Below are 57671 nucleotides of genomic sequence, written 5' to 3' on the forward strand. Positions count from 1 at the left end.
GGCTTCTATTGGCTATGACGATCATAATTCACATCAAGTTCATGAATTAATGAACATGATGCTGACAAATAATATTCATCATTTGGAAACACATGAAGCTCGCCCAATTTTAGAATGTTATGGCTTTAATACACTACCTACATGGATAGCGCTTGATGCTGTTGAGGCCGTTCATATTGCTGAGCAAATAGGATATCCCGTTGCGGTTAAGTTACGTTCTCCTGATATACGACATAAATCAGATATACATGGTGTTGTTCTTCATCTACGCACCGCCGCAGAAGTTGAAACTGCAGCGCAAGCTATCTTTGATAGAGCTGCTATGCTTTACCCCACTGCGCGTATTAATGGATTGTTAGTACAACGTATGGCAGATCGTTCAGGCGCACAGGAATTGCGGATTGATGTACACAATGATCCGATCTTTGGCCCAGTGATCTTAATGGGAGAAGATAATGCGCATTGGGATATCCACCGTGACGCTGCAGTAGGTATACCACCATTAAATATGGCGCTGGCTCGTTATATGGTGATCGATGCGCTAAAAACAGGAAAAATCAAACAGCGCAGTGCATTAGAGAAAATAGACGTTCCTGCTTTATGTAATTTATTGGTTAAAATCTCGCAATTGATCATTAATTGTCCTGAGATCAAAGCCCTTAATATTCATCCCTTATTAATCAGCGGTAGTGATCTCACAGTGTTAGATGCCTCAATGGATATCCAATCTTTTAGTGGTGATAAACAAAAACGTCTTGCGATACGTCCTTACCCTAAAGAATACGAAGAAAACTGTGTGCTGAAAGATGGTCAAACCTTGTTATTGCGCCCGATCTTGCCTGAAGATGAACCGTTACATAAAACCTTTATGTCTAAAGTTTCAGTTGAAGATCTTTATAAACGTTTTTTCTCTGATGTCGGCGAGCTAAACCATGAAGCACTCGCTAAGTTTACGCAAATAGACTACGACCGTGAGATGGCTTTCGTAGCAGTAGCCCCAAATGCCAATATCAACCCAGATACCAATGAAAAAGAAGATGTTGTTTTAGGTGTTGCTCGGGCATTATCCGACCCTAAAAACCATGATGCAGAGTTTGCGATTCTAGTACGCTCAGATATGAAAGGATTAGGCCTCGGCAGTATCTTAATGGACAAGTTAGTGAGATACAGTAAGCAACGTGGATTGCAATATTTAACAGGAATGACGATGCCCTCTAATCGCGGAATGATCCATCTCGCAGAGAAGGTCGGTTTTAGTATTGACGTACAACTAGAAGATGGCATTGTTGAAATGCTGCTTCCACTTTTAGATAAAAAAGATAGCTAATCTCCGAGGAAGCGATTCGACGTATTCATTAAATTGCTGCCTTTTTAGTTTTTCTGCTTATATTCAAAATCTAATGTTAAACTTTAAATTGACGAATTATATAATGCATCTGAGATGATAAATCAGATAATTCTTGTGTTGATTTAACGGTTTCATTAACACTTTGGGCACTTTGCTGAGAAATCATATTCACCGTTTCCATGTTTTTATTTATTTCTTCAGTCGTTGTACTTTGCTCCTCTGAAGCATTAGCACTTTGTGTATTCATATCGTTGATCTTGGCAATAGAAGCGCTAATCACGCCAAACGCATCTTGGGATTTTGTCGCATTCACAACACTTTCTTTCACAAAGTTATTGCTCTTATCCATGCTAACTACTAGCTCGTCAGTACCTAACTGCACTTTTTCGATTAATACTTGGATTTCAGTTGTTGAATCTTGTGTTCGTTTTGCTAATTCTCTGACTTCGTCAGCAACGACCGCAAAACCTCTACCTTGATCGCCAGCTCGTGCCGCCTCGATTGCAGCATTTAATGCCAGCAAATTTGTTTGCTCTGCGATCCCGCGAATAACATCTAAAATACCACCTATATTTTCTGTCTCTTGCACCAATTCATTTAAACGAACTGACGTAAGATTTACCTCTTCATCAAGTTGATGGATACCTTCAATTGTATCTTTAACAATTATGATACCTGATTGCGCTTCCCTATTTGCTTCATTGGCAAATTGAGCAGCTGAAAAGGCATTCTGTGCAACTTCTTGTACTGACATAGACATTTGATTCATCGCCACTGCCACTTCATCTGTCATATGTTGCTGCTCTTTCACACCTTGGCTTGATTGCGTCGTTATAATGGTTAAATTATCTGATGCATCACCCAGTTGATCACTCGCATTGCCCATTTTTATAATAATTTGTTTTAAGCTATCCGCTGTTGTTTGCAATGCCGTAAGTAATACACCTACTTCATTATTACCATTTTGCTTGATTTGAATCGTTAAATTACCATTAGCGAGCTCTTTTGCGGCATCAACAGCTCGCCCTATTGGTCCAGTGATCGTTTTCGAAATAATAATGCCAATAGTCAAGGCAAGTATCGCAGCAATGATCCCTCCCAAAATAATCACTTTGGTTGCCAAATCCGCAGCATTTTCTGCCGAGATTTTACGTTGCTGCATTAGGTGTTTTTCAACCACGATAATATCATTCACTTTATTACGCAGTTCATCCATATAGATCTTGCCTTGCTTACTTGAAAGCTCTTGGTATAAATCTTCCATTACTTTGTAATTAAGTCCATTTTTTATCAGCTTAATTACAACTTCAGCATAATTATTAATCCAAGTATTGACATTTTTATCTTCAAAGGAATTTGATTTAAACAAGCTTTCTAAATCTTTTTTACCGCTATAATACGGCTCAAGATAAGTTTCATCTTTGGTGATAATATAACCGCGTAACCCTGTTTCCATATTAATTAACGCTTGTAGTACATCAGAGCTTTTAAAGCCAAAGTTCTCACCTTTTACTTCAATTCTAATCTGATCCATCAGCTTCTTTCCCATACCAGAAGCTAGCAGTTCATCGATTTTTATGGCTGTATTCTCACCGCTTTTAATATCTTTTCGTAACTTAATGATCTTTTCTGCATACTTTTGCCAACTAATCGCATCACTCTCGACTTTATCAAACCGTGGTTGTTGTGTCGGATTATCACTCGTTAATTGCCTAACAATATTAAGATCTTTTTTGAAGTTATCTTTACCATATACATAGGGTTCTAAATATTCAGTTTGTCCACCGATAGCAAAACCGCGCAGTCCTGTTTCTTGATCGATCATCGCACTAACAAGTCCATTCGCATGGTCGATAACTTTATATGTGTGTTCTACTTTTTTGGATGTTTGCTCCATTGTATTAATCGCATTCCATACAATGGTAAATAAGATGACAAGTAAAAGAATAACAAAGCCATTACTTATCAGTAGTTTATTTCTAATTGAAACATTGGAGATATCCATATGTATTAGCCTTTTATTATTGAGTAATAATGGCAGATATGACAGTGACTACTTCGATAATCACCTAATGTCCATAGCTTATAGCCTTATACATCATAAGCAATTAATTGCATTTGATTTTATAAAGTACAGTAATTTGTTTTAAAACTGAGAATATTAACCGTATTGATAAAATTAATTTTAAACATGTAGCATATTTAGCTAAAAAGGTTGCCTTATACACTATAATTTTCACTTTAGAGACAGTTAACCGAATTATGTGAGGTGTTACTGTGTATAACTATCCAAACACTGAGGGATATAAAACACGTCATTTTTTATATTTACTCACCACTATCATAAGTTTTTTGTTTCTAACGCATTTTACTTTTGCAGGAACGACAAAAAATATTGGTACCAACATTCCTGTTGATGATCAGTACGGATTAGCGCTTGAACCTTCTCCAACTATTACTTATCGCTTTTTACCACCAGCAGTTGGACAGCAACAGATTGAACAATTTATTGAACAATCTCCTGTTCTCGATACAATAAAACAACTTAGCCAACGTCGTTTTATTTTCTCACCCAGTTTACAAATTGTGTTTGGTTCGGAAGATGGCCCACTGTTTGATCCTGTGACAAATTCGATCCACATTCCCTATCAATTTGTCATTGAAGCCCGCAATCGTTTTAAAAATAAAGGCTTGATTAGCAATCAACGAGAGTTAAACCAAGCAACAGAAGATACATTATTACATACCCTTTTACATGAAATTGGGCATGCTTATATTATTGATAGAGCAATACCCATTTTGGGCAAAGAAGAAGATTCCGTTGATAACTTTGCGACGATTCTATTACTTAACGATATCGCAAGAGGAGATGAAATAGCGATGAACTCTGCCGACTTATTTGCATTGGAAGATCTGGATATCAACAGTTTTGATGATGTGGATTTTGTCAGCGAGCACAGTTTAGACTTGCAGCGTTACTATAATATTTTATGTTTAGTGTATGGTAGTAACCCTAGTCGTTATCAACGTATTTTTGATGAGCTACCCGTTTCTGATCGCCAACAGCAAAAAGAGCGTTGTCCTGAATATTTTTCGGTCATTAATCAAGGCTGGTTGCATTATCTTGCCGAATAACGATGAGTAAGCTGATATAAAATGATATGTTCATGGCAGATCTCTATTTAAGGTTATAAATAACCCAAATATGACAAAGCAAAAAACAATCACTTTACTATAGAGCTATAATCTTTAATATCAATAACATGATAACGATTTATATTGTGTTGTTACACTTTTACGGATGAGTTTGTATTCTATGTCGAATGACAGTCAAAAAGATAATAAAGTAGATACAAACTCAGATTTAGCGAAGAATGTTCATAGTAATACGATTTCGCAGCCTAAGCGATTCCGCCGCTTTCTATTTTGGACTATTTTACTTTTTACCACGCTGCCACCTGTCGTACTTTCTGTATGGCTGAACAGTAAAGGGATCCACCTAAACAGCGTTTCAGGCTTGCATTTCAATCATGGGATTTCCGCCAAGCAGATCTCTGTCAGTATTAATGATACCCAGTTAGAATTTAATAATTTATCTCTTCAACGACGTCACGATAAAACCACTGGAGATGTGTCTTATCATATAGTTGCAACAAAAACGAAACTGGAGCTTTCTCCTGCAGCAAAATCAATGCTAAAAGAGAAAAAAATAGAACTTAACTACATTCACTTTTGGGATGCTGATTTTAAATTTACTCATTTTAAAACACCTTTTCGTTTTTCTGCCCATGCGAGAAAAGTAACAGCATCAACGCTGCACACTAACAGTGCGAGTGGATGGCCTAACGCTATCCAGATACTAGAAGATGTTAACGTTGATTTTAATAGTGATCCTGATATTGCCTTATCTGGCACAGTAAAGCATGGTGTGATAACCCTGTTTTTCCCTAACTATAATCCCTCTCCTCACTATCGTTTACCTTTTAACGATGGTAATTTTTCTATTGCTTGGAAGAAAGGTTCAACCCCACTAAAAATTAATATCGGCTCTTTGGTTCCAAAGTGGGAAACCTTATATTCAATTTTAGAAAAGCAAATCATCACGAAACTGGCTTTCGCGATAGATTTCCATGACCCAATAGATTCAATGGTGTTAACCACTGATAAATTTCATATTGAAGAACCTAAATATTTGCCTCAATTTGTTGAACGTGCAGACATAAATAATAAGGGCTACCACTTAGGCCAAACAATTGCCAACCTAGCACAATTGCCGATGCACAAATTTAAAGTCAAATCATTTACTTACGGTGATTTGATTGTAGATGCTAAAGTGGTGTTAGAAACACCGCTCACAAACACAGATGGTAAGACGGAACAAAAAAAACATAAAAAGAAAACAGCTAAAAAGCTGGTTACACAGCAACAAATTGATAGGAAAAAGGCAATAGAACAAGCTAAACAACAAGCAAAAGATCTCAACATTACAGAAGAAACGCGAACAAAAGCGAAATTTATTGTTCGTGGTAAAGCTCTTGCGCCTAACCCCTACGATCTTGATGTGACGGTCCGCCACTTAACTAAAAACGATGCATGGGTTAATACCCACCTAACACGCAGTGACGGAAACACCCTTTACTGTGAATCTAAAATTCTCTTTAAGCAGCCATTGCCTACGTACTTTAATTGTAATGCTAACTTCAAAGACACTAAAGAATTTACAGATCGTCTTGGCCTAACTGAACTTCCTAATGCAAAGATCAATGGCCCACTGCGCATTTGGGCTAAACAAACATCTGCCCCTCTTGACGCACCTAAAAACAAAAGCATGCTGCTTAACAATAAGCTTGCTACCGCTTATTATGATGTAGGGTTTGAATTGCCCGAATCTTTTGAGATCGCCTTAAACAAGTACGCTCTCCCTGCTGGCTTATTCAAAAAATTTAATAGTGAACACGCAGACCAACGTAAAAACAAACAACTTGCTGATGTTAAAATGATCAGTGATGGAAAAATCGAATTTAACGTTAATTTCTACGACAAGCTACTACGTGTCAATTTGAAAGATGACAGCAAAAAAATTAGTTTTGTTAATAAAAAAACGCAATCTGCTATTAACCTAAACTTTAAAGATCTCAGCTGTCTTTACCCTAATTTGCAATGTCATATTAATGCAGAGATTGAAGCTAAAGCAGATAAAATTTATCCCATGCCCAATAGTTTGATTAAAAACTTCAATTTTCACACCAACATGGTTGCAACATGGGCTAACAGCCTCTTAGTCGCAAAAATGGCTAAGAATAATATTTCAATGGATAATGTTGATGTTCAAAGTATTCCAGGCTTTCAAAAGAGTCAAAGTAAGAACCTTAACTTCCACTTAGATTCATTAGTTGGACTATATACTCAAAATAAGCAAGGTACGATTGGTACATTTACCATTTATCAGCCAGCAGAAACAAAGGCATCACTGAATTCTGAATTTGTAGTCAATCGCCAAGAAGAAACGCATTCAGATAAAAACAGGCATCAATCATTAAGTCGTTATCGTGCAGATTTAGGGATAAAAGTTAATAATTTTTACCTTAGCCAAGATTTAAAATTAAGCGATGACACGTTATTAGAAAACGTGAAGCCTAACGCTGATAGTACTAATAAATATCCGTCATCAAATGTGTGCAATCCTGTCATACTAGGTCTTAATACCCCACCGTATAAACGTTCTCGCTCATACAGTATAGAAGAACTAATTAAAGATAACGTTTACTTAACGGTAGCTGTAATAGAATTGAATGTTTGTAAAAGAATGTCACATTTTACTGCGCCATTAATTGACGGAATTGATAACCTAAAGGCTTTTTTAGCAAATCCTAGCACCGTTACGTCAGGTAATATAAATCAAAAAGCAGATAGCGACGTCACTCTTAAACCACTGATCATTAAGTCTGATTATGGTGTTGTTTTTAATGTTCAACGTAACCAATTAAAGCTAGGTAAAGTTTATAGTGATGGCCATATACAATTATTAGGTAATGAGTTAACCCTCAGCAGCCAATTTAAAAATAGCAAAAAGGCTTTATTTGCTGATATTGATTTACACTCTAATTTTGATAGTGGTAACTCTCACATTAAGTTACAACGTCACACATTTAACTTTACACCAGAGCAAGATCTCAAAAGCTATTACATTCCAATTTTACCGATTGATTTAAATATTACCCATGGTCAATTAACCACTAGTGCCGATATTCATATAAATAAAGACACACAAGTTACAGGCTCAATTGCACTATCAAGCAAAGGCATTACAGGCGCGTATGAAGGTTATCGCTTCGGTAACGTTTATAGCAATGTACAATTAGCGCTCACTGCTTCTAATGTGAATACACAAGCACCTCTGGAAATCTCAGCCGATTATCTTGATGTTGGGATTCCGATGTCAAACCCTCGTTTTGTTGCTGATTTTGATACAGCAAAACAGTACTACCATATTGAACAAGGCTCTACTGAACTTTATGGCGGTAATGTTACTATTACACCACTTACCATAACTAGCCTTAGTAATATTAAGGAAGTGCCTTTGAAAGTAACAGGGGTTGATTTAAAACGTATCATGGCGATTGCGGATCAAGACAATATAGAGCTAACAGGTAAAGTGGATGGCGTTATTCCTATTGCACTTGATAATGGAAGTATCGTGATACGTAACGCTTCGCTCAACACCCGTAAACCCGGTGGCGTATTGCGCTACATTGAAGGCTCAAGCATTGATAAGAAAATTAAAGAGGCGGACACTTCAAGCCCTCTCAATATTGCAAAGGTATTAGAAAATTACCATTATAATAGTATTGCTCTTGCCTTTGATTACGCTAAAAATGGTGACCTTTCATTAATTACAAAAATCAAAGGTCAAAACCCAGACTTCCAGAACGGACGTCCGATCCACTTAAACATTAATTTAAATGATAATATCCCTAAATTATTGCGCTCAAAAGATATGATATATTCATCTCATTTAGTCGCTCAAATTAAACAACAACTTGGCATTCAATAATAAGAAGACAACTACCACTTATGACTACATATAAAAAACATTGCCAAAATCACGACAATAAAACCAGATCTTATGGTCATTTTTCAGCAGTAAAAGCTGCTTTTTTGCTGTTAGGTCTTACTAGTAGTATTGCAATCAGTGGGTGTACACCAAAGGTTGAGATTGCGCTTTCAGAGAAGCCGATTGTTATTAACCTTAACATCAATATTAAACATGAAATCAATGTGAAAGCCGATCGTGAAATTAATGAGTTATTCAATGACAAAGATGTATTCTAAATTCGTACTGAGTGTACTGACTGGGCTAATGCTATTGACGTCAGTGGCTCATGCATTAACGTTACAACAAGCTAAACAACAAGGACTTATTGGCGAGGCAAATAATGGTTATGTTGCAAGTGTACAACCTACGCCTTCACCATCCTTACGAGCATTGATTGATTCCGTAAATAAAAAACGCCAACAAGGCTACTTGCATATTAGCAAAAAGAATAATCTATCATTAGATGATGTGAGTCGTATGGCACAAGAAAAAGCGGTAAAGAAAACCTTACCAGGACAATACTTTCAAACTAAAACTGGTGATTGGGTTAAAAAATAAACCTTCATTTATGTTCAGTTTCTCTTAACCCTACGCTCTGTGTATTTAACTCTTAACTGTTCAGTATTCAGCGTATAATTTCCTTAATTATAATTATATATCTATCGCTATTACTATGCCCATCATTGATAACTTCAAACGTCTACGACCAATGGACGCGATTTTTATTTGTACTGCATTATTATGTTTACTGCCTATTATCAGTTCGCCAATCGCTTTAATCCTCGGTTTTTTACTTGCCAGTTTTGGTTTAGTCCCTTCACAATTTAATATTGCCGCCCTTACAAAAAAACTTTTATCTTATTCCATTATAGGCTTGGGCTTTGGTATCCATTTAAATGAGGCAATTGAAGCCAGTAAAGCTGGATTAGGTTTAATCATTTGCTCTATTTTCTTTACGCTTCTTCTAGGCTGGATTACTACTCACTTTCTATCACTAGATAAGAAAACTGGTCATTTGATTGCCTCTGGTACTGCAATTTGTGGTGGTAGCGCTATTGCAGCTGTTTCCCCTGCTATTAATGCAAAAGATGAACAAACATCACTGGCCCTAGCAACGGTATTTGTCTTAAACGCTGTCGCACTATTTATATTCCCTGCTATTGGTCATTTACTGGACATGAGCCAGCACGCTTTCGGGACATGGGCTGCGATTGCCATTCACGATACCTCATCTGTTGTCGGTGCTGCTGGTTCTTATGGTGATGAAGCGTTAAAAACAGCAACAACGTTAAAGTTAGCGCGAGCATTATGGATCATTCCCGTCGCTTTTATCAGTGCTTTGATTTTTAAAGGGAACAGCAAGAAAATCGCGGTACCTTACTTTATCGTTTTATATTGTGTTGCTATCTTAATTGCGCACTTTCTACCGCAGTTTCAATCTGTTTACGATATGATTTTTGCAGCTTCTAAGCGTTTACTGGTGGTGTGTTTATTCTTAATCGGCTCTGGGATCACTGTTAATAAGCTAAGAAATGCAGGTCCTAAACCGATGTTATTAGGTGTTCTACTTTGGCTTGCTATTGGTATCTCCTCATTAATATATATTGAAATGTTTATCCCTTAACTGACAGTACCCCCTAATTAAAAAAGCCGGAGTATATTTACTCAGGCTTTTTTAAGCCTACATTTCCATGATAGGACACCACATTTCTTCGAGTTCTTGTTCTGATGGCATCTTACCGTGCTCTATTTTTTTGATTACACGACATGGATTACCTGCCGCAACACAGTCTGCGGGAATATCTTTCGTTACAATACTTCCAGCGCCGATAACACTTCTCTCACCAATCGTGACCCCGTCTAATATTATGGCGCCCGCTCCTATCCATACACTATCACCAATAGTAATAGGGTTAGCGGCTGCAATAGGTAAGACTCTTTCAGCAATATCTAATGGATGACCAGCAGTACTAATAACCACATTCGGTCCAATTTGAACGAACTCTCCAAGCATCACTGGAGCAATATCTAAAATTTTAACGCCTGCATTAAGAAAACCACCCCGTTTGAAATGTATATTCTTCCCCATATCACAATAAAATGGCGGAAGAATAGTAACGCCATTAACCGAACCCAATAGCTCAGACAAAATACAATGATATTTTTCTGCTTCTGATGGTCTAGCATGGTTAAAGTCATACAGCTTTTCTTTAACTCTTTGCTGAAATTGGACAAGCTCTGGGTTAATGGGTAAATGTACGGAGAAATCTGATAGTTTGCTGCTCATCCTTGCCTCTAATACCAATAGAGATTTCAATATAGGAAGTAAAGTATCTGATAGCGCAGAGATTTTATATAACAAGAAACACGTATAAATAAAAAAGCGGCAATCATTTTGCCGCTTCGTGATAGAGATCTTAATTAAAAAGAGTGAATATAATCTTGTTTAATCAGGAGAATGTAATAACAAGTCAAATCGGCTGTTACCATGAAGAATATCGAGATCAGGCTCATCTGCAATTAAATCACGAATGGATGGGCTGGCAATAATCGAACGCTCTAAATCTTCAATCGCTTGCTCTTCAATCCCTAATCGAGAATATGCACAAGCACGTTGATAAAGTGCCGGGCCATTAGTGTCATCCACTTCCAACACTCGATTACATAAACTCAGTGCCCAATGGTATTCCTTAATTTCCATTGCCGCATCTGCTTTATAGGTTAAGGCTTCAAGATCACCTGGGCGAATAAGCAATATCTCATCATAAACATCAATACGTTGTTCCGGTGTTTGGGAACTTTGTGCACGTAACCATAGGTTATGAATTTCGTTAATTTTTTCAATTTCTTTGTTATTTTCACTAATAATGCGTGTTTTACGTTTTAAATCTCGTTCAAGCGCCAAGAACTTCTTCTCATATTCTTGGGCAATCTTCTCTAATCGTTTATCCGCCATTTCAGTGGTGTTACTTTTGAACTCACGAAGAGACTGCCAGCCAACAAAAGCGATAAGAGATGCGACACCAGCAATAATGTAGAAAAAATAAGTGACGGTCACATTCGCATAATTTAATGATTTATCAGCAACCGTTAATTCACGGTCGGTAATTTCTATCACCATTCGACGTTCAAGATCTTGTTGTGATTCTCTTAAACTTTTCAATTCATCAAGAATATAACGTTCCATAAACGGTTTTTCTAACATATCCGTTTCTGAATATTTTTTTTCACTTGCCTGTACGGAAAAACAGAGAAGTAGAGAAGCTAATAGCCCTATAAGCAAGCGCATAAGTATTCCTTTTACAGAGGTAAACAATACAACTTCTGAAACCATAGCAAATGGAGGGACTAAATAGCAAAAAGAGAGAGTAAATTACTGAAAAATGGATATATAAGCGGGTTAATATAAAAATATCGAATAATTAATCACCACTTGATTTAGATATAATACAGCCATAAAAATAATCGAAATATCAATCTTAGGAAGCCTTTCAACTCAATAAAAAGGACAGATAGCCTAAGGTATACCGTGGCAGTTTAAGGTTCTATTTCTAATTTATCAGTACTCGATAATGATTCTAGGTTGTTATTTTTAGTACTATCTATTTTCATCCACAAGACGATAATTAAGATTGAAAAAGCAATCAAGTCACAGACTGCACTCGTTAACCCAGATGTAAACAGTGACAACACAATCAACACTATAGCGAGCAATGCTGCACTTATCCTATATTTTTTTTCGTTATTTCTAGTTAACCAATTATTCATACTTCACTCCTTTCTATTGGTTAATAGTAATAGAGTGCTGAGTGTTAAAAAATATCGATTGAGTATTTGATAGAGTAAAACAATCTATCAAATACTCGTTATTTAGTATGAGTATTCAAAAGCGAACATACTATTTGGAAATTTCGATACCAATATACTAGGAGTTCGATTAGTTATTATTGATTATAACAACGCTTTAATTCATTAAAGCGATAGAAATAACTCCCAGCCTTAATAGGATGACATGACGATTTAAACCCGATTTCTTTTTCGTTATAAAGCATTTTTACAATCAGATCATTAGTTTGATCTCGATAAACATCCCACTGAATATTACTGCTGTAAGGTGCAACCCAATTACCCTGCCAATCGTTATTGGTATAGCTAAAGGTTGTTTGCGGATCAACCCCTTCTTCGCTACCTTTTAATTTCATATTAGCAGCAAAAGGAATAATGGTTTCAGCATGAGCAAAGCGTACTTTTAATGCCGCTTGTTCATCGCCATTCTTTATTTTTTCAATTTCATTGAAAAAATCACCTACCAATACGGAGGCCATTTTGTAAGTAATATCAGTGTTATTAAAGCTTGGGCCTTTTTCATAGAAATCTTCAGCATCCAACACATAACTTAACCATTGTGACTCTTCTGGGGTAAAGAATTGTTTAAAGTTCCAAGGTTGATCAACAGCCTCTTGAGTCATACCAGGAGCTATCAAATAAAGATTAAACAAGTGAATAACAGAATCTACTTCATTTTCGGCTAATAACTTATCTGGCTTCTCTGTTGAATAAAACTTAAGTTTTCCACTTATTAACTGCTGAACGAACTCTGGCTTATATAAGCGATTCAACACAGTTTCTGCTACTTGATGAGATTTTTCACTATCAAAAACACCTTCAATTGCAGATCTTAACTCTGGATCATTATCAACATAATCATTGTATTCATCATTAGATTTATGAAAATAAAGCTGCTCAGGATTAGCTTTAGGTGCTAATAATAAATCTGCTAGATCTTGATTATTTTTAGTAAAACCTTCAGTAAAAGCATTAGCGCTTGCTTCTGCTCGTGGTTGCCCCGAAAACTCAACAACAATATGACGTTGATTCTCTGTTGCATTATTAATTAACGTCTGAGTACGTTGTGCCGTACGCTGTCCAATATTCATTAATTCATCATGACCAAGACCTGATAAATTACCATAACCTAACGCTATATTAGCAGCCGTCATACGTTCAATTTCAGCCCCTAGCTTTTCACCTAGTGGTGTTAGTGCACCTTGCTTTTGTGCCTCACGCCAAATCTGCATTGAAATATCGTCATATTTAAAACTTGAAAGTGCACGGGAGCCATGACGAGAAACCAACTCAGAATAAACTAACTCATAACCTTGCGGTGCTTGTTGGTAAGTACCGAGTTTCTACTGCGGTGCATAAGTTGTTTTGGTACCAAACTGATACTGAGCTACTGGGTCAACTGTATTAGAAGAATGACAAGCAGTGAGCCCCATAACACCTATAGCACAACACAAAGCAAGATAACGCATATAAAACCTTAATATTCTTGTAAAAACGCGAGATTAAGCGAGTTATGTGACAACTTATCTTCATTTACGTCAGGGTTTTGTCAACTTAAAGCTTTTCGCTGCGACAGAGGTTCAACACTTTGCAATCGGTAATTCATCAAGTCGAGTAGTCCAACGATTAGAACGATGTGCTTGCTTCATATGCCAGTTAGAGGTGGCAATAACAGATGCGGGTTTAATGCCATTTTTAAACTTCGCATTCATCATATCGGTAATTGCCATTAACTCTCGCCGTTTAGCTTCATCATAATCACTGGTATCAAACATATCTAATTGAAAGCTATTATTTTCAGCTGGCGTCAGTTCATCTAATATCACACCAACTTTTTGATACTCATAGCCTTCTTTATAGAGCTGTTTAAGCTGCTGTAATGCTGATTCAATAAACTTATAGTTATCTTGGCTTGGGCACATCAGTGCTACTGCGCTACTTCGGTTTCGCTGTGGTAATTGCTTGTAGCGATTAGTACGTAAGAACACACCTACGGTATTTGCTTGGCTTCCTTGTTTGCGCAGTTTTTCTCCCGCTCGCTGACAATGAAAAGCCAAAGCGGATTTTAACTCTTCAAATTCTGTAATGCCTTGACCGAAACTTCTACTCGACAAAATTTGTTTGCGGGTTTCATCAATATCACCTGGTGCAATACACGTGACGCCTTGCAGTTCCATCACTGTACGTGCAAGAACGACACTCCATACTCGACGCATTTCTTGCGCGTTTTTTTGAGATAGTTGGAGTGCATTATCAATACCTGATGTACGTAACCTCGTTGCCGTTTTTGGTCCAATTCCCCAAATATTTTGAATTTCCGTACGAGCTAGTAACCATTCCCTTTTATAATCACTATCGATTTGAATGACACCATTGACCTGTCTCTCATACACTTTGGCTGCATGATTACCCAATTTTGCCAAGGTTGGTGTTGCACCAATCCCTACGCGAACGGGTAATCCAATATTTTTATAAATAGTGTTTTTAATTTCTCGACCATAATCGTGCAATTGATCTAACTTAAAACCATCTAGACGAACAAAGGCTTCATCTATTGAATATTGTTCAATACACGGAGAAAACTTAGAGAGCTCTTCAATAAAACGGCGACTCATATCGGCATATAAGTTGTAATTTGAACTACGTACGTGAACACCTTTCATACTGGCATTTCGTTCAACTTTAAACCATGGCGCACCACGTTGAATACCAAGTGCTTTCGCTTGATCAGAAAGAGCAACACAACAACCATCGTTATTAGAAAGTACAACTAAGGGCTTATTCACTAAGGTTGGATCAAACAACTGTTCACATGAACAATAGAAACTCTTGGCGTCCACTAATGCCCACACTTGATCGTGTTTACCTGTGATAATTTCAGACATAGTCATTTCAAATACAGCATTAAAGTAAATTGTGAATATTACGGGTAACAACACCAAAAATTTCAGCATCTTGAGGTAAAGGAAATGATTTCATGGCTGGATTTTCTGCTTTTAGCCACCAAGCATCATTAATACGAACTAAGCGTTTACAGGTAAACTCATCATATATACGCGCAATAACAATTCGCCCAGGAATCACTTTTTCAGCTCGATCAACCACAAGCAGATCACCATCAAAAATTCCAGCACCAATCATAGACTCACCGGATGCACGTAAAAAGAAAGTAGCATTCGGGTGGCGGATCAAAAATTCATCAAGATCTAAACTCTCTTGATGTCCATCAGCCGGAGATGGAAAACCACACGCCACTGATTCAATAAAAAACGGATATGCTGTCATTAAACAAGCCAAAACATAACTGTGCATTTATACAGTTTAATACAAATAACACTGCAAGGTCACTTTTTATTGTTTTGCTATCACTGCATAAATCCATTGTTAATAAAACATATTAAAAACCTATAAATCAGGATTTTAATCGAATGAAAAAAAATCAAACAGCGTTTTTTATACTATTTTAATGCGGAGAATATGCTTTTATTAGATACAATGAATAAACAAAAATTTGATACTCAATATTGACACCTACTCCTAGGCTTTTCTCGATATAGTATTGTAGTGGTCAACTAAAATTGGCCACGGTTTTAGAGTTTTCCCAATATAATCGTTCTGATTCGTTGGGAGTTAGGCCGCCATTATATTGATGCGGCCTGAGTTGACAGTAATACCCGATAATGTAGCGGATGATCTCTTGTTGAGCTTCAGCAAAACTACGATAACCCACTGTTGGCACCCATTCGGTCTTTAAGCTTCTAAAGAAACGCTCCATTGGTGCATTATCCCAGCAATTTCCTCGGCGAGATAAACTCTGTTTTATCTTAAAACGCCACAGTAATTGACGGTACTTTCGACTTGTATAGTGGCTACCTTGATCGCTGTGGAACATGACGCCTTTCGGCTTACCACGCGACTCATAAGCCATTGAAAGAGCTTTGCCTGTCAGACTGGAATCAGGTGATAAAGACATCGACCAACCAATCACTTTGCGGGCAAAAAGATCAATAACAACCGCTAAATACATCCAGCGATTTCCTGTCCAAATATACGTAACATCACCAACCCAAACTTCATTTGGGGCGGTAACAGCAAACTGTCGGCCCAAGTGATTTGGAACCTCAACATGTTCTTGAGAAGCCTTTCTGTATCGATGCTTTGGCTGTTGGCAACTGACTAAACCAAGCTCTCTCATGAGTTTTGTTGCTCGGTATCGGCTCAGTTTTAAACCCTGATTTGTGACTATATCTGCAATAGTCCTCGCTCCCGCAGAGGCGTTGCTTGCTGCGTGGGCCTCACTAACTAAGCTGCGAAGTTTGACTGTTTCCGCCCTAATCGCTGTTGGACGCTTTAGCCAATAGTTATAACTACTTCGATGAACATTGAAGACTTCGCATAATGTTTTTACGCTATAGCTCTGCTTGAGTTTCTTGATCATCAAGAATTGTTCAGTGAGTCCGACATCAACAGAGCCGTGGCTTTTTTTAATATTTCATTATGCTCTTCAAGACGAGCTAACTTCTTTTTTAATTCCCGAATTTCTATTTGCTCAGGGGTCATAGGCGAAGCTTTTGGCGTTTTGCCTTGTCGTTCTTGTTTAAGCTGACGAACCCATTTATCCATCGTGGATTTACCCACATTCATGGCTTGGGCGGCTTCTGCCACTGAGTAATTTTGATCAATCACTAACTGTGAAGCCTCGAGCTTGAATTCTGCGCTGAATAGTCGTCTTGTACGATTTGTCATAGTGTCACCTGTTAACGTATGAAGTGATGATATCACCTCTAACTAAGTGACCAAATTCACTATGCCACTACATATCTACTCTCAAAGATTTGGAGACACATATGACGTTGCTGACTCGTAAGGCAGTTACTCTTTTAGGCCTATTAGCTTTATCTGGTTGTGCATCTTCTGACAGCCCATGCGATTCAGGTTACCTTATGCCATCAAAAATTGATGGTGCTAATTTTCAGTGTGAAAAGCCAGCTGATACTGTCGTTCCTGAAACAACAGTTACGCCAACGCCAGTGATTGATAGCAATTATATCGACAACAATAATGCGCATCTTGAAGATGAAACATCAATGACTAACGATCAAGCATTTGGTGATATTTTTCCTTCTCGTTACACAGTACAAATATTAGCAATAAGTGAAGAGCGCAATTTACGTGGTTACCTACAACCAATTACAGGTAATGAGCCAATCTGGGTTAACTGGAAACGTGTAGACGGTCGTAACTGGTATGCTGTCATTTATGGTAACTTTGCAACTAAAGATGAAGCTCGCCAAGCCATTCAAAGTCTCCCTTCATCTGTTCAAGCACAAGGACCATTCCCATTAAGCTTTGCTACGGTAAAAGCTGACAAGGAAGGTCAGGTATACCAACTACGTTAATCACTCTTTAATTACGCAATAAAAAAACCAGCCTTAGTGCTGGTTTTTTATCGTCTATCTTTTTAACAGACATAAAAAAACCAGAGTCATACTCTGGCTTTTTGTAGTGCATAGAGATAGCTTATTCGCCGTCTTTACTCACATCTGTATTGCGTTTTTTCTTCGGCATAAATACGTCGTTACCAACCGCTTGGTTTTCGTAAAAACGCTTATCTACTTTCTTCTTAGCACGTGGAGCTTGTTGCTTCTGAGCAACAACTTTATCGCCTGTTGGCTTCTTCTTGATAAACTTCTTCTTAGGCGCAGGTTTCAACCCTTTAAACTTACCTTCTAACCCTTCGATAGTGGTAAATTCAATCTTCTGCTTTAAGAAAGCTTCAACGTTGTTAAAGCTCTTCCAGTCTTTAGGGCCAACCAGTGATACGGCATCACCTTTGTTACCCGCACGGCCTGTACGACCAACACGGTGTACATATTCTTCCGCGTGTTTAGGCATATCGAAGTTAATAACTAGTGATACGTTATCAATATCTAAACCTCGAGAAGCAATATCCGTGGTAACAAGGATCTTATGACATGTGCGCTCAAACTGGCTCATGATGCTATTACGTTGGTTCTGGTTTAAACTACCACTTAGTGCAACTGCCTTTAGCTTGCGCTCATTTAACTCAGCGGTTAAACGATCAGTATCAGCACGAGTAGCAGTAAAGATGATCACTTGTTTGTAATCTTGGGTTTCTAGGATTTTATCCAGTAAAGCTTGTTTATGATCTAAGTGATCACAAAGAATAAAGCGTTGTGTAATATCTTTATGCTCTTCCGCTGAGTGTCCAATCGAAATTCGCTTCGGGTTATCAAGCATTTCAGATGCAATTTCGACTACATCTGAATGGTCTAGTGTTGCAGAGAACATTAACGTTTGACGACGACGGTGGTTAGCCGCTTCGTTAATACGACGAAGTTGTGCCTCAAAGCCTAAATCAAGAATACGGTCAGCTTCATCAAGGATTAGCATTTCTAAACCATCAAGGTGCGTACTACGGTGCTCTAGGTGATCAGCTAAACGACCCGGTGTTGCAACAACAAACATAGGGTCATTACGTAGTGCTTTAACTTGATCATTAAAGTTTTCACCACCAACAATTAAGGTACCGTCATAAGGTGTACCTGCATTTAACGTTCGTAATTGAGCAAAAACCTGTTTAGCCAATTCACGTGTTGGTGTCAGGATCAATACACGAGGATCACGACGTGTAAACGGCTTACTGCGATACATACGTTGCATTGCAGGAAGCAAAAACGCCAATGTTTTACCGGAACCCGTTTTCGATGAGGCTAAGATATCTTTGCCTGCGATAGCAACAGGAATTGCTGTTTGCTGAATTTCGGTTGCTCGATCAAACGCCAAATGATTTATTTTTTTCAGTAGGCGTGGGTCTAATCCAAGATCTTTAAAATGCAAAATGACGCTCCGGTAAAAACAACTCTTTGGATAGAGTTTACAGTTAACTATGATGAATATCACAATAACGTGAAAAACATTAGCCATGGATTATAACACAAGTTCTGATTAAGAAAGCATATTTACCTTTTTCATTTTCTTATAAGGCGATTGATAAAACCTAATTGGAAAGAAGTGAGCATTTAGTCTAATCTAGCGAAGATTTATTCAATAAGGATGTATGATGTCAGAAAATAAATTCCCATTATGGTTAGCCGTTTCCTATACCCTCTTTTTTATCATTTTAGGAATTAACCCTGCTTTTAGAGCAGTATGGATAGCAGAAGCCATTCCGCTGATCATTATTTTTGGATCACTCATTTTCACTTTCCGTTACTATCGTTTTAGTAACCTAGCTTACGCTTTAATGGCTGTATGGTTAGTGCTACACAATATCGGTGCTCACTATACTTTTGCAAATGTTCCATTTGATTGGTTTAACGATTTAATTGGTTCCCAACGTAATAACTTTGATCGCCTTGCCCACTTTTCGATTGGCTTTTATGCTTTCCCTATTGCTGAATATTTAGTGAGAAAAAACCATTGTAAGCCGCTTATTGCCGGTTTATTTGGTTTATTTGCTGTCATGGCAGTTGCTGCTGGCTATGAGATCGTTGAATGGTGGTACGCTGCAAGTGCTGGCGGTGAAGCAGGCATTGAATTCTTAGGCTCTCAAGGAGATATTTGGGATGCTCAGAAAGACATGTTAGCTGACACCTTAGGTGCGGTGTTTAGTTTGATTTTATTTTTTATTTTCAAAACCTATAAGCAAAACGAAAATTAAAATATCTGCGAATAAATGTTCATATCAAAAAAGGCGCTCACTTTAATATAAAGAGAGCGCCTTTTTATTATTAGCAGTTCAGTATTAACGCTAATTATTCCGCGTCTGGATAACCATTTGGGTTTGTCGACTGCCAACGCCAAGTATCTTTCGTCATATCATCTAAAGTTAATTTTGCTTCCCAATGCAACTCTGCTTTTGCTTTTGCAGGATCTGCCCAGCATTCAGCAATATCACCTGGACGACGTGGTGCAATACGGTAAGCCACTTCAACACCTGACGCTTTTGAGAAAGCATCAACCATTTGCAGTACGCTGTTACCATTACCTGTACCTAGGTTATAGATGTGCAAACCTGCTTCAGAGCCTTTGTGGTTCAGTGCTGCTAGGTGACCATCCGCGAGATCTACGACGTGAATGTAATCACGAACGCCAGTACCATCAATCGTTGGATAATCATTACCAAACACAGATAGGAATTCACGACGACCAACTGCAACCTGAGAAATAAATGGCATCAAGTTATTCGGGATACCTTGTGGGTCCTCACCCATGGTGCCTGATTTGTGCGAACCAACAGGATTAAAGTAACGTAATAGCGTAATGCTCATTTCTGGATGAGCGTGTTGAATATCAGTTAAACACTCTTCAACCATTAACTTGCTGCGACCATAAGGGTTGGTCGCACTGGTTGGAAAATCTTCTGTAATTGGCACAGAAGCGGGATCGCCATAAACCGTTGCTGATGAACTAAAGATTAATGCATTCACACCAGCAGCACGCATAGCTTCAACCAGCATTAATGTACCGTGAACATTATTATCGTAGTATTCAAGAGGTTTTTCTACTGACTCACCCACTGCTTTTAAACCAGCAAAATGGATAACAGCATCAATTTCATTTTCAACGAAAACACTATCTAAAAAAGCACGATCACGAATATCACCTTGGTAAAAAGCAGGTTTAATGCCAGTAAGGTTTTCAATACGACCTAATACTGTTTCTTTACTGTTATACAAATTATCGACAATGATTGGAGTCATACCAGCTTCAATCATTTGTACACAAGTATGGCTGCCGATATAGCCCATGCCACCTGTAACTAAAACACGCATAGTGTCTCCTAATCCTTAAAATAGCGGCTATCACATTTATACAAAGGAATATTAAACCGTTATATCAAATAGATAATCAATCAGTTGCCAATGATTATCGTGGTAGTTTCAAGTCAGTTATGTTTAATATTATCATCTAACGCACTTAATCTTTATTATCTATGTTTAAAAATACAAACAATAAGTTCGATTTTAATAACTTGCACCCCCATTATAAAACACTGTATTATTAGGCGGTGCTTTTTTAACTATAGAGTCACTATGAAACGTTTATTACCTATAACTATGATGATATGCAGCTTATTCCCTCTTCTCAATGGCTGTGAAGTGGTTCAATGGAAAACCGATCATGATCAAACCGCGCTGCATAATGATGGTTTTACTAAACATTCCCTTGCATTAAAAGAAGGCGGAACGCTGACTTACTGGGAAGGTGGACAAGGTGAACCTCTATTATTATTGCATGGTTTTGGCGGTACAGCTGCAGCAACATAGAAAGCTGAAATGCTAAAATTAAGCAAACATTACCGTGTTATCGCACCTGATTTGCTGTGGTTTGGTGAATCACAAAGCAAAGCAGAAGCTCGTTTAGCAACCCAAACTCAAGCAATATGGCAACTTGTTGATCACTTAAAACTACAAAAAATCAATGTTGCTGGTATCTCATACGGTGGTTTTGTTACTTACGATATGATGACGACACCTGAGCGGATCAATAAAGCCATTATAATTGCTAGCCCAGGCCCGCTTTTTAGCGATAACGACTTAGGTGATTTAGTTAAACGCGCCAAAGTGAATACACCAGAAGCGTTATTTGTGCCGAGTGGCGCTGACGGTATTCGTCGTTTATACGACAATGTTTTTGTAAAGAAAAAACCAATGCCGGATTTTGTTGCAGAGCAAATCTATCAAGGCTATTTTTCAAAATGGAAGCCAGAACGTACAAATTTGATCCAAACGCTGCCATTAGATCGTGATCGCATTCAGCAATTCGATCCTACTCACTTGCCGAAACTCATGCTCATTTGGGGTGAAAAAGATAAGATATTTCCATTATCTAATGGCATCAAACTCAGCAAATATACTCAAGCACCCATCGTGGTTATCCCAAATACCGCACACGGTGTTACTAATGAGCAACCAGAACTCACTTCTGAACTGATTAATAACTTTTTACGACAATAAATCAGTGAGTAATAGTAAATAAGAGGGAGGATACATTCTTCCCTCAATATCACTGGATAGTAACGTTATTAACAAGTTAGATAAAATACATCCTTGTTATCCATCCTTATTGGTTATTGATAAATCTCATTACATTAATTTTCAAAAAAATTAGACATAATATGAAACACTGCTAATATCGCACAGTGCACAACATGCTGTATTCTTTAATTCTGTGCGAAGGCGTTTCCAACTTATGAAGACATTAATCAAAAGCAATCAGCTTCATCCCACCAATTTTGCTTATATCGAACTTAGCGAAAAAACACTTAAAAAACAGCTCGCATTACTTTTTCCCTTTTCTGGCGCTATTTGTGGTGTCATTGCATTTACTTATTTCGTTTCTAATGCTGAGTTTTATTTCACGTTTGTCGGTCTCGTTGGTATGTTCCTTTGTTATAGCCTTTCTATACTCAACCGCTCTATTTTTTCCGCTAAAACCTTATTCTGGATATTCCTGATTGCGACAACCTCAACCTGTATTAGTGGTTTTTATTTTGAAGGTGCGCGCCACATCAGTAACACCATTGGATTAACCATTCCTTTATTGTGTTTTTTCGCTTTAAGGATCAAAACAGCAGCATGGTATAGCACTCTATTTGGTTTTATCTATATCATTCTGAGTATTTCTGAAATTGCCAATAAGCACTTACAAATATCATCGGCATTACAAAATATCAGTGCTTATTCGATTATTTTTGTTATGGCATTTTTACTGTCTCGTCATCGCTATGATGCCATTATGCAAGTTAAACGTACCACAACCCATGACTACTTAACTGGACTTCTAAGCCGTGAAGGCTTCATCCCTCTTTATCTTTATGAGTCATCACGTTGCCAACGCTATCGTCGTGATATTTCAATGCTACTGATTGATATCGATAACCTTCGCGACATTAACGATCGGTACGGACTCGATGTGGGGGATAAAGCCATTATGATGCTAGCAAAATGCATGAAAGAGACCTGCGATGCCGACGTTCAAATTGCGCGATTAAGTTGCCAAGAATTTTGTATTCTTATACCTAATGCTGATCTCCAAAAAGCGGAATGTATAGCTATTGCATTACGTAATGAAGTCGCAAAATGGGCTTTAGAACTAGAATCTGGTCATAAAATAAATATGACGGTCAGTGTCGGTATAACCACCGTTGAATATCAGGATTTTAGATATGACTACATTAAAGCTGAGAGTGCATTGATGCGTGCGAAACGTTGGGGATATAATCAAATAGCAACCAATGAATAAAGGTGCTAAAGCATGTCTTCAAAAATAATGTACCAATGGAAATGTTTTTCAGTTGAAGAACAAGAGCACGTACTGCCGAATAATAAACAAGTAACATTTACTTCAATTAAGCATCCAGGGGCTGTGGTCATTGTTCCCATTAATAGCCAAGGACACCTTGTTTTAGTGAACCAATATCGTCCTGCTATTAAGCAATGGATATTGGAATTTCCAGCTGGAACATTGGAACCTGACGAAGATATTTTTCTTTGTGCGAAAAGAGAGCTCGCTGAAGAAACCAATTTAAAAGCAGAAAGCTGGCAATCATTAGGCGAATTACTACCAGTACCAAGCTTTTGTGATGAGATCCAACACCTTTTCGTTGCAACGGAACTAGCTCCAACAATTGGTCAGCTTGATGATGATGAGATTATCGAAGTTGTTACCCTTTCAGTAACAGAACTCGAACAAAAAATCGTAAATAATGAAATTAAAGATAACAAAACCCTGTCTGCATTTCTTAAAGCACGTTTAGCTGGACTCCTGTAAATTTTTACGCTGGAAGACGATTTCAGCGTAAAAATCACCATATCTGAAAAATAACTAACCACACATATTAATCGTAGTTCTCACAGTAAAAGATTATAAAGAATGCTTTATGGAGTGAGAGTCCATGTCTTTCCTTCTCGCATTATTATTTACCCTATCCTCTAACCTCGATAATTTTGTTATGGGTTTAACATACGGCGTTAAAAATGAAGATATTCCTCTTTCATCGAATATCATTATTTCATGTATTACGACTTTCGTTACCTATTTATCCATGCTGTTTGGTCAACTGATCACTCACCTTGTTCCAAACAAATTCTCGAATGAATTAGGTTCAGTCATTTTTATTCTAATGGGAGCTTGGTTTATTGGTTTGGATTTACTAAAAAAGCAACAAATAGCAAAAGAAAAACGCCATGATTTAAGCATCAAAGGTGCAATTATATTAGGTGTTTTACTTTCAATTAATAATATTGGAGTAGGTATTCTTGGCAGTATTACTCAGTTAAATATCATGTTAGTTGTAACGTTAACCTTCATTACTGGTGTTTGGCTAACTTATGCAGGTAATAATTTAGGCGATCATGTGATTGGTAAAGTAATTGGAAAATATAACGACATAATTTCTGGCACATTACTCATTGGATTAGGTGTACTGTCTTTGATTTTCACATTCTAGCAAATGAAAAAAGCCCAGCACTAAGCCGGGCAAAGCAGTGCTACTTAAATTCTCGTATAAAACAGAATTAATAAGTAGCGACTACGTCATAAGCAGTGGACGCTTAGACTATATAAGCATCGCATTTTTTTGCTACACTTTATTTGCAAATCAATGAATACATAGCGATAACAACTTAGTTTAAAGTTTTACTTCCCAACGTTTTAGTGGCTGTTTAGTATCAATACCACTACGTCCCCAACGATCAAGGCTATCAATCACGATAACTTTAGTATCAGCAGAAACGAATGCTTTCATATTTAGACTTAACGTTTTAGTTGTCAGAATAGTTAAAGAAGGATCTTCGTTTAACAATACGCTTAGTTGCGCTTTATCGGCATCTGTCCATTCCAATTCTGGCTTCGTCATACGCTCAACAACAAATAGCTGATTACCTGATGCAAAATCTTCTAGCTCTGCAGAGAGTAATACAACAGCATTAACATCCGCTTGCATAAGAGTGTCTTGTTGACGATTAATCAGCTTACGAACATCTATCATTAAAGCTTGCTGATTCTTTTCAATTTGCTGAGCTTTTTCAGGCCATAAACGCTGGAGATCATCGCTTACAATTGCAGCCATACGCGTTAAGTTGGTCGGATTTAACCATGCATATAACGACGTAGTACCATCGGATAAGCGCAATGCCGCCACACCTTGTGCGCGTGGCGAAATGGCTTGAGAAGCGTCAATTTCAACAATATTTATATTGCCCTCACGAGCATGAACAAAGAGCGGATCATTCGGCCAAATAGCTCCTAACGTAATCGTTGCTTTTGCAGTTTTACTCGCGTTTGAAGCAACATCAGCCCCTTTGGTTGAAAACCAATTAGGTAAACGCGTTACACCGTAGCGTTTAGGAGGCAAATACTCGGTCGTGATCCCTGTTTCTTTGGTCAGTTCTGTCGCTAACATATAAGTCACAGGCGTTGCTGTTAAAATGTCTTTCGCGTAAGCAACACTTGTTGGCATTAAAACCGCAGCACTTAAACAGGCACCGAATAAAACAGTTTGAGTTTTGCGTATGGTTGTAGAGAATTTATTCAACAAAAACATGTGGTTTCCTGATTAACTTTTACGAATAATGCGGTACATCGTTGCTGACATGAAAAAGATAGCAGAAACAATAATAATCGCAGCGCCTGATGGAACTGGAAGTTTTAATTCCATCGGCAATACCGTACCAATAACACAACTTATTGTGGCTAGCAGAGCCGACAATAAAACAAAACTGCCCATATTCTTGGTTAATAACCGGGCCGTTGCGCCAGGGATCAATAGCAACGCACCAACCAACACGGCTCCAACAATTTTCACAGACGCTATCGTGACCAGCGTTATCATCATCACAAATAGGTAATCGTAAAAATTGGTTTTGTAGCCACGAACTCGCGCAATATCAGGACTAATACAGGTTAATAAAATCCGATTAAACGTCGGTATTAAGAGCAGTACAATTAAGGCACAACTGATCGCAAGCACAATCAAATCTTGATCTGTTACCGTTAGAATTGAACCAAACAAGACGTTTTCTAACATATGAATATTGATCTTACGTGCCACATACATTAACAATGCAGCACCAACCGCTAATGCTAACGCGAGGAAAACACCTACTAATGTGTCGTAGGGTACATTGGTTCGATTTCGCACGAAATGCAGCAATAAAGCAAAGATCATACAGAAACTGAATAAACCAATGAATGGGTTTTCTGGCGGCTCGCCTAACAATACCCCTAAGGCAATACCCGTTAGAGCGGCGTGACCGACTGCTTCAGAAAAGAAAGCTAAACGTTTAGCAATCACTAAGGTACCTAAGCCACCTAAAAGAGGCCCAAGCAGTAGTGCCGCTACGATCGCATTAACCATAAAAGCATAAGAGAAACTGTCACTTAACCAACCAGCATCAACACCGAGTTGTGCCCAATATCTTAACAATTCCATTACGCCACCTCTGATTGATTAGACGCAGATACTGCAGGCTGTGAATAATGATTAAATAAACGTTCAATTTTCTCTGGTACCAATACTTGGCTATGCTCACCGCTATCAACTAACACACGATTGACCACATGAACTTGCGCTTCTAAACGTCGAACCGCTGTCACATCATGATGAACCGCCAAGACAGTTTTACCTTGACTAACAAATTCATGAATAAGCGATTCTAAATACCGCACACCTTGCTCATCCATACCTGTCGTTGGCTCATCAGTACCAGTAAATCTGGATTATCTAATAGTGCTTGAGCAAACAATACGCGCTGCTGTTCACCGCCAGATAATTGCCCCATACGGCGATCTGCACGATTCGCCATACCGACACGATCAAGTTGCGTTAATGCGATTTGTTTATCTTTCTGGCGTTGACGCCAAAACAAAGGTGAACGGGTTTGATTTAATAAAATAAAATCCATTACTGTTAACGGCAAACTTTGTTCGAACATTGCTTTTTGTGGCACATAACCCATCGTACCAGCTTTACCGTTATTAACTGACTCATCCCACAAAATGTCAATCTGGCCACGAAACGGCGTTAAGCCCAAAATAGAACGTAGCAGTGATGTTTTACCGCCACCATTGGGTCCCATCACCACATGGCATTGCCCACCTTCAAATTGATGAGTGATTTCAGATAAAATCTGATTAGGGCCGTATTGTAGGCTAACGTTAGCTAACTGAATGCTAGGACCGATGATCATGCTTGCTCCTTATTTGCAGCAAACTTTATCGCTTCTACTAATGTGGCAAGGTTTTCTTTCATCTCAAATTCAACTTTCTTACCGTCATACTCACCGTGTGTCATGTGAGAAAAACGGTATAACTGAACACCTGTTGCCTTTTCAATGGTATCGACATAACGATTAGGCATGTTCAATTCATAAAACAAAACGTCAATGCCTGATTGTTTAATTTTCTCAATTGTTTCTTGTATTTGGCTTGCACTTGGTTCTACACCATGAGCAGGTTCAATCACCGCAGCAACATCAACACCAAACTCTTGCAATAAGTAGCCATAAGCATTGTGCGTAGTCGCAACTTTCATTCCCGCTGTATCTAAATCCCCCAGCGTAAGCATTGCATCACGCTTCATTAAACGAAACTGTTTGGCATAATCGCGGGCATTTTTTCGATATTCAGCGGCGTTGTCAGGATCAATTTTCCCCAACTCATTAGCAATGGTATAAACTTTCTGAATCGTGGTAGATAATCCAACAAACGTATGGGGATTCACTGCGCCATTTCCAACCGACTGACCCATCGCTGGCAACAGTGGTACGTCATTATTAGCTTTAATAACAATCAAATCATCACGATCTGCTGCTTGAATAACTTTCAATGCAAAGTCATCGTGACCAATACCATTAACCACAATAATATCCATCTCTTTTAGGCGTTTAAGATCATTAGGTTGAGGTAAATAATTATGGGGATTAAAACCTGCATCAACCAGTGGCAAAATTTCTGCTTTATCGCCAACAACCGCTTTTACATAACTGTAATAAGGCTGCAAAGTAATACCAATGGTCTTCTTATCAGCAGCAAAGCTATTCATACTCATAAGCAATGCTATGGCAGTAAGGCTAGATTTGATTAATTTATTCATTGTTATCTAAATCTCGGTACAGTGAAGTTTAACGGCAATAAAACCAAAGCGCCGTTATTAGTGATTGTGTGATTCGTTATTTTTAGGTGAATCGTTAAACACAATTTGCGTCCAACCATTATTGATGAAATGATTTACATCAAAATCTTGTAATGTATTGGCATCAAGTAAGGTCACATTATCGTTCATCGCGAGCCAAATATCGGGGGACGCTGAATGACTATTAAGCACTATCGACATCGCCCCTTTATCATCCGACCTCACACCTTGATAGATTGCATCAGTTATCAATGCCCACTGATGGCGACCTTTTCGCTCCCAACTTTTATCTGTCACAAAAGGAGCAATCCAAAACTCTTGAAGCTCAGATATTTGTGGCCATTGACCAACAGCAGCACTTAACTGGCTATCTTGATATAAGTTACGGATTTCTTCATGGGCAAGCCGTAATTCCGCAATCATAGCGATCTCTTCAGCGGCTAAATCGGTAATTGAAATTTGATGCGAAAGCAGTACCGACTTGGGTTGCTTAGTTTGGTGATAAGGAAGTAAAACAAAAGACACCAACAAAATTAATCCAATACATAAGGCGACCCACTTACCTTCTCGGTCTCCATTATCAGAGCGAACAGTTTGACGGATCATTTTTCTTTTATCTCGACAACATCGACTTCAACAGGATTCTCATGTCCAGCATCGAAAACCAAATAAAAGTCAGTATCAGGCTTGGTGAACTCTGCTATTGAGCGTTTATCTGTCATGCCTTTAGCGATTAAGTTATCGTCGTAATCAAACATATCAACGTTGTATTCCACCGCGGTACTACCATCACTATAGCCAGCTTCACACAACACTTTATCGCCTTCAAACCAACAACTCATTAGTGGAAAATGAGCATATGCTGCCGTTGAAAATGTCCCGAAACAAAGCAAAGATGCTGCAAAAGTGGATGATTTAATTGTCATAAAAACCTCAAACAAGCCCAAAGGCAGACTTAAAGAATGCATAGATCAAGGCGTGATGAATTCACGCCTTAACCAGAAGTAGTATTACTGAAGTAAGGTTTCAAAAGTTAAGTGAACATTGACGTTTGCACGGTCGTACATAGGATCGTTTTCAACCATACCTTTATATTTCGACTTCATTAGGTAACGCCCAGCTACTTCTGGAGTGAAGGTGATCTTACCGTCTTTATCACTAACCACATCAATTTGCTCTTGGTGATTACGGTACAGTGTTCCTTCACGGGTAATGTCCGCCGTTACTCCTGCCTGCGGTTTACCATTAAAGAAAAACTGGAAGGTTACTGGCTCGCCTTCAACAATGTCAGAAGGATGTGTAACAGGTACCATTTCAAGATATTTACCTGTCAGTTCCATCGCTTTGGTTGATGGTTTACCAACAGTCACATAACTTTCTGCACGGGTATAACTCACCTGAGTGACAACGTCACGTGATTTTTCAGGGAGTATTGTGACACGATCAGCTTTATTCGCTTCCATACGTTTTTCAGTATCACGGCGTCCAACCTTGTAGAAAGTATAGTACCTAGGTATCTGATTAATTTGTACTTTATGAGTACCTTCTTCTTCAAAGAAGAAATCAAAAATCGCACGGCGTTTACCACGAATGGTGAAATTAGGGTAAGTAATACGGCCATCAGGCATAACAACTTGTGTCGTTTCAATGCTTGCTGGCTTATCATAAACAAATGTTCCGTGTGACGCTGTCACATCAAATGACAGCCAATCACCGCCCTCTTTCGAAACAGTGAAGTGTGAAGGTAATACCCAACGTGGGTGTGCTTGAGCCACAGATGCCACACCAAAACCCGCGGTCACTAGACATGCTAAAGATAATGCTTTTAATTTATTATTCATGATGACAATTCACTTAGAGTTTGTAGTTAATCTTGATAGTGCCAGTTTCTTGTGTTGGTGCTAAAACATGGTTAACAGCACTTTCACCGAGCGTTAATTTCTGGCGTAAATAGTTACGTCCGCCATGTTCACGTACCACTTCAATGTAAAAGGTATAATCACCTTGCTCTACACGGTTGCCTTTATCATCTAGGCCATCCCATGAAAAACGGTATTCACCCACCGGACGTGTGGCAGATGTAACAGCATCAACAAGTTCTCGATCATAACGACCCACTTTACGCCACCAGCTACGTAAATCTTTCAGCCATTCGTCCTTACCGACCCAAAGCTGTAGCGTTCTCACTGGTTTACGTTCACTGTTTTCAATCCACACCGCTACATAAGGCCGGGCATACATTGAGGTTTCAATTTTAGGTAAACTTAGTTCAACATCTAACTGGGCTGTTTCTGGCAAAGGTGCTGCCCATGCCGTTGATAAAGGTGCAAGCATTAACGTTGCCAGTACGGTCTTTTTAAATTTATTTTTAATGGTCATCGTTAACCTGCTAAATATTAAGGAACAAATACAATGTAGATAATGGCTGTAACAACTGAGCCAAAACTCATCCACTTCATTGATGTATTAAGCGTTTTCTTTTTCGGTAGTAGCAAACACACACCCGTTACCACAAAACAGATCATCAAAGCCGCAGTAATATCAATAAACCACTTCCAAACTTCACCACTATTTCGACCTTTATGAAGATCGTTAAGTAGCGCGATAACACCATAATTGGTGATTTCGATATTCGCTTGTGCGGTTGTCATATCAATAAAGACCACAGCGTTATAACCAGGGCCTTTGTAATCTAATGAGATCTCACCTTCGATTAATTCATCTCCCTCTAGATCGGTAAAGATCTCAATACCAGAAGCCGTACCACGCACATCGGTGTGTTTAGAGAGATAGCTGATCAAAGCCGATTTGTTAGGTACAAACGGGCCTTGCTCAGACGAAAGCAATGAAGTAGGTATGGTAATTTTTTGCTCTTCCACACTGGGTGTATCAGACACAAACAACTCAGGGCGGTTTAAAGTAATACCAGTAATGGCAAAAAATAAAACAATCAATAGCAACGCCATTGAAATGTAAATATGAAGACGACGTGCCCACAATTGGACATTTTTTTGCTTTAACACCATAGTCAAAAAAACTAGCTACCTACTTAGAATGGCAGTAATTTAATTGATAATCGTTCTTATTGGCATTCAATTTACATTGTTTACGTTAGTAAATGGAGAGGATGTATAGAGGGATAATAAAATATGAGATAAAAACCGTAAATATCTGAATAAAAAACAAAAAATCAATCAAACAGACATTTAACTGGCTTTGGAAGCACATTCTTTACAGTTTACGAACTCAACACCTTAATGCTGTTTGCTTCTAAATACATCAGACTATTTAATAAAACTAAATAGATCTTATCCTGCGATACTTTTTCTAAACAGTACTTCATGAAGTAACTTCAGCGCACGATATAGACGCATTTTACAAGCACTAATTGTGATGCATAAAATATCACTAATTTCTAATAATGTTAGATCTTGATAAAATCGTAAATCAATAATTTCTTGTTCATTGTCAGATAATTCATCGAGTAATATATCTATATCAATTTCATCATCTATATTTACTTGATTATAATTACTTACAGGGTCAGTATTATTGATGGAAATATTTTTTTTATTATATCTCATCTTTTTTGCTAAGTAAGAATAACAAACATTATCTGCAATTGTATAAATCCATGTTCTAAAAGCGCCTTGATGCGAATATTTTGGTAGTGCTTGATAAATCCTTAATAAAACGTCCTGAACAACATCATCGATACTGCCACGATCATTAAGTTTATACATACATCTTGAATATAAAGATGACCAATAAGGTTTTATTAAAAATGAAAATATTTCGTTTCTTTTTAATCTATTATTTTGAAAAACATAGAGTAAATCACTTTCATTTAACAAACCATTATTTAATGTATTCATTATCATATCCGTATAGTAATTTCATATTATTTCAATGACAAAAAAATCATGTTAATCGCAATACATATTTACTATATGAAAAAAAAATCACAGACTTGTCTTATAAAAAAGAAAGTCTGTGTTTTAACGTTTAGAAATTAATTCATTACTTCAGACGGTACGTTAAACCAAAGTGAAACGTTGTATCGATATCATCATTTCGATTAGTGTTGGTTGTTCCATCATAGTCAATATTATCTTCAGTTTTAGACAAGCCGCCAGTAACAGATAAGCTAATAGAATTAGAAACATAGTAACGGAATGTTGAACGTAAACTGTTGGTCATCAAATCTTCTGATTTAACACTTGCAGCATAAGTGAGTAACCATGCGTTTTCCCAATCAATATTGTCACGCAGCTCATATGTTAAAGACATAGAATTGGTTGCGTTAAAACCATTGTCACCATCATCAAGAACTGCGGTTAAAATTGCTTCGTTTGAAAATTGGGTTTGGTTATTAATTGGATAATGGTATTCCGCCCCAACTTCGAGTGCTGGTTTGCTATCTGAACCATCATAGTTAGTTAGCACAGCACCAACCCCCGCTCTGACGAGCCAGCCGTATTTACGAGTTGAAATTCGTTCATTGATCAATACATCATAAGATTTAATTGCACCGCGTGCGCTTAGTTGATCGCCTAATGCTTTACCAATATCTTCAACCCAATACTCAGCATAATCTGCAGAGCCAAAACGACTACGATAAACTGGCTCTTTTGCTATAACTTGTGCCACATTTTGATACGTTTCTCGGCTAACATTGCCTCTTAATAAACCACGCTCTTGGAGTGATTGAACCATACGGATCGCTTTTGCCATTGGGGTGGCATTTACCACTCGCCCATAACCTAAACCAACCGTTAACTTGGTAAAGGGATCTTCCATATCAGTCTGGGCGCCGACTTCTGCTTTACCATACCAAAAGAAGTCATTTACCTTAGGATTAAAATACATATCATTAGTTAGCGAGGCTAAAGCTTGGTAATTTTCTTTACGTTCATCATTCTTATTCGGGCCTTGACTAATGTTTGTATCACCGACAAAGTCAATTCGCGTATTTCGATTTGCCGATGAAAATACACGATCATAATTTGCACTTACAACAGCGTTATAACTGGTTTGATCTTGATTACCATCTCGTAAATCAAATTGCGCATCTAAATATGCATCTTCATACGCTGATGTCGCTTCATCATAATCAAACATGCTAATTTGTTCAGCAAAAGTGACTGAAGATAACAGCATACCAACCGCAGCAGACACCGCAGTGATTTTTGATATCATGATACTACTCCTTTAATTGTTGCTTTTTTTATTTATATTCAGTCCAGCGGTGCCCGACTGTATTTATAAAAACTCAGCAACAACTAAAAAAGTCACAATAAATTTTGATAATTTTTTACTTTCTCAAAAAAAAGAAAATTATTGTTGGAATAAACAAGATGAATTAGCCATTAATGAAAATTATTAACTATATGGCTAGAGTCGTTAATATAGATAATAGAACGTTATTAGGTTTTATCTGATGTTGAATTCCCTTTCAAACATCATTTTTATATATTTTATTATGCACATGCCATTGATTTAAGTTCTAGCGTATTGATAAATAATCGTGGATCAACAATATTTTGCAATATTAATTGAGTAGGTAGGCAATCATCATCAACGTAATCAACATAATCTGATGCCGAGTCAAAAATTAAAATATCCAATGCTAAACGATCTAATCCGTACAAACCACGATGAATCATATCTGCTGAAAACACCAATAAATCACCAGCAGCTAAAGCAATCTTTTTACCACCAGAAAGGCTATCATGACTGACTTTGCCATTCACTTCTTGGCGTACATTGTATTCTTCTTCATTATCCCATCGCTTATGGGTACCCGGTATTATTTCCATACCCGGTTCATCAAATAAAGGGACACGAAGGTGTAATACTTGCGTTTCTAATATGACTTTCATTTGATCTTCAATATCATAATCGTATTGACAATCACGGTGCCAAAAGTCTTTTTGTTGCGGATTAATAGGATTAAAGAACAGTTGAGTATTCATGAAAGCAGGATTTTTCGGTATTACAGCATCAACCACATCCATAATCTTTTTTGAACTAATGAAATCAAAAAGCTTTGTTCTCTCATCAATTGATAAATACTGGCTTCCAGTAATCAAAGAAGAGTTAAATGCTTCTTCCTGATAGAACTCTTTGTTGTCAGCTTTCCATAATTCATGAAAAGTTAAAACGACTTTTCTAAGTGAAGCAATCTGATCTTCACTGAAATAATTACGAATAACAAAGTAACCCAATTCTTCGTATTGCTGACTTAATTGTTGGCTATTGACTACCACTGACGACCTTCATATTCTCTATACCGTTGACTGACTTCGGCATTCTGTGGCGAATAATGCCAGACGATAATAGATATAAGCAAGTAGGTCAGATTATTCTAACCGTGTATTGTTGATTCCAAGAGTTTACAACTTCGGATAAAGAGATAATTTGAATGTGTAAATGTACTATACCACTCTATCAATAAAGTACATTTACACACGATAATAATAAGGAGATACAAACAATAAGAAGGGTTCTGCCTGACTATAGTTCGCCTTAACAAGTAATGAAAATCTAAGTGTTTTAAGCTGAAAGCTCTTTTCGAATGATTTCTGCACCTGCATTTAAGGCTTCAAGTTTACCTTGTGCGATATGCTGTGCTAACGGTGCCATACCGCAATTTGTGCATGGGTAGAGTTTATCAGCATCAACAAATTTCAGTGCTTTACGGAGTGTATTTGCAACCTCTTCAGGAGTTTCAACTTTATCACTCGCAACATCAATCGCCCCTACCATCACTTTTTTACCACGGATAAGCTCTAGTAAATCCATGGGTACATGAGAGTTGTGGCATTCTAACGAGATAATATCGATATTAGATTGCTGCAACTTAGGAAACGCCTCTTCGTATTGACGCCACTCTGAACCAAGTGTTTTCTTCCAATCAGTATTGGCTTTAATACCGTAGCCATAACAAATATGAACAGCAGTTTCGCATTTCAGCCCTTCAATGGCCCTTTCTAAACAGGCAATACCCCATTCATTTACCTCATCAAAGAACACATTAAATGCAGGCTCATCAAATTGGATAATATCAACACCTGCCGCTTCTAATTCTTTGGCTTCTTGATTAAGAATTTTAGCAAATTCCCATGCCAGTTTTTCACGACTTTTGTAGTGCGCATCATAAAGAGTATCAACCATGGTCATAGGACCTGGCAGTGCCCATTTGATCGGTTGTTTAGTTTGTTGACGCAAGTATTTAGCATCTTCAACAAATACCGATTTTTGACGAGAAACAGGGCCAACAACCGTTGGCACACTGGCATCATAACGGTCACGGATTTTAACCGTTTTACGGGTTTCAAAGTCAACGCCGTTGAGGTGCTCTATAAAGGTAGTCACGAAATGTTGGCGTGTTTGCTCGCCATCACTAACAATATTAATTCCTGCTTGTTGTTGATTTTTTAGGGACAAGCAGAGCGCCTCTTGTTTACCTGAAGTTAATTCATCCCCTTCTAATTTCCAAGGTGACCAGAGTTTTTCAGGCTCAGCAAGCCAATCAGGTTTAGGCAAGCTTCCAGCTGTTGAAGTCGGTAATAATGTTTTCATGATAGTTAACGTCCTTTGTTGAAATAAATAATGAAAGCAATTGTTAAAGTTAGCTATTCACGAAATTTGATGACCATTGATCAAGCACGGCTTGATAAGGTTTGATGAAGTGCTGCTCGGCGAATCGGCCTTGTTCACCGGCTAATCGGCTGCGCTCTTCTCTGTCATAAACAATTTTAGTCAATGAGTGATCAGGACACTTCAAGTTAGGTTTATAAGATTTTCCTGCTACCGCATTGGCATTATAAATTTCAGGGCGATAGATTTTTTGGAACGTTTCCATGGTGCTGATAGTGCTTATCAACTCTAGGTTGGTGTAATCATTTAATAAGTCACCAAAGAAGAAGAAAGCCAACGGCGCAACACTATTTGCAGGCATGAAGTAGCGTACCTGTAAGCCCATTTTTTTGAAATATTGCTCAGTTAATGACGACTCATTAGGTGTATATTCCACACCGAGTACTGGGTGCTGGTTTTCAGTGCGAAAATAGGTTTTGTTATCAGATACAGATAAACAAATTACCGGTGACTTTTTAAAGTTGTGTTTATAAACATCTGAATTAACAAAGCTTTGGAAGATTTTTCCATGCAATTCACCGAAGTTATCTGGAATAGTGAACTGAGACTTACCTTTATTATGGTTTTGTAGTAGTACGCTAAAGTCATAATCACGTACATAAGAAGAAAAGTTATTACCGACAATCCCTTCAATACGCTGATTGGTTTGATTATCAATAATGTGGGTTTTTAATACTTCAATCGATGGGAATGATTGACCTTTGCCTTCAATATCAATATCAACCGACACAATTTCCAGTTCAATAGAATAACGATCACCTTCGGGGTTATCCCAATTTGCTAGAGCATTAAAGCTATTATCGATCATCTTCAACGCATTGCGTAAGTTCTGTTGACGACTTTTCCCTCTCGCTAAGTTAGCGAAATTGGTAGTAATGCGCGTATTGCTAGCGGGATGATAATTTTCATCAAGGCCAGTCTTATTTATTGTAAATGTAAAATCGTTATTCATGGCGACCGATATCCTATTAGCTGAAATAAATGATGACGTTCGTAGAAGCTGTCGAGTTGTCTGTATTTATTTATACGTAGAGTATTCGATCAATAAAAGCGTATTTCTTTCACTATCAACATGAAAAAAATTCAAGTGGTTACGTTTGAGTTGTTACAAATTTGTAAGTTATAGTTCTCACCACATAGAAAGGATATCTATTTTTATTCAATACGTTAACCGCTAACCACATATAAGAAGACAAAGAGATGAATGAATTATTGTTAATAATATACTGCGCTTTACTCGGCAGTGGTGTTGGTTTTTTGGCAGGATTATTAGGTATAGGAGGAGGACTTGTTATAGTACCAATTCTGAGTGTTATCTTGCTTCATTTCGCCATTTTACCACCTGAACAAGTGGTTATCGTCGCTATTGCTACATCCCTAGCATCCATATTATTCACTTCAACATCTTCTGCCATCGCTCACCACAAAAATGGCAATGTGCCTTGGAACCTAGCACCATGGATAATGACAGGTGTTGCTCTAGGTGCATTTATCAGTGGATTTTTAGCCGCCCTATTACCGGGTAATGTTGTTCGTATTATATTTGCGGTAAGTGTTGCACTCATTGCATTCAAGATGTTTTACAGCAGTACAAAAAAAGAGACGGCAACAACACGTAACATGCCCAACAATTTTGTTCTTACCTTTTTAACAACAATTACTGGCGGATTGTCGGCCATGATTGGTATTGGCGGCGGCGTACTGTTGGTACCTTTGTTAACCTTCTTCTCTCTCGATATGAAGAAAGCTATCGGTTGTGCTTCTGCTTGTGGCATTGTTATCGCACTCTTTGGCTCAATCGGTTATGTCAGCTCAGGCATTAGCTATCTTTCTATTACTGATGGCTTTGCAGGTTTTGTTTATCTACCCGCATTAGTCGGTATTGTTTGTACGTCTTGGTTTACCGCTCCGCTAGGCGCTAAAGCAACAAACTATTTACCAGTGTCAATCATTAAAAAAATCTTCTCAGCATTATTATTAGCAATGGCGACAAATATGGTGATTAGCTAAACCAACCACGTTAACTAAAAAAAAATGAGTGGTTAACTTTATGATGATTAAGTTAACGCACTCATTTTTTGATTAGCTCAGGATTAAATACAAATAAATATTTAGCTAGCTTGTTCCATTTCACGCATTTGTGATAAATATTTTATCCAGCTCGATGCTGCCGATGAAGGCTTAATATTATTTGCCTGTTTGGCATGAATAATCGCTTTATCGAAGTTATTTAGCTTGTAATACGCACGGACTTTCGCCAACTCAACATCAGATTGTTTATCTTTACGCTTAACCTTATTAAGCTCAGTTAACGCTTTTTGATATTGCCCTTCCTGCAACAACAATTGTGCAAGTTGCCAACGATAACGATTATTGCGCTGTGCAGCTTTCTCCCAAATATTGATAGCACATTGCCACTCTCTTGCCATCTGCCAGTAATTTGCTTGCTCAACAAGCAACCTTGTACTGGTTGTTGCACCGTCCAGCTCAGCTATTTGTTTGGCTGCACGTTCAGGAATACCACGCTGGGCATACAGTTGCGCGAGACGATGTAAATCCTGCTGCGTTAACTTAACACCTTGATATTTTGCTAATTTTAATGTGCTCAATGCATCTGCAGGTTTCCCCGCTCGCAATTGTATATTGGCTAATTGCTGCCACCAATTGAGCTTAGTTGGCTCTATCGCAATCAAACGATTTAATGTCGATGTCGCACCATTCCAATGCTTTAATTGTAACTGAGCACCCAGCTTAATCGACAACGGTGACATTTCATCTTTACGTTTATAGCCATCGTAGCGTTTCATTGCAGAGAGGACTTTTGACCACTGACTCAATTGATAATGTGATTGAGCTATTCGCAACCATAGTTCATAGCCCTTTTGTGATTTAGGGATACGCTTTGTAAGCTGATAATAATTTGGCAATGCTTGGCTGTATTTTTTCTCAGAAAGTAAAATATCAGCCAGCATACGCTGAGTAACCCATGCTTGATCATCTTGCAATAAGCCACTCTTAACCGCTTTAAATAAATTGCTTATCGCTTTTGATGGATTACCCTGCTGCCAATAAAGCACACCCAACATACGCTGAACAAACGCTTTGTCATAAGGCTCTACCGGCTTTAAAGAAACAAGTAAATCAATCGCCTGATTAACCTTATCATCAAGCTGTAAGTTATTAGCTTTTTGAACCTTAACGGCAATAGACTGCGACAATTTACCTCCCGCGTAAGCAGATGATAAAGGCAAACTTGCTGCGGCGGTTAAAGCGATAATAAATGCTAATCTTTTCATCATTTATTCAACTTAAATTCTAAACGTACCGTCTGACCTGGCTGTGATACAGCACTGCCATTTTGTACTTGTGGTTGGTACTTCCATTTACGCAATGCACGTATCGCTTCTTTATTAAATAAACGATTAGGTTTTGCTTCAAGCACCGTAATATCGATTGGTCGACCTTGGGGATCAATTGTGAACTTCAGTATTACGTAACCTTCTTTACCTTGTTTTAGCGCGCGGGGCGGATACCTAGGCTCAACACGGTACAATGGCATAGCCTGCTGGCTCTGGCCAATAGTCGGCTTACCTACCGAATTCGATGCACTGCTGAAATCACTAAATTTCGGCATCTTGATTGATAAACCCGTTAAAGAAGTATCCAATCCTAAGCTAGTCATGGAAGCAACAGGTTGAACACTTGCTGTTGCAGTTCTTGATGACACAGGTTTTGCTTCTGGAGGAGGCTCTGGTGTTTCAGGTGGTGGTGGCACCGCACGCTGTCGCCGTTGAGGCGCTTGCTCTTGTTCCATCATTACCATGTTGAACGCCAGCACTTCTTTATTATCTGGCTTTTGGTGATTACCGTTATCTACCATCCATGCCATAAAGGTAAAAAGTCCTAACGCTACAGCAATAGCTAATGGAAAAGCCATTAAAAGACGGATCATTAATTTTTCTCCGCCGCCAATGCGATATTTTTGATCCCAGCTCCTTTTGCTGCATCCATCACTTTAACCACTGTACCGTTATAAGCATGCTCATCCGCTTGGATCACTAAAGAAGCATCAGGTTGCTCTGTAAGCATATGTTCTAATGTTGCTTGAACACGCTCAACATCGACGACACGTTTATCAATATATACGTCATTGGCTGAGGTAATTGCAACAAAGATCCCAGCCTCTTTTTGGCTTACCACGTGGCTTGCTTGAGGGCGATTAACTTCTACGCCTGATTCACGAACAAACGAACTCGTTACAATAAAGAAAATCAGCATAATAAATACGATATCGAGCATTGATGTTAAATCAATTTGTGCATCTTCTCGATTTGAAGAACGGCGGCTGAGTCTCATTGCTGACTCCTTAATAATTTTTCTAATTTAAACTCACGCATCTGACAAGCTTTAGATAAACGTGCGTGAACAAACATACCCGCTAAGGCCGCAACCATCCCTGCCATTGTTGGCAATGTTGCTAAAGAAATGCCGGATGCCATTAAACGAGGTTGACTACTACCTTGCGTTGCCATTACATCAAAGACAGAAATCATCCCCGTACTGTTCCAAGTAAACTAGCATAGGGCAGATGCGACTAATACTTTAATAAAATTTAAATTCTGATTAAGGGCAATTTTGCTTCATTAAGCCAGCCATCACGAATTGCACATGCATGCCAAGAGGAATGATCTTTACGAGCCATCCAGCTAGTTAACCACTGCTCTTTTTGCTTTGGAAAATAGAAGAATAAATAAATAACTCGTTCAATAACCAAAAGCCAACATAGCGTAACAACCGCAGCAAGCCACCATAATATGGCGCCACCTTGCGCCATAAAATGAGAAAGCGAAAACCACCAGCCATGTAATACGCTGAAGTCCATTATGCTGCCTGTTCTGCTAATACGTTACGGTTTGATGCCTGAGAAGATTCGTTTTTTTCAGCTTGCTGTGCAACTAAGCTGATCCCTTGTTTTTCAAGAATCAATCGAATATTTTCAGCTTGTGTACTTAATACATTATGAGCAAGTAATAAAGGCATTGCGGCAATCAAACCTAGAACGGTTGTTACCAATGCCATCGAAATCCCACCCGCCATCACTTTAGGATCACCATTACCAAATTGCGTGATAACTTGGAAAGTTTCAATCATACCAGTCACAGTACCCAGTAAGCCTAACATTGGCGCTAAAGCCGCAAACAGTTTTAGCATTGATAAGCCTTTTTCTAACCCTTGCTGCTCATCAACAATCGCTTCAAGTAAACGTAATTCTAACGCTTCTACGCTACGATTTTGTTCCTTGTTATATACAGCAAGAATACGACCCAATGGATTATTTCCAGCTTGAGTTGGATTTTTTAATTGTTGCTTAATTTGACGTTTAACAATCGCTAATTTAAAGCCACGGAAAATGGCAATACCCGCACCAATCGCTAGTAGAAGTAGAATAATTTTACCGACCACACCGCCAGTTGTTAGACGATCTTCCAGCGTAGGTGCATTTGCTAATTGCTCTAACATCACACCACGAGAAGGGTCAATAGCAATACTTTCACTACCTGCAGCCGCTATTGCAGCTAAATCTGAAAGTTGTGGGCCATTTTCAGGTTGTTGTTGATAAGCCGTTGCAAGATGGCGAGGACCATCCCACTTTAAATAACCCTGATCAGCGACTAGACCTAATGCGCCTAAACGCAATGCTTTTTCTGTGGTTTGCTCACCATCACCATTAATAAATGGTACGTTCACCTTTGCCAACTCACCGCTTGCAACGATTTGTGATTCCATTGCTTGCCACAAGCCTTTTAATTGCGGCATAGACGGCAGTGCTTTCGCGTCAACGATTTGGTCAACAACCGGAATATATTTCGTTACATCAACTCCAGTGACAGCGTAACCTTGTTCAGCTTTTAGCTCTTTTGCTGTTTGGCGAACGACACCAAATAGCTCACCAAGACTGCCAGAGTCTAATTGAAGTTGCTGTTCTAACTTCGCGAGTTCTGCTTCATTAGTACTAAAGCTTTGGCTCAGTAATTCTGTTTGTTGTTTTAACGTATTACGTTGCGCTAATAACGCATCACGTTGTTGACGAATTTTCTGTGCTTCTTGACTAAATCCAGCTTCACGTTGCACGTTATGTTGCTGTTGAGAGACATTTTCTTGTTTCGCTTGCTGTACAACCGATTCTGCAGATGCTGTGAACGGAACTGATGCCATACATAATGCAATAGCTAACGCTTTTAATTTCATTATTTGCTCTCCACGTTAGCAAGGGTTGCTGAAATAGGTAAACGTAATATGCTTGGTGCAATTAGCTTATTCGCCATTGCAAACGCTTTATCAATATTTGCAGCTTCACTCGTATCAAGTGCCTGCCACTGCTGTTTATTGCTGTTCCAACTCCAGTAATGGCTACCGTTTAAGCTACGAGCAACAAATGCAAGACGACCAAGATACAGTAAATCGACCTCGATTGTTTTGCCATCTTCTAACGTGATTTTATCCTGGTACGAACCCAGCTTCGTGCCATAATCCATTTCAATTTGATAGGCTTCTAAAATACGACGGAATTTCTCTGCATCGCTAATATCGGCTTGCGACATCATCGTTTGCAACTTTTCAATACGCGCTAAACGTTGTTCATGTTTGATAGGCTTATCTTGCTCAACAACAGTCGATAAACCATCAATCATTTGGTACATCAAAGGAACAACACCTTGGCGCGTCTCTTTAATGTTCTCTATTTGTTCATGAATAGAGGCCATTTCTTGTGTTTGATTATCAACCATACGCGCAAGGTGATCGTGATACACCGTTAGGTTTTTAAGCTCTTCTTGTAATTGCTCGATTTGTGCTTTCATCGCTATAGCCGAATCAGCGTTACGATCAATTTTATCTTGGCTTAAGGAAGAAGCCGTATTGGTTTTGTTTTCAATAGAACGAGCTGTATCAAGGCTAGATGCCTGTACCCCAGTTGTGATGCTTAAAATCACAACCGCTAAACTGGTTTTAATAAAATTCATAATCAAACTTAATAATGAGTAATCTTTAATCGCAAAAAATAAAAAAGTGAAGTAATAATAAAAAGTTAAATCGTACAACGACCAAAAATAGTGAAATAGCATTTAATCGCAACAAGGGGAAGCAATGGCTCCCCCTTAGTTACAATATTTACAAATTAGTATTTAAACTCAACAGTCGCCATAAAGTTACGACCTTCGCCAAGTGTTACACCCGTTGCGCCAACATAGTCTTTACTTGTTGAACCGCCACCTGCCATGTAATCAGTATCAAATACGTTTTCTACGTTAATACGACCAATGATATCTAAATTAGCATCATACTTGTATGTGTGAGCCATACCTAAATCAACACGCGTGTAGCCGTCTTTCTTAAAGGTATTTGCAGCATCACCATAACGTGAACCTTCGTAAATCACACCAAGGTTAACATCGGTTGACGGTGTTACGTTATACGTAGACCAAACACTTGCAGCAAATTCTGGTACATCTACAGGACGATTACCTTGATAATTCTGATCTTTGGTGTATTCCGCATCAAGATACATTGCTGACGCACTCATGCTTAACTTATCTGTCACGCTACCCTGTAACGCAAGTTCTGCACCGTTGTGAACACGCTCACCCGCTTGAGTTTTCTCGTATAGATCTTTACTTACTTGAACATCAATCGTTGAGTTTTCTTGCCTAATGTTAAATACAGCACCAGATACAAATAGTCGATTATCTAGCAGTTCCCACTTAGTACCTAGCTCATATTGCTTACCACGAAGCGGATCAAGTTGCTCACCATCATTCACGTAGTTCGTAGAATCTGATGATACCGTACCTTGTGGCTCAAAACTTTCAGAGTATGAGAAGTAAATCGAGCCATTTTCTGCTGGGTGGAAAATCGCAGCCACTTTAGGTGAAACGGCTTCTTCTGCTGCTTTTCCTTCTTGGGTTTGACGATCAAAACGAACACCAGCGAGTACTTGCCAGTAATCGTTAATCGTTACCATATCTTGTGCGTAGAAGCCCCAAGCATTATATGAAGAGTGAGATTCTTTTGGCTTACCCGATTTGTAACTAGGAACTGCTGTTGATTGATTTGTCGCCACTTCTACAGAATTAAATGAACGTTGGAAACGATCATAGCTATAGCCTAACCAGTTAGAACCAACAAGTAATTGGTGTTGCATGCCAAGCGCATCAAACTCACCGACGAAATCAGCGTAAGCCGTTTTAAATTTCCAATGATCGTGACGATCATTGCCGCCCTGCTTCACTAAGCCTGATTCTTCGAAATTAGAGAAGTTAGGGTAACTTTCAACATCGTGACGAATAAAGTCTTGGTAATTAAAACCTGTATTTAATGCCCAAACATCTGTTAGTTGTGCTTTAACATCAAAACCGTAGTTTTCTACTTCATTATTAATTTTTGACCATTGTGCATCCCACACATGGTCACGCCCCAATACTGGCTTACCATCAACAATGTAAGCACCTGAATCTACACTTCCTTTATCTTCAGTACGATCGTAGTGTAGTGACAATGTCACATCTTCATTAAAATCGTAATCAACAAATAGACCGCCAACAAAGCGATCGGTTGAAGGTGTTGAACCATTACCATACTTACGCCATGAATCATAATCTTCTTTTGCAACAACAGCGCGAGCACGAAGTGATTCGTCTTGATTGAGAGACCCACTCACATCTAACACACTACGTGTATGATTATTTGAACCAACATCTTGGCTAAAGTTAACTTGAGTTTCGTGAGTTGGTTTCTTAGCAACCATGTTCACTAGACCACCAGGCGCAGACTTACCGTAAAGAAGACCCGCTGGACCTTTCATTACTTCAACACGCTCTAAAAGCTCAACAGGTTGACGGTAGTGAGACCAGTGTTGGTGACCATCACGCAAGAAACCGCTACTGCTACCAAGTTCAAAACCACGTAGTGAGAAACGTTCACGGTTACGGCCTGTTCCACCAGCTGAAATACTTGCATCATTCTGTAACACCTCACCTAGCGTGCTCGCACGCTGTTCATCGATAAGTTGTTCATCAATTACTGCAACTTGTCCTGGAGTCTCTAGCTGAGTCATCTCCATACGCATAGCTGTTGAATTAGTATCGGCTTTATAACCGTAATCACGCCCTGTTACTACCATGTGCTCATCAACTTCTGTTGATTCTGCATAAGCAACAGGTGCAGAAAGTACCGCACCAATTAACAGCGTCAGCTGGCTTTTAGAAAACATATTCCTTTAACTCCAAAATAAAGATATAACCTGAAAATGAAGCCACATCAGAGTTGCTCTCAGCACCTATCACTGCTGAATAGGTATTGTTTGTAATAATATAAAGAGCAAATCATGGCTACTACGCGGTAAGTAATAAAGTGCCTACCAAACGACGAAAAGGAATATAAGTGATAACCATTACCATTTGCATTAAATTTACATTCTTTGCATTCGTAAAGATTTCTTTAAGAATTATTAGAGCTAAAAGCAGCATTTTGTTCGCTTTGCCATCGTCTCTTTTTCTGTTGCCTTTATTAATCCGTACTCAATACTGTTTTTAACGAAGACATTTATCATTAACAGTCGTATAATCTGCCCGTTTTTATTCATTATTCATTTCGCGGTATTTAATGTGACTCAACTAAGTCTTGAAGCTATTCACCAACAACTCAATGAACGCAATTTTATTGCTGAAAAAGTCCGTCTTGTGACAGTAGAAGCAATGGATCCAGAAGTGCTGGCAACGTGCACAGCAACTGAAAATGAAACCTTCTACAACAGCTATATGAATGTGATTTATTGTAAAGGTGAGCGTTACGTACTTGGCTATCGTTGTAATGAAGAGACCATCGTTGAGCAAGCTATTATTTTCAAAGATGGTAAATACTACGATCCAACACTTCAGGCAAACAGCGAAAGCTTTGAACCTTACCAATTTGCCGTGTTAGCTGAATTCAAAGTTTTTGATATGATGAAGCACGCTAAAACGAACAAAGATTTTCCGCCTGATGTTGATTTCTTATTTACAAAGAAAAAGCATTTTAAAAACGTAATTAAAGCGTAATTTTCGTAAAGAGCCGACTTCGCCGTCGGCTTTTTATTGTCTATTCATTCTAACTTGATCACATTGAGTTAACGTTCATTCGCAGTACAATAGGTATAGAAATTTTCAGCGCGAAGGATTTGCACATGTACCTTGATCTATCCACACAGTCTACCACTGATATCTACCATTTAATGACACAAGCCATTATCCCTCGCCCTATCGCATGGGTTCTGACAGATTCTGGTGAGCATAATTATAACCTCGCTCCTTTTTCCTATTTCACCCCAGTTGCAAGTAACCCACCATTATTGATGTTTTCTGTGGGTAAAAAACCGAGTGGAGAAATCAAAGACACCACGCGTAACGTTATTGCCAATAAAAAGATGGTGATACATATTGCTAATATTACGTTAGCAGAACAAGTCACTAAAACAGCCGCAACCTTAGAGCATGGCGAGTCTGAGGTTGAATACACTCATCTAGAACTCACCTCTTTTAATGGTTTTGAACTACCAAGACTAAAAGATTGCCCTATTGCTTTTGGTTGTAACTTATATGAAGTGAAAGAGATTGGGGAAACACCACAAAGTTTGATCTTTGCTGAAATTGTGCAGATTTACATTGATGACGAAGTTATCGATAGTGAGCAAAAGCGCTTGGTGATTGAAGCATTAAAGGTTAACCCGTTATCACGCTTAGGCGGCAGTGAATACGCAGTATTGGAGAAGACTTTTTCGGTCGCCAGACCCAAATAACATGGCTTCCAACTGTGAATCTATTTATGTAATTTCAGGCAAAAAAAAGCCTAGTTCGAAAACTAGGCTTTAACTGATTCACTAACTAGCACATATTACTTGTAGAATGCTTCTACCGTGCCTTTTAGTGTGATCAAGATTGGCTGACCACGGCGATCTAGTGCCTTATGTGAAGGAATTTTTACCCAACCTTCGCTGATGCAGTACTCATCAACATCAAAACGCTCTTTGCCGTTAAGACGAATGCCGATGTCATGGCTGAAACACTCAGCCACGTGGTGAGGGCTACGAGGGTTACCAGAAAGACGATCTGGTAATGCTGGTTGTGATGTAGTATCTGTCATGATCAAATTCTATCGTTAATAAAAAACGTCAGTATTGTAGAGAATATAATGTTCACGCTCAATAGATAAAGAATGTATTTCTTTTTGAGCCCTGATCGATAAACCACAACACCTATATTTCATTAACATCTTAGAAATAAAGTAGATATCACGTATATTAAAACGCAATCCGAACGAATGGATACAGTAATAAAAAAATATGTATAAGTATGTTGTGCTTGTTAACAGTCAGAGAGTTAGCTTTAATGCTAATTCTTTTTGATTGCACTTAAGCGATACTATTATTGCGCATTCACGTTAATCCCCAATCCAGTGAACATAGCTTTTTAACAAACCACTCAAATGCTTTTCCCTCTTTATCTTTATGCCATGCGATAAACAAATCTTGCTCTTGTCTTGGGATCTCATATTGTTTTTCAATAAGTTCGCCACTTGCAATATATGGTTTAGCTATATGACGAGGTAAATAGCCCACTCCTAACCCTTGTGCTTGAGCTGCTAATTTAGATTCTATAGAGTTAACACGTATCACCCGTTTACTATTGAACAAACCACTGTCTCTCACAGGTAAAATTTGAGAGGTATCCGCCGCCACTATCGCAGGGTATTCACTAAGTGTTTTAGCATCGAGCACACCATCATAATCTGCCAGTGGATGTTCTGGCGAAACAACAAAAACAAAAGAGAGACAGCCAATCTTATAGGTTTGAAACATACCTTTCGGTAATTCACCCGTCACACCAATGGCAATATCAGCTCGGCGGCTATGTAAAGCATCCCATCCACCACCTAATACTTCTACGCCTAAGCTAACATCGACTTTATTATCTAATTGATTAAAATCATGCAGTACATCAAAGAGAATTTGAGCATCAATTACAGTATCTCTCGCAATTCTAATTTCATTTTCCCAACCACTTTCTAATTGCTGTACAGAATCCACTAAACGATTTGTCGCCAATAAAATTTCACGGCCATGTTCTAAAACAAGCTTACCAGCTGGTGTAAGTATCGCTCGCTGACGGGTGCGATCAAACAATGCCACCCCCATGTCTTCTTCTAATTTTTTGATTGTGTAGGTAAGTGCAGAAGGTACTTTGTACAAAGATTCTGCTGCTGCTGCAAAACTTCCCTTCTTATCGATGGCATCCAGTGCCCTTAACGCGTCAATAGTAATGACATTATTCACATTCCAACCTTATTCAAAAAATTTGAATTAAAACCTCAAAAGCTTCCGATTTTCTTCTCAAACTAACATACCTAAACTTATTTACAACCCTTAATACAGGCATGTAAGCGCGACTAATACAAAAATATAACATTGGAATTATTTGAGGAATAAATAATGAAGAACCTAATAAATACACTTTTTCATTCCAAAACAGGCTATGACGCTCTCGTATTACGCATCCCTATCGGCATTATTTTTATGGCTTATGGCGGACAAAAACTGTTTGGTTGGTTCGGTGGTTACGGCCTTCAAACAACAGGTCAATGGATGGACTCCATCGGCCTAGCTCCTGGTTTTCTAATGGCTCTTTTCGCTGGCAGCGCTGAATTTATTGGTGGTTTATTCATTATATTAGGCTTATTCACTCGACCCGCTTCATTGGCATTAGCCTTCACCACGTTAGTTGCAATCTTCGCAGTGCACTTTGAACACGGTTTATTCATTTCCAACAATGGCTACGCATTCGGATTATCTTTATTGGCTGCCAGTGTGTCTCTATTTATATCAGGCGCAGGAAAAGCGTCACTTGATCAATTTATTTTACGAAAGTTAGCTTAATCACTTCATAAGGCAATAACAGTATGATCACCGTAAGACACTCTGACCAACGTGGGCTTGCAAACTTTGGTTGGTTAAATAGCAAGCATTCTTTTTCATTCGGCCATTATTATGACCCACAACATATGGGCTTCTCCGTACTACGAGTTATTAATGACGATATTGTCACAGTTGGTGCAGGTTTTAACACTCACGGCCACAAAGACATGGAAATCATTAGCTATGTACTTGAAGGAGCAATAGAGCACAAAGACAGTGAAGGTAATGTGCACATTCTCTCTGCCGGTGAATTTCAGATTATGTCAGCAGGATCTGGGATATACCACAGTGAATATAATGTGTCGCCAACTGAACATTTAAAGTTCTTACAAATTTGGATTAAACCGAATAGCTTAGGCAATAAACCTAGCTACGCACAAAAAGACTTTGGTAAACAACAAGGGCTAACAACCATAGCCACACCAACGGGTGAAGACGGTACTTTGCTTATCAAGCAAGACACAAAACTCCATCAATTAATACTAAAGCCAGATAGCAAATTAAGTATCGATATCGCAACAAACCGTAAGATTTACCTGCATCAAATTAATGGCACACTTTCTGTTGATGATGTTGAACTAAATGCAGGAGATGGAGCAAAAATAGACAATATACGTACGCTCAACTTAGCTAATCGAGGACAAGAAAAGGTAACAGCATTGATATTTGATTTACCTTAAAAGTTAATAGTCACACTCAATTATCTCTATGAGAATCAATCTAACCACTTATTAAATTTAGGAAATATTATGTCAACATTACTTGTACTTAAGTCGAGTATTCTTGGTGAACACTCTCAATCTAACCAACTTATTGATGCCGTTATAGCAGATATAGAGAATATTATTGTACGTGATCTTACAACTTCGCCCTTACCTATTCTCGATGGCGAAACAATAAAAGCAATTAATAGTGGTGATGGCTTAACAGATGTTCAAAAAGAGATCCAAACTCTCTCTAACACGCTTGTTGAAGAACTAAAACAAGCAGATACCTTGCTCATTGGCGCACCTATGTATAACTTTATGGTGCCTACACAATTAAAAAACTGGTTTGATCTTTTGGCGCGAGCAGGTGTGACCTTCTCATATACTGCACAAGGCCCTAAAGGAATGCTTGAAGATAAAAAAGTGGTTATTGTTACCACCCGTGGCGGTATTCATAAAGATGATGAAACCGATCACGTAACAGGTTATTTAACAACTTTACTTGGTTTTTTTGGCATCACGAGTGTTAAGTTTGTTTATGCGGAAGGATTAAACCTCGGTGATGATTTAGCAGCAAAGAGCCTCGAATTAGCCCGTTCTGAACTGGCTGCAAAAATGTAAACCACTAGTTACAAAACTCGCAAACATCCCTTTATTTATGCCAGAAAAATACACGGTAAAATAAGCAACTATGATCAAATTATTACTCACTTTTTAAACCGGAACCATTATTAGTAACGACTAGTCATTCCCATTCGGTTTGACATGTCGTCATCCATACGACCACCTTTCCATCCACCTTTACCGAGTAAATTGAGAACATCACGAGCATTATATTCATCGGCTAAAAAGAAATCGTAAGATATATCCATGCGAATTTGGGTAGTTCAGTATTATTTGTTAAATCAAATGCATTAGGATCAGCAAACAAAGCGAATGCTATCTTTTGTTGACGTTTGCAAAGTGACTTTATATTGGCTTCTACTTGTCCGATCGTGAAATAATCACGGCTTCCGTAACCTTTTAATAAGATAGGCGAAAGGATCTTAATAACTTTTTTTATTCTACGGCGTTGGATATATCGAAACATGATCCCTCAACTTGCAATGTTATTTATAGATAATTCGCTATATCCAGATACATTACAAGCATAATTAAAATCAAGTCAAACCCTGTATTGGCTAGTTAGCCATTAATAACTAAAACTTACAATTTGTAACACTGTACCATATCGCAAGGATAATGCTAGGTGCTAAACAGTAATAATATCGATGTTAGTAATATAAAAAAGCCCCCAAGTATTAAACTTGAGGGCTTTTTAGTAGCAACACCAATTAATGTATTACTTCAGGAACAGGGAAAATCTTATCGTAAATCAGGTTATAAACATAAGCATAGATTAAGTAGAAAAGAACCATACCGATATCCAGTATAAATGCTTCCCAGATCGACACCTTTAATACCCAAGCTAAAATAGGAATAGTGACAAATAATAGTCCCGCTTCAAAACCTACACTATGTACTACACGCTGTAACGATGTTTTCTTAAGGGTTTTATAGCGACGTACCATCAACTTATCAAACCAGTTATTGTAAACGTAGTTCCAACCTGTAGCTAAAAATGAAAACGCAATGCCAACAGCTCCAACATGATCAGAATCATAGCCAAATTGACTCAACACACCAACTAACAGCACTAATCCAATAATTTCAAAACAAACAGCATGACGAATACGATCAAAACGTGTTCTCATCATAAACAACCTCAGTACAACTTTTCTTATATTTTATACATACCTAAAAGGAATAGATGAATTATAAGCATTATACTACGGCTAACAAACTAGATACTATCCGAAAAACGGATAGTTATGCTTTATTTAATAAGATCAGCAGCCTTACGTTGTGCTTTTCCCATTAAATCTAATCTGTTAGCAACATGATGTTTTGTCGCTTTTTGTAAGGCATTCTTCTCTGCTTGTAACTGTTCAACTTGTGCTCGTAGTTTATCAATAAGTTCTTGAGAGCCTTGCTGTTTTGATTCATTTTGCTCTAATAATTTAAACAACTCTCCTACTTCTTGGGTGTTTTGATCACTTTTATGTGTAATCTCATCAATTGATTTTTGGTGTTGCTCTAGTTCACTGACAAGTTGTTTGACAAAAGATCCCATCTCATCAGCCGATCCAGCTAAACGATTAAACATCAATAAAAATTCGCATACTTGTTCATTATGAGAAAAATTAGGATAACGAATTTTATGATCTATTTCCGTCCAACCTTCCTCAAAAATCGTTCTAACTTGGACTTCAGTAAAAACAATATGATTTAAGGGCTGTGAACCAAAGACATAATGTAATGAACGGTATCCCGCAGGATGGATTTTCACTTCCACATCACTGGGTAATTCAGTAAAGACCTTATCGTCACCATTACGAACATAATAAATTGGTGGCTCTGCATTTTTCCATTCTTGGCAGAGATAATCATGAACCGGTAAACAATCTTCTTTAAATAAATGCAGCGCACGTACACCAATTAAATCAGTCACAATACTGTCGTAATTGGTTTGGTTAATACCTTCATATTTTTGTTTAAATGTGGGTGTATTCGCTTGAGTTTTTCGAACAATCTTTTCCATTAAATGCTGCGGATCTTTCACTCGCCAGCGAACGGAATGTACATACTTACAACGCTGAATAATACGGGCGTACATTTCAGCCGTTTCTTTTAATTGTTCTATATTAGCTTCATGATTAAGACCAATTTGATGCAATGTCGGCCAATCAACTGAACTGGCCAGCCATTCTTGTTGGCTTATACGATTCGCACTTAAAAAAGATGCTCAGTTAAATCTGCAATGCTCATATGCTACTCTATTTACGATGAATAAGCGTAATTCTATTCAGTATGATTACGCTCTATTATCATAAAAATATGCCTGTCGAGTTTATTAAGCAATCTGTATTTTATTCGAAAAATGAAATCTTAAGAAACAGGCAATTAACCGAACTTGTGCATATAGTAACGAAACTATGACACTTGGCTATAAACAGATTTAATTTGGCTATTGAAATGTTCTTCTACCGATTCTGCAGATGCAAAATGAAAAAAAGCATATTTGGAAACCTCAGAAAAGACGCAGTAAGGTTGACGTTTTCCCATATCAACATAAAGCTCATTTTTTGTTTCGTTATAACCCACTTTACGAATTGAGTTAGACTCAACAGTAATCCAATTAATCATATCAGTGACTCCATTCACTCACGACTTTATTACTGACTTCAGTTTGCAGAAAGACTCGGCTTTTCGCTACTAGTCAACAAACTAAATAAAGTAATTATTTTAAATTTCAGTGATAGATCACTCTACACTATCCATCAGAGTTATGATTAAAAAACAAAAAGCCGACAAATGCCGACTTTTTGATAATTCTTAATTTACTATGATCTTAAGAATATAAGTGTCGCTCACTCATCAAACCTTTCCATAGGCTTACACACGTTATCACCAGAATAAAGCTAAACGGTAACGCGGTAATCACCACTCCAGACTGCAATGCTTCTAATGCTTGAGCACCACCAACCCATAATAAAATGGCAGCAATAACACCTTCAATTGTTGCCCAGAAAATACGTTGTGGTACTGGTGCATCTAATTTACCACCTGCGGTTATGCTATCGATAACTAACGATGCAGAATCTGATGATGTCACAAAGAACACTAAAATAAGCACAATCGAAATGACAGATAACAACAGGCTCATTGGCATCGCATCAAACACATAAAATAAGGTTAAAGATAGGTCCTGTAGGCCATGGAGTCCTAACTCTCCTACTTTTGTCGCTACCTGCTCAACCGCAATACCACCAAAGACAGAGAACCAAGTCATTGTCACTAATGTTGGAATAAAGAGAACGGCAAAAATAAACTGTCTTACTGTACGACCTTTAGATACTCGAGCGATAAAGATACCTACAAATGGCGCATATGAAATCCACCATGCCCAATAGAAGATAGTCCAACCATGACGCCACGTATCATCTGTACGACCAATAGGATTGCTTAGTGCAAAAAAGTTCTTCGCATACGCCATAAAGGTATCAGGAAGCGAATGTTTAACGATATCAAAACCCAAAATTGCAACTAAAACTAACAGCCCAAACGCAATAACAATATTGATATTACTTAAAAGCTTAACCCCGCCATCAATGCCTCGTATTACAGAAAAAATCGCGATTGATGTAACAAAGGCAATAATACCGAACTGTAACCCTAAGCCGCCGTGAGTACCAAAAACATAATTAATACCACTTGCCGCTTGTTTTGCACCTAACCCTAAAGAGGTCACTAAACCAAACAAGGTTGAAACAACAGCCAAAATATCAACTGCATGACCTAACCATCCCCATGCACGATCACCAAAAATAGGGAACAACAAAGATCGAATTGATAACGGCAAGTTCTTGTTATAAGCAAAAAAGGCTAACGCTAATGCTGCCACTGCGTAAATAGACCACGCACTGATCCCCCAATGGAATACACTACCCGCCATTGCTAATTGTTTGGCCTCAGGTGTCATCGCCTCAACATTAAAAGGAGTGCCAAACCAATCGGTGAAATATGCCGTTGGCTCTGCAACACCAAAAAACATAATACCGCTCGCAATACCTGCAGCAAATAACATTGAACTCCATGACAGTGTTGAATGTTCAGGTTTTGCCTCTTTACCACCGATACGAATTTTACCTAGCGGTGAAAGCATTAAGAATATACAAAAAACTGCGAATGTATTAACGGCCCACATAAAGTAGCTATCAAACTGCTCCATAATACCGTTTCGAGTATTATTTAATGCAGCTTTTGCTGTCGCAGGATCGACAATTAGCATCACAGCAATAAATAGCAAAATTAATATCGCACTAATACCAAACACCGGTTTGTGAATATCAAACCCCCAGCGTTGAATATTATCCTGTCCAACTTGATAATCGGTTGTATCTATACTGTATTTACTACTTACTTTGTCCGTCGAAGTATTCAAAAAATCCTACCTTGTTATGTAAACCCAATAATATTATTTAGAGTACTAAACAATATTTCGCCGCAACCATAGCAACAGATAGGATAAACAACAAACAATTACAGCAAGAAAGAGTTATAAATCACATAAAACTGACAAACAGCAGTGTCTTATTGTTTTTTACACGAAGTATTTATTGAGTAAATAAATTATATGATGACGTTTCACGAGAGCACAATTGATCGCATTCCATTCATTATTGAATAGGCAATGATTTACAGTGCCGTATTCAAGATTAAGTGGGCGTGTGCTTATCAGCGCTCTGCTATTAATACTGGCTTTTTACTCTGCATTAACTTGAAATGGAACAAGCCAACACCTACTCCCCATATAGCCGCACTGATTCCTAACAAATGAATACCTGATAAAGTTATTAACAAAGTAAGTATCGCCGACTCTCTGTATTCATCGGTATCAAATGCATTGAACAAACAGCTAATTAAGGTTGTTAATAAGGCAAAACCTGCAAGAACATCGGCTAATCCATCAGGCAAAGATACGAAAATAGCAACCACAATCGATGCCCAAATACCCACTAAAATATAAAATCCGCCGGCGCAGATAGCAGCTTTATAACGATCGCTGTGCTTACCATCAATATCGTCATTCATACAAATAGCGGCACTTATTGCCGCAAGGTTCAACGTAAAGATCCCACATGGTGCTGCAATCATATTCACTAAACCTGTTCCTAAAAATACAGGGCGAATTGGCACTTTAAATTGAAAGTTTTGAAGTACGGCAAAACCTGCAATATTTTGCGACAACATCGTAATCAAATATAAAGGAATAGCGATATTAATGATCGGTTGAAAATGAAAGCTCGGGCTTAGCCAATAAAACGTTGGCATTGCCATATGGATTGAAGTGGTATTTAAGGTATTGGAATATAGCGCAATGCCCACAGAAGCAAGTAACGTCAACAACATAGAATATCGAGCCATAAACCTTTTAGTGATTATATACACACTAAACAACAACAAAAACATGATTGGATGCGTTTCTATTTGCGTGAATCCACTTAAACAAATAGGCAATATTACGCCACATAATAAAGCTGAAGTAATTGGCGATGGAATACGTTGTAAAGCCAAAGCAAGTGGACGAATTAGTCCTGAAATAAAGGTCAATAAGCCACAAACAATAAATGCACCAATGACATCTGTCGCGCTGTAACCCTGAACTGCTGTAATCAAAAAAGCAGCGCCGGGGGTAGACCATGCTGTTAATACTGGTACTTTGAAATAAAAAGAATAAGCAATGGTGGTTATGCCCATGATTAATCCCAAAGCAAACAACCAGCTATTAATCTGCCACTGAGCTAACCCCATTTCTGTTAAAGCATGAATAACTAAAATAACAGACGATGTGTAACCGACTAAAACAGCAATTGTTCCAGCTGAAATATGACTTAAATTAAATCGTAAATCGTTCATTTTCTACTCCTTAGAACAATGCTATCATGTGCGCTATAGCGCACGGTACAGATGGATTTATTTGTACGTTATAGCGCACAAAAGGAACTTTATCATTGTGCGCTATAACGCACAACAGGAAAGATGATGAACGAAGAAATTTTTAAAGCCAGAATATCAAAACATTTAAAAGCATTGCGTGAGAAACAAAAACTTAGCCTAGATGCGACGTCAAAGTTAACTGGTGTATCAAAAGCCATGCTTGGACAAATAGAGCGTAAAGAGTCTAGCCCAACCGTGGCAACCTTGTGGAAGATATCTAGTGGTTTGAATTCATCATTCACTGCTTTTTTTAGTGATCAAAATGATACAGATGGAAGGATCTTTCCAGCCGATATCGATATGCATGTTAAAACGTTAATCACTTATGATCCTACGGTTAGATTTGAGATGTTTGAAATCACGCTAACCCACTTTCATACGCAACATTCGTCTCCGCATAAGACTGGAACCATTGAACATTCTGTTGTTACTGAGGGAGAATTAGGCGTATATATCGATGATAAATGGCACTATTTATCCAAAGGAGAAAGTATTCGATTTGAGGCAGATAAACCTCATGACTATCGCGCGGTGACAGAAAGCGTCGTATTCCATAACATCGTTTCTTACTCAACAGTGATGCATGAAGACTAGGTTTATATGAATAAAAAAGAGAGTAGACATGTCGTTCACTCTCTTTTTTATTCATTATGTTAACTGGCAACGTGTGAGTATTTATCCCGCACTAGATCATGCATTTGTTTTACTGTCATTAGTGATAACCAAACCAACTCATATGCAGCTTGCTCATTAGTAGGTTTATCTAAAGTCATTGGTATATCTGTCTCATCAAAATATGGAAGCTCAACGACTTTTCCATCTTGAATGCTTGAAATCAAAGCATCCATTGCATTATTAATAGTTCCTTCCCAATCCGTTGGGCTATGTATTGTGGTTCCATTTCTCGCAAGAGGAATAAGTAAACATAGATAATAAGACAGCAAACGATTATGACTGAGCATCTCTTCATAGTATTGAGGATCACGGCGCGTGAAGCGAGGCTCATTCTGCATCTCATTATAAATCAGCTCTAACCCTCGCTCTTTCGATAACATATCCAAACGTTGTTTACCAAATTGAGTGGGCTCAATCTTATTACTTTCAGATTGAAGTTCCTCATAACACATCAAAAATAAGGTTTTAGTTGCTTGAAGTGCTCTAACTGATTGAGCATGGATCTCTTTCCCCCGCCATTGTGGCCAAAGTAAACTATAGCCAACTAACACTAAAGAGCACCCGATAAGATT

57 protein-coding genes and 3 pseudogenes (1 of these 60 only partly in view) are annotated in these 57671 nt (G+C 38.2%); 20 read left to right on the forward strand and 40 right to left on the reverse strand.

What is annotated here, in order from left to right; translation table 11 throughout:
* A partial coding sequence (locus SKA34_RS23415) for a GNAT family N-acetyltransferase (RefSeq protein WP_006643705.1) occupies positions 1-1327 on the forward strand: 1327 nt, incomplete at its 5' end.
* Between the two features lie 76 nt (positions 1328-1403).
* Here SKA34_RS23415 and SKA34_RS01440 read toward each other — a convergent pair.
* Positions 1404-3353, reverse strand: a complete 1950-nt coding sequence (locus SKA34_RS01440; protein WP_006643706.1) for a CHASE3 domain-containing protein — start codon at positions 3351-3353, stop codon at positions 1404-1406.
* A 272-nt stretch (positions 3354-3625) separates the two neighbouring features.
* On the opposite strand from SKA34_RS01440, the gene SKA34_RS01445 reads away from it, so the two are divergent.
* The 5 genes from SKA34_RS01445 to SKA34_RS01465 all read left to right on the forward strand — a co-directional run bounded on the left by SKA34_RS01445 (position 3626) and on the right by SKA34_RS01465 (position 10068).
* Positions 3626-4483 carry a DUF4344 domain-containing metallopeptidase gene (locus tag SKA34_RS01445; RefSeq protein WP_006643707.1) on the forward strand — a complete coding sequence of 286 codons (858 nt, stop codon included), beginning with the start codon at positions 3626-3628 and terminating at the stop codon, positions 4481-4483.
* A gap of 181 nt (positions 4484-4664) precedes the next feature.
* Entirely contained in the window at positions 4665-8402 is a 3738-nt protein-coding gene (locus SKA34_RS01450; RefSeq protein ID WP_006643708.1) for a YdbH domain-containing protein, read from the forward strand.
* 20 nt (positions 8403-8422) lie between these two features.
* Entirely contained in the window at positions 8423-8680 is a 258-nt protein-coding gene (locus tag SKA34_RS01455) for a YnbE family lipoprotein (RefSeq protein WP_006643709.1), read from the forward strand.
* Entirely contained in the window at positions 8661-9002 is a 342-nt protein-coding gene (locus tag SKA34_RS01460) for a YdbL family protein (RefSeq protein ID WP_006643710.1), read from the forward strand. Before SKA34_RS01455 ends, SKA34_RS01460 begins: the two co-directional genes overlap by 20 nt.
* A 115-nt stretch (positions 9003-9117) precedes the next feature.
* Positions 9118-10068, forward strand: coding sequence for a YeiH family protein (locus tag SKA34_RS01465; RefSeq protein ID WP_006643711.1), 951 nt, complete (start codon positions 9118-9120; stop codon positions 10066-10068).
* 57 nt (positions 10069-10125) lie between these two features.
* Here the strand turns inward: SKA34_RS01465 and SKA34_RS01470 are convergent, their stop codons facing one another.
* The 7 genes from SKA34_RS01470 to SKA34_RS01500 all read right to left on the reverse strand — a co-directional run bounded on the left by SKA34_RS01470 (position 10126) and on the right by SKA34_RS01500 (position 17036).
* Positions 10126-10731, reverse strand: coding sequence for a sugar O-acetyltransferase (locus SKA34_RS01470; protein WP_006643712.1), 606 nt, complete (start codon positions 10729-10731; stop codon positions 10126-10128).
* Positions 10732-10890: 159 nt separating this feature from the next.
* Positions 10891-11733 (reverse strand): tetratricopeptide repeat protein, encoded by an 843-nt coding sequence (locus tag SKA34_RS01475; RefSeq protein ID WP_006643713.1) that lies wholly within the window; start codon positions 11731-11733, stop codon positions 10891-10893.
* Positions 11734-11981: 248 nt separating this feature from the next.
* Positions 11982-12212, reverse strand: a complete 231-nt coding sequence (locus SKA34_RS01480) for a hypothetical protein (protein ID WP_006643714.1) — start codon at positions 12210-12212, stop codon at positions 11982-11984.
* Positions 12213-12388: 176 nt separating this feature from the next.
* Positions 12389-13579: a histidine-type phosphatase gene (locus SKA34_RS01485; protein WP_255348818.1), complete on the reverse strand. Its 1191-nt coding sequence runs from the start codon at positions 13577-13579 to the stop codon at positions 12389-12391.
* A gap of 291 nt (positions 13580-13870) precedes the next feature.
* Positions 13871-15181, reverse strand: a complete 1311-nt coding sequence (locus SKA34_RS01490) for a Y-family DNA polymerase (protein ID WP_006643716.1) — start codon at positions 15179-15181, stop codon at positions 13871-13873.
* 13 nt (positions 15182-15194) lie between these two features.
* Positions 15195-15575 (reverse strand): LexA family transcriptional regulator, encoded by a 381-nt coding sequence (locus tag SKA34_RS01495; protein WP_006643717.1) that lies wholly within the window; start codon positions 15573-15575, stop codon positions 15195-15197.
* A 283-nt stretch (positions 15576-15858) separates the two neighbouring features.
* Positions 15859-17036 (reverse strand): IS3 family transposase gene (locus tag SKA34_RS01500; RefSeq protein ID WP_086004105.1). Its coding sequence is split into 2 segments (ribosomal slippage): positions 15859-16778 and positions 16778-17036, totalling 1179 coding nucleotides; the frame shifts between segments, so codons are not numbered across the junction.
* Positions 17037-17137: 101 nt separating this feature from the next.
* Between SKA34_RS01500 and SKA34_RS01510 the strand changes: the two genes are divergently transcribed.
* Entirely contained in the window at positions 17138-17689 is a 552-nt protein-coding gene (locus tag SKA34_RS01510; RefSeq protein ID WP_006643718.1) for an SPOR domain-containing protein, read from the forward strand.
* 121 nt (positions 17690-17810) lie between these two features.
* Here the strand turns inward: SKA34_RS01510 and SKA34_RS01515 are convergent, their stop codons facing one another.
* Positions 17811-19151: a DEAD/DEAH box helicase gene (locus tag SKA34_RS01515; protein ID WP_006643719.1), complete on the reverse strand. Its 1341-nt coding sequence runs from the start codon at positions 19149-19151 to the stop codon at positions 17811-17813.
* 223 nt (positions 19152-19374) lie between these two features.
* Between SKA34_RS01515 and SKA34_RS01520 the strand changes: the two genes are divergently transcribed.
* Entirely contained in the window at positions 19375-19974 is a 600-nt protein-coding gene (locus tag SKA34_RS01520; RefSeq protein WP_006643720.1) for a DUF2238 domain-containing protein, read from the forward strand.
* Positions 19975-20068: 94 nt separating this feature from the next.
* On the opposite strand, the gene galE is transcribed toward SKA34_RS01520, so the two are convergent.
* Positions 20069-21088 (reverse strand): UDP-glucose 4-epimerase GalE, encoded by a 1020-nt coding sequence (galE, locus tag SKA34_RS01525; protein ID WP_006643721.1) that lies wholly within the window; start codon positions 21086-21088, stop codon positions 20069-20071.
* Positions 21089-21349: 261 nt separating this feature from the next.
* On the opposite strand from galE, the gene SKA34_RS23420 reads away from it, so the two are divergent.
* The 5 genes from SKA34_RS23420 to SKA34_RS01545 all read left to right on the forward strand — a co-directional run bounded on the left by SKA34_RS23420 (position 21350) and on the right by SKA34_RS01545 (position 24768).
* Positions 21350-21583, forward strand: coding sequence for a hypothetical protein (locus tag SKA34_RS23420; RefSeq protein ID WP_006643722.1), 234 nt, complete (start codon positions 21350-21352; stop codon positions 21581-21583).
* Between the two features lie 9 nt (positions 21584-21592).
* Positions 21593-22273 (forward strand): alpha/beta fold hydrolase, encoded by a 681-nt coding sequence (locus SKA34_RS01530; protein ID WP_006643723.1) that lies wholly within the window; start codon positions 21593-21595, stop codon positions 22271-22273.
* A 235-nt stretch (positions 22274-22508) separates the two neighbouring features.
* Entirely contained in the window at positions 22509-23561 is a 1053-nt protein-coding gene (locus tag SKA34_RS01535; RefSeq protein ID WP_006643724.1) for a GGDEF domain-containing protein, read from the forward strand.
* A 12-nt stretch (positions 23562-23573) separates the two neighbouring features.
* Positions 23574-24089 carry an NUDIX hydrolase gene (locus SKA34_RS01540; RefSeq protein WP_006643725.1) on the forward strand — a complete coding sequence of 172 codons (516 nt, stop codon included), beginning with the start codon at positions 23574-23576 and terminating at the stop codon, positions 24087-24089.
* 124 nt (positions 24090-24213) lie between these two features.
* Positions 24214-24768, forward strand: coding sequence for a manganese efflux pump (locus tag SKA34_RS01545; RefSeq protein WP_006643726.1), 555 nt, complete (start codon positions 24214-24216; stop codon positions 24766-24768).
* A gap of 180 nt (positions 24769-24948) precedes the next feature.
* Here SKA34_RS01545 and SKA34_RS01550 read toward each other — a convergent pair whose 3' ends face one another.
* The 14 genes and pseudogenes from SKA34_RS01550 to SKA34_RS01615 all read right to left on the reverse strand — a co-directional run bounded on the left by SKA34_RS01550 (position 24949) and on the right by SKA34_RS01615 (position 37066).
* Complete coding sequence (locus SKA34_RS01550) at positions 24949-25863, reverse strand: metal ABC transporter solute-binding protein, Zn/Mn family (protein ID WP_006643727.1); 915 nt, start codon at positions 25861-25863, stop codon at positions 24949-24951.
* A 12-nt stretch (positions 25864-25875) separates the two neighbouring features.
* Complete coding sequence (locus SKA34_RS01555; RefSeq protein WP_006643728.1) at positions 25876-26751, reverse strand: metal ABC transporter permease; 876 nt, start codon at positions 26749-26751, stop codon at positions 25876-25878.
* Positions 26751-27505: pseudogene (locus tag SKA34_RS01560) on the reverse strand (metal ABC transporter ATP-binding protein). Before SKA34_RS01560 ends, SKA34_RS01555 begins: the two are co-directional and overlap by 1 nt.
* Positions 27505-28413, reverse strand: a complete 909-nt coding sequence (locus tag SKA34_RS01565; RefSeq protein WP_006643731.1) for a metal ABC transporter solute-binding protein, Zn/Mn family — start codon at positions 28411-28413, stop codon at positions 27505-27507. The pseudogene SKA34_RS01560 and the gene SKA34_RS01565 overlap by 1 nt, the downstream one beginning before the upstream one ends.
* Before the next feature lie 57 nt (positions 28414-28470).
* The gene (locus SKA34_RS01570; protein WP_006643732.1) at positions 28471-29058 is read right to left on the reverse strand and encodes a hypothetical protein; all 588 of its coding nucleotides are present in this window, start codon (positions 29056-29058) and stop codon (positions 28471-28473) included.
* Positions 29055-29378 carry a hypothetical protein gene (locus SKA34_RS01575; RefSeq protein WP_039859905.1) on the reverse strand — a complete coding sequence of 108 codons (324 nt, stop codon included), beginning with the start codon at positions 29376-29378 and terminating at the stop codon, positions 29055-29057. Before SKA34_RS01575 ends, SKA34_RS01570 begins: the two co-directional genes overlap by 4 nt.
* An 84-nt stretch (positions 29379-29462) precedes the next feature.
* Positions 29463-30293 carry a DUF4198 domain-containing protein gene (locus tag SKA34_RS01580; protein ID WP_006643734.1) on the reverse strand — a complete coding sequence of 277 codons (831 nt, stop codon included), beginning with the start codon at positions 30291-30293 and terminating at the stop codon, positions 29463-29465.
* A 13-nt stretch (positions 30294-30306) separates the two neighbouring features.
* Complete coding sequence (locus tag SKA34_RS01585; protein ID WP_006643735.1) at positions 30307-30831, reverse strand: DUF2271 domain-containing protein; 525 nt, start codon at positions 30829-30831, stop codon at positions 30307-30309.
* 17 nt (positions 30832-30848) lie between these two features.
* Entirely contained in the window at positions 30849-31478 is a 630-nt protein-coding gene (locus SKA34_RS01590; RefSeq protein ID WP_006643736.1) for a PepSY-associated TM helix domain-containing protein, read from the reverse strand.
* 282 nt (positions 31479-31760) lie between these two features.
* Positions 31761-32327: an RNA polymerase sigma factor gene (locus SKA34_RS01595; protein ID WP_006643737.1), complete on the reverse strand. Its 567-nt coding sequence runs from the start codon at positions 32325-32327 to the stop codon at positions 31761-31763.
* 145 nt (positions 32328-32472) lie between these two features.
* Positions 32473-33651, reverse strand: coding sequence for a DUF481 domain-containing protein (locus SKA34_RS01600; RefSeq protein WP_006643738.1), 1179 nt, complete (start codon positions 33649-33651; stop codon positions 32473-32475).
* A 281-nt stretch (positions 33652-33932) separates the two neighbouring features.
* Positions 33933-34721, reverse strand: a complete 789-nt coding sequence (locus SKA34_RS01605; RefSeq protein ID WP_006643739.1) for a phytanoyl-CoA dioxygenase family protein — start codon at positions 34719-34721, stop codon at positions 33933-33935.
* Positions 34722-35007: 286 nt separating this feature from the next.
* Positions 35008-36036, reverse strand: coding sequence for a methionine synthase (locus SKA34_RS01610; RefSeq protein WP_006643740.1), 1029 nt, complete (start codon positions 36034-36036; stop codon positions 35008-35010).
* A 49-nt stretch (positions 36037-36085) separates the two neighbouring features.
* Positions 36086-37066 carry a DUF1852 domain-containing protein gene (locus SKA34_RS01615; RefSeq protein ID WP_006643741.1) on the reverse strand — a complete coding sequence of 327 codons (981 nt, stop codon included), beginning with the start codon at positions 37064-37066 and terminating at the stop codon, positions 36086-36088.
* A 248-nt stretch (positions 37067-37314) separates the two neighbouring features.
* Here SKA34_RS01615 and SKA34_RS01620 point away from each other — a divergent pair, with 248 nt between their 5' ends.
* Positions 37315-38124, forward strand: a complete 810-nt coding sequence (locus SKA34_RS01620) for a sulfite exporter TauE/SafE family protein (RefSeq protein WP_006643742.1) — start codon at positions 37315-37317, stop codon at positions 38122-38124.
* A gap of 101 nt (positions 38125-38225) precedes the next feature.
* Here the strand turns inward: SKA34_RS01620 and SKA34_RS01625 are convergent, their stop codons facing one another.
* The 7 genes and pseudogenes from SKA34_RS01625 to SKA34_RS01655 all read right to left on the reverse strand — a co-directional run bounded on the left by SKA34_RS01625 (position 38226) and on the right by SKA34_RS01655 (position 45382).
* Positions 38226-39410, reverse strand: a complete 1185-nt coding sequence (locus SKA34_RS01625; protein ID WP_006643743.1) for a tetratricopeptide repeat protein — start codon at positions 39408-39410, stop codon at positions 38226-38228.
* Positions 39410-40066, reverse strand: a complete 657-nt coding sequence (locus SKA34_RS01630; RefSeq protein ID WP_006643744.1) for an energy transducer TonB — start codon at positions 40064-40066, stop codon at positions 39410-39412. Before SKA34_RS01630 ends, SKA34_RS01625 begins: the two co-directional genes overlap by 1 nt.
* On the reverse strand, positions 40066-40470 hold the full coding sequence (locus SKA34_RS01635; RefSeq protein WP_006643745.1) for a biopolymer transporter ExbD: 405 nt from the start codon (positions 40468-40470) through the stop codon (positions 40066-40068). Before SKA34_RS01635 ends, SKA34_RS01630 begins: the two co-directional genes overlap by 1 nt.
* Positions 40467-40996: pseudogene (locus SKA34_RS01640) on the reverse strand (MotA/TolQ/ExbB proton channel family protein). The gene SKA34_RS01635 and the pseudogene SKA34_RS01640 overlap by 4 nt, the downstream one beginning before the upstream one ends.
* Entirely contained in the window at positions 40996-42363 is a 1368-nt protein-coding gene (locus SKA34_RS01645; RefSeq protein ID WP_006643748.1) for a MotA/TolQ/ExbB proton channel family protein, read from the reverse strand. Before SKA34_RS01645 ends, SKA34_RS01640 begins: the two are co-directional and overlap by 1 nt.
* The gene (locus SKA34_RS01650; protein WP_039859908.1) at positions 42363-43136 is read right to left on the reverse strand and encodes a DUF3450 domain-containing protein; all 774 of its coding nucleotides are present in this window, start codon (positions 43134-43136) and stop codon (positions 42363-42365) included. The genes SKA34_RS01645 and SKA34_RS01650 overlap by 1 nt, the downstream gene beginning before the upstream one ends.
* 155 nt (positions 43137-43291) lie before the next feature.
* Entirely contained in the window at positions 43292-45382 is a 2091-nt protein-coding gene (locus SKA34_RS01655; protein ID WP_006643750.1) for a TonB-dependent siderophore receptor, read from the reverse strand.
* A gap of 394 nt (positions 45383-45776) precedes the next feature.
* Between SKA34_RS01655 and SKA34_RS01660 the strand changes: the two genes are divergently transcribed.
* Together SKA34_RS01660 and SKA34_RS01665 are read left to right on the forward strand one after the other, a co-directional pair.
* The gene (locus SKA34_RS01660; protein WP_006643751.1) at positions 45777-46208 is read left to right on the forward strand and encodes a hypothetical protein; all 432 of its coding nucleotides are present in this window, start codon (positions 45777-45779) and stop codon (positions 46206-46208) included.
* A gap of 125 nt (positions 46209-46333) precedes the next feature.
* Entirely contained in the window at positions 46334-46945 is a 612-nt protein-coding gene (locus SKA34_RS01665) for a flavin reductase family protein (RefSeq protein ID WP_006643752.1), read from the forward strand.
* A 95-nt stretch (positions 46946-47040) separates the two neighbouring features.
* On the opposite strand, the gene SKA34_RS01670 is transcribed toward SKA34_RS01665, so the two are convergent.
* Both SKA34_RS01670 and SKA34_RS01675 read right to left on the reverse strand, forming a co-directional pair.
* Complete coding sequence (locus tag SKA34_RS01670; protein ID WP_006643753.1) at positions 47041-47289, reverse strand: DUF3297 family protein; 249 nt, start codon at positions 47287-47289, stop codon at positions 47041-47043.
* Between the two features lie 292 nt (positions 47290-47581).
* The gene (locus SKA34_RS01675) at positions 47582-48478 is read right to left on the reverse strand and encodes a LysR substrate-binding domain-containing protein (RefSeq protein ID WP_006643754.1); all 897 of its coding nucleotides are present in this window, start codon (positions 48476-48478) and stop codon (positions 47582-47584) included.
* A 156-nt stretch (positions 48479-48634) separates the two neighbouring features.
* Here SKA34_RS01675 and SKA34_RS01680 point away from each other — a divergent pair, with 156 nt between their 5' ends.
* The 3 genes from SKA34_RS01680 (at position 48635) to SKA34_RS01690 (ending at position 50445) form a co-directional block, all read left to right on the forward strand.
* Entirely contained in the window at positions 48635-49078 is a 444-nt protein-coding gene (locus tag SKA34_RS01680) for a DoxX family protein (protein WP_006643755.1), read from the forward strand.
* A gap of 23 nt (positions 49079-49101) precedes the next feature.
* Positions 49102-49797, forward strand: a complete 696-nt coding sequence (locus SKA34_RS01685) for a pirin family protein (RefSeq protein WP_006643756.1) — start codon at positions 49102-49104, stop codon at positions 49795-49797.
* A gap of 69 nt (positions 49798-49866) precedes the next feature.
* Entirely contained in the window at positions 49867-50445 is a 579-nt protein-coding gene (locus SKA34_RS01690; RefSeq protein WP_006643757.1) for an FMN-dependent NADH-azoreductase, read from the forward strand.
* A 110-nt stretch (positions 50446-50555) separates the two neighbouring features.
* Here SKA34_RS01690 and SKA34_RS01695 read toward each other — a convergent pair.
* The 6 genes and pseudogenes from SKA34_RS01695 to SKA34_RS01720 all read right to left on the reverse strand — a co-directional run bounded on the left by SKA34_RS01695 (position 50556) and on the right by SKA34_RS01720 (position 56343).
* Positions 50556-50914 (reverse strand): annotated as a pseudogene (locus tag SKA34_RS01695) (DUF6559 family protein).
* A 244-nt stretch (positions 50915-51158) separates the two neighbouring features.
* Positions 51159-51578, reverse strand: a complete 420-nt coding sequence (locus SKA34_RS01700) for a PACE efflux transporter (protein ID WP_006643760.1) — start codon at positions 51576-51578, stop codon at positions 51159-51161.
* Between the two features lie 122 nt (positions 51579-51700).
* Positions 51701-52600, reverse strand: a complete 900-nt coding sequence (locus tag SKA34_RS01705) for a RelA/SpoT domain-containing protein (RefSeq protein ID WP_006643761.1) — start codon at positions 52598-52600, stop codon at positions 51701-51703.
* Positions 52601-52857: 257 nt separating this feature from the next.
* The gene (locus tag SKA34_RS01710) at positions 52858-53070 is read right to left on the reverse strand and encodes a KTSC domain-containing protein (protein WP_006643762.1); all 213 of its coding nucleotides are present in this window, start codon (positions 53068-53070) and stop codon (positions 52858-52860) included.
* Between the two features lie 205 nt (positions 53071-53275).
* Positions 53276-54868 carry a BCCT family transporter gene (locus SKA34_RS01715; protein WP_006643763.1) on the reverse strand — a complete coding sequence of 531 codons (1593 nt, stop codon included), beginning with the start codon at positions 54866-54868 and terminating at the stop codon, positions 53276-53278.
* A gap of 293 nt (positions 54869-55161) precedes the next feature.
* Positions 55162-56343, reverse strand: a complete 1182-nt coding sequence (locus tag SKA34_RS01720) for a benzoate/H(+) symporter BenE family transporter (protein ID WP_006643764.1) — start codon at positions 56341-56343, stop codon at positions 55162-55164.
* Between the two features lie 126 nt (positions 56344-56469).
* Between SKA34_RS01720 and SKA34_RS01725 the strand changes: the two genes are divergently transcribed.
* A complete protein-coding gene (locus SKA34_RS01725; protein WP_039859577.1) occupies positions 56470-57018 on the forward strand; it encodes a helix-turn-helix domain-containing protein in 549 nt (182 codons plus the stop codon).
* Positions 57019-57077: 59 nt separating this feature from the next.
* On the opposite strand, the gene SKA34_RS01730 is transcribed toward SKA34_RS01725, so the two are convergent.
* Positions 57078-57671, reverse strand: the end of a protein-coding gene (locus SKA34_RS01730; RefSeq protein ID WP_006643766.1) for an FUSC family protein. It continues 1452 nt past the right edge of the window; the window shows 594 of its 2046 coding nt (coding positions 1453-2046); its start codon lies beyond the right edge, outside the window; it ends in the stop codon at positions 57078-57080.

The sequence above is a fragment of the Photobacterium sp. SKA34 genome (assembly GCF_000153325.1).
Classification (GTDB): domain Bacteria; phylum Pseudomonadota; class Gammaproteobacteria; order Enterobacterales; family Vibrionaceae; genus Photobacterium.

Bases quoted from the DNA above. Each gene is read 5' to 3' on its own strand.
- SKA34_RS01440 (WP_006643706.1), bottom strand. From the start codon at position 3,353: ATGGATATCTCCAATGTTTCAATTAGAAATAAACTACTGATAAGTAAT.
- SKA34_RS01450 (WP_006643708.1), top strand. From the start codon at position 4,665: ATGTCGAATGACAGTCAAAAAGATAATAAAGTAGATACAAACTCAGAT.
- SKA34_RS01455 (WP_006643709.1), top strand. From the start codon at position 8,423: ATGACTACATATAAAAAACATTGCCAAAATCACGACAATAAAACCAGA.
- SKA34_RS01460 (WP_006643710.1), top strand. From the start codon at position 8,661: ATGACAAAGATGTATTCTAAATTCGTACTGAGTGTACTGACTGGGCTA.
- SKA34_RS01465 (WP_006643711.1), top strand. From the start codon at position 9,118: ATGCCCATCATTGATAACTTCAAACGTCTACGACCAATGGACGCGATT.
- SKA34_RS01470 (WP_006643712.1), bottom strand. From the start codon at position 10,731: ATGAGCAGCAAACTATCAGATTTCTCCGTACATTTACCCATTAACCCA.
- SKA34_RS01475 (WP_006643713.1), bottom strand. From the start codon at position 11,733: ATGCGCTTGCTTATAGGGCTATTAGCTTCTCTACTTCTCTGTTTTTCC.
- SKA34_RS01480 (WP_006643714.1), bottom strand. From the start codon at position 12,212: ATGAATAATTGGTTAACTAGAAATAACGAAAAAAAATATAGGATAAGT.
- SKA34_RS01490 (WP_006643716.1), bottom strand. From the start codon at position 15,181: ATGACTATGTCTGAAATTATCACAGGTAAACACGATCAAGTGTGGGCA.
- SKA34_RS01495 (WP_006643717.1), bottom strand. From the start codon at position 15,575: ATGACAGCATATCCGTTTTTTATTGAATCAGTGGCGTGTGGTTTTCCA.
- SKA34_RS01510 (WP_006643718.1), top strand. From the start codon at position 17,138: ATGACGTTGCTGACTCGTAAGGCAGTTACTCTTTTAGGCCTATTAGCT.
- SKA34_RS01520 (WP_006643720.1), top strand. From the start codon at position 19,375: ATGTCAGAAAATAAATTCCCATTATGGTTAGCCGTTTCCTATACCCTC.
- galE (WP_006643721.1), bottom strand. From the start codon at position 21,088: ATGCGTGTTTTAGTTACAGGTGGCATGGGCTATATCGGCAGCCATACT.
- SKA34_RS23420 (WP_006643722.1), top strand. From the start codon at position 21,350: ATGAAACGTTTATTACCTATAACTATGATGATATGCAGCTTATTCCCT.
- SKA34_RS01530 (WP_006643723.1), top strand. From the start codon at position 21,593: ATGCTAAAATTAAGCAAACATTACCGTGTTATCGCACCTGATTTGCTG.
- SKA34_RS01535 (WP_006643724.1), top strand. From the start codon at position 22,509: ATGAAGACATTAATCAAAAGCAATCAGCTTCATCCCACCAATTTTGCT.
- SKA34_RS01540 (WP_006643725.1), top strand. From the start codon at position 23,574: ATGTCTTCAAAAATAATGTACCAATGGAAATGTTTTTCAGTTGAAGAA.
- SKA34_RS01545 (WP_006643726.1), top strand. From the start codon at position 24,214: ATGTCTTTCCTTCTCGCATTATTATTTACCCTATCCTCTAACCTCGAT.
- SKA34_RS01550 (WP_006643727.1), bottom strand. From the start codon at position 25,863: ATGTTTTTGTTGAATAAATTCTCTACAACCATACGCAAAACTCAAACT.
- SKA34_RS01555 (WP_006643728.1), bottom strand. From the start codon at position 26,751: ATGGAATTGTTAAGATATTGGGCACAACTCGGTGTTGATGCTGGTTGG.
- SKA34_RS01565 (WP_006643731.1), bottom strand. From the start codon at position 28,413: ATGAATAAATTAATCAAATCTAGCCTTACTGCCATAGCATTGCTTATG.
- SKA34_RS01570 (WP_006643732.1), bottom strand. From the start codon at position 29,058: ATGATCCGTCAAACTGTTCGCTCTGATAATGGAGACCGAGAAGGTAAG.
- SKA34_RS01575 (WP_039859905.1), bottom strand. From the start codon at position 29,378: ATGACAATTAAATCATCCACTTTTGCAGCATCTTTGCTTTGTTTCGGG.
- SKA34_RS01580 (WP_006643734.1), bottom strand. From the start codon at position 30,293: ATGAATAATAAATTAAAAGCATTATCTTTAGCATGTCTAGTGACCGCG.
- SKA34_RS01585 (WP_006643735.1), bottom strand. From the start codon at position 30,831: ATGACCATTAAAAATAAATTTAAAAAGACCGTACTGGCAACGTTAATG.
- SKA34_RS01590 (WP_006643736.1), bottom strand. From the start codon at position 31,478: ATGGTGTTAAAGCAAAAAAATGTCCAATTGTGGGCACGTCGTCTTCAT.
- SKA34_RS01595 (WP_006643737.1), bottom strand. From the start codon at position 32,327: ATGAATACATTAAATAATGGTTTGTTAAATGAAAGTGATTTACTCTAT.
- SKA34_RS01600 (WP_006643738.1), bottom strand. From the start codon at position 33,651: ATGATATCAAAAATCACTGCGGTGTCTGCTGCGGTTGGTATGCTGTTA.
- SKA34_RS01610 (WP_006643740.1), bottom strand. From the start codon at position 36,036: ATGAAAACATTATTACCGACTTCAACAGCTGGAAGCTTGCCTAAACCT.
- SKA34_RS01615 (WP_006643741.1), bottom strand. From the start codon at position 37,066: ATGAATAACGATTTTACATTTACAATAAATAAGACTGGCCTTGATGAA.
- SKA34_RS01620 (WP_006643742.1), top strand. From the start codon at position 37,315: ATGAATGAATTATTGTTAATAATATACTGCGCTTTACTCGGCAGTGGT.
- SKA34_RS01625 (WP_006643743.1), bottom strand. From the start codon at position 39,410: ATGAAAAGATTAGCATTTATTATCGCTTTAACCGCCGCAGCAAGTTTG.
- SKA34_RS01630 (WP_006643744.1), bottom strand. From the start codon at position 40,066: ATGATCCGTCTTTTAATGGCTTTTCCATTAGCTATTGCTGTAGCGTTA.
- SKA34_RS01635 (WP_006643745.1), bottom strand. From the start codon at position 40,470: ATGAGACTCAGCCGCCGTTCTTCAAATCGAGAAGATGCACAAATTGAT.
- SKA34_RS01645 (WP_006643748.1), bottom strand. From the start codon at position 42,363: ATGAAATTAAAAGCGTTAGCTATTGCATTATGTATGGCATCAGTTCCG.
- SKA34_RS01650 (WP_039859908.1), bottom strand. From the start codon at position 43,136: ATGAATTTTATTAAAACCAGTTTAGCGGTTGTGATTTTAAGCATCACA.
- SKA34_RS01655 (WP_006643750.1), bottom strand. From the start codon at position 45,382: ATGTTTTCTAAAAGCCAGCTGACGCTGTTAATTGGTGCGGTACTTTCT.
- SKA34_RS01665 (WP_006643752.1), top strand. From the start codon at position 46,334: ATGTACCTTGATCTATCCACACAGTCTACCACTGATATCTACCATTTA.
- SKA34_RS01670 (WP_006643753.1), bottom strand. From the start codon at position 47,289: ATGACAGATACTACATCACAACCAGCATTACCAGATCGTCTTTCTGGT.
- SKA34_RS01680 (WP_006643755.1), top strand. From the start codon at position 48,635: ATGAAGAACCTAATAAATACACTTTTTCATTCCAAAACAGGCTATGAC.
- SKA34_RS01685 (WP_006643756.1), top strand. From the start codon at position 49,102: ATGATCACCGTAAGACACTCTGACCAACGTGGGCTTGCAAACTTTGGT.
- SKA34_RS01690 (WP_006643757.1), top strand. From the start codon at position 49,867: ATGTCAACATTACTTGTACTTAAGTCGAGTATTCTTGGTGAACACTCT.
- SKA34_RS01700 (WP_006643760.1), bottom strand. From the start codon at position 51,578: ATGAGAACACGTTTTGATCGTATTCGTCATGCTGTTTGTTTTGAAATT.
- SKA34_RS01710 (WP_006643762.1), bottom strand. From the start codon at position 53,070: ATGATTAATTGGATTACTGTTGAGTCTAACTCAATTCGTAAAGTGGGT.
- SKA34_RS01720 (WP_006643764.1), bottom strand. From the start codon at position 56,343: ATGAACGATTTACGATTTAATTTAAGTCATATTTCAGCTGGAACAATT.
- SKA34_RS01725 (WP_039859577.1), top strand. From the start codon at position 56,470: ATGAACGAAGAAATTTTTAAAGCCAGAATATCAAAACATTTAAAAGCA.